Source organism: Arachidicoccus sp. BS20 (assembly GCF_001659705.1).
Lineage (GTDB): Bacteria > Bacteroidota > Bacteroidia > Chitinophagales > Chitinophagaceae > Arachidicoccus.
Genome location: NZ_CP015971.1, coordinates 692,058 through 749,728, shown reverse-complemented (window position 1 = coordinate 749,728; position 57,671 = coordinate 692,058). Strand labels below are relative to the sequence as shown.

General features: G+C 38.5%; 57 protein-coding genes and 1 tRNA gene (1 of these 58 only partly in view). 29 read left to right on the top strand and 29 right to left on the bottom strand.

Annotation, left to right across the window (positions count from 1 at the left end):
* The 15 genes from A9P82_RS03455 to A9P82_RS03385 form a co-directional block, all read right to left on the bottom strand.
* Nucleotides 1–689, bottom strand: partial view of a glycosyltransferase family 4 protein gene (locus A9P82_RS03455; RefSeq protein WP_066204217.1) — the 5' portion only. Its footprint begins 409 nt before the window's first position; the window shows 689 of its 1,098 coding nt (coding positions 1–689); the start codon lies at nucleotides 687–689; its stop codon lies beyond the left edge, outside the window.
* The gene (locus tag A9P82_RS03450) at nucleotides 686–1,909 is read right to left on the bottom strand and encodes an O-antigen ligase family protein (protein ID WP_066204215.1); all 1,224 of its coding nucleotides are present in this window, start codon (nucleotides 1,907–1,909) and stop codon (nucleotides 686–688) included. Before A9P82_RS03450 ends, A9P82_RS03455 begins: the two co-directional genes overlap by 4 nt.
* Nucleotides 1,906–3,357, bottom strand: a complete 1,452-nt coding sequence (locus tag A9P82_RS03445; RefSeq protein ID WP_066204213.1) for an oligosaccharide flippase family protein — start codon at nucleotides 3,355–3,357, stop codon at nucleotides 1,906–1,908. Before A9P82_RS03445 ends, A9P82_RS03450 begins: the two co-directional genes overlap by 4 nt.
* Nucleotides 3,344–4,255 (bottom strand): hypothetical protein, encoded by a 912-nt coding sequence (locus tag A9P82_RS03440; RefSeq protein WP_066204211.1) that lies wholly within the window; start codon nucleotides 4,253–4,255, stop codon nucleotides 3,344–3,346. Before A9P82_RS03440 ends, A9P82_RS03445 begins: the two co-directional genes overlap by 14 nt.
* Before the next feature lie 16 nt (nucleotides 4,256–4,271).
* Nucleotides 4,272–5,066 (bottom strand): class I SAM-dependent methyltransferase, encoded by a 795-nt coding sequence (locus tag A9P82_RS03435; RefSeq protein WP_066204210.1) that lies wholly within the window; start codon nucleotides 5,064–5,066, stop codon nucleotides 4,272–4,274.
* A gap of 10 nt (nucleotides 5,067–5,076) precedes the next feature.
* The gene (locus A9P82_RS03430; RefSeq protein ID WP_231891196.1) at nucleotides 5,077–6,552 is read right to left on the bottom strand and encodes a B12-binding domain-containing radical SAM protein; all 1,476 of its coding nucleotides are present in this window, start codon (nucleotides 6,550–6,552) and stop codon (nucleotides 5,077–5,079) included.
* Nucleotides 6,549–7,472, bottom strand: coding sequence for a hypothetical protein (locus tag A9P82_RS03425; RefSeq protein WP_066204209.1), 924 nt, complete (start codon nucleotides 7,470–7,472; stop codon nucleotides 6,549–6,551). Before A9P82_RS03425 ends, A9P82_RS03430 begins: the two co-directional genes overlap by 4 nt.
* A gap of 104 nt (nucleotides 7,473–7,576) precedes the next feature.
* The gene (locus A9P82_RS03420; protein ID WP_066204207.1) at nucleotides 7,577–8,170 is read right to left on the bottom strand and encodes a YceI family protein; all 594 of its coding nucleotides are present in this window, start codon (nucleotides 8,168–8,170) and stop codon (nucleotides 7,577–7,579) included.
* A 60-nt stretch (nucleotides 8,171–8,230) separates the two neighbouring features.
* The gene (locus tag A9P82_RS03415) at nucleotides 8,231–9,094 is read right to left on the bottom strand and encodes a hypothetical protein (protein ID WP_066204205.1); all 864 of its coding nucleotides are present in this window, start codon (nucleotides 9,092–9,094) and stop codon (nucleotides 8,231–8,233) included.
* Nucleotides 9,095–9,340: 246 nt separating this feature from the next.
* Complete coding sequence (locus A9P82_RS03410) at nucleotides 9,341–10,258, bottom strand: DUF5777 family beta-barrel protein (protein ID WP_066204203.1); 918 nt, start codon at nucleotides 10,256–10,258, stop codon at nucleotides 9,341–9,343.
* Nucleotides 10,259–10,268: 10 nt separating this feature from the next.
* Complete coding sequence (locus A9P82_RS03405; RefSeq protein WP_066204202.1) at nucleotides 10,269–10,814, bottom strand: YceI family protein; 546 nt, start codon at nucleotides 10,812–10,814, stop codon at nucleotides 10,269–10,271.
* Between the two features lie 30 nt (nucleotides 10,815–10,844).
* Nucleotides 10,845–11,243, bottom strand: coding sequence for a hypothetical protein (locus A9P82_RS03400; RefSeq protein WP_066204201.1), 399 nt, complete (start codon nucleotides 11,241–11,243; stop codon nucleotides 10,845–10,847).
* A 25-nt stretch (nucleotides 11,244–11,268) separates the two neighbouring features.
* Nucleotides 11,269–11,691, bottom strand: coding sequence for an OB-fold protein (locus tag A9P82_RS03395; RefSeq protein WP_066204200.1), 423 nt, complete (start codon nucleotides 11,689–11,691; stop codon nucleotides 11,269–11,271).
* Between the two features lie 60 nt (nucleotides 11,692–11,751).
* On the bottom strand, nucleotides 11,752–13,059 hold the full coding sequence (locus tag A9P82_RS03390; RefSeq protein ID WP_066204198.1) for a porin family protein: 1,308 nt from the start codon (nucleotides 13,057–13,059) through the stop codon (nucleotides 11,752–11,754).
* Entirely contained in the window at nucleotides 13,043–13,612 is a 570-nt protein-coding gene (locus tag A9P82_RS03385) for an RNA polymerase sigma factor (protein WP_066204196.1), read from the bottom strand. Before A9P82_RS03385 ends, A9P82_RS03390 begins: the two co-directional genes overlap by 17 nt.
* Before the next feature lie 261 nt (nucleotides 13,613–13,873).
* Between A9P82_RS03385 and A9P82_RS03380 the strand changes: the two genes are divergently transcribed.
* A complete protein-coding gene (locus A9P82_RS03380; protein WP_066204194.1) occupies nucleotides 13,874–14,311 on the top strand; it encodes a MarR family winged helix-turn-helix transcriptional regulator in 438 nt (145 codons plus the stop codon).
* Between the two features lie 11 nt (nucleotides 14,312–14,322).
* Nucleotides 14,323–15,546, top strand: a complete 1,224-nt coding sequence (locus A9P82_RS03375; RefSeq protein ID WP_066204193.1) for an MFS transporter — start codon at nucleotides 14,323–14,325, stop codon at nucleotides 15,544–15,546.
* On the opposite strand, the gene A9P82_RS03370 is transcribed toward A9P82_RS03375, so the two are convergent.
* Complete coding sequence (locus A9P82_RS03370) at nucleotides 15,540–16,271, bottom strand: lysophospholipid acyltransferase family protein (protein WP_066204191.1); 732 nt, start codon at nucleotides 16,269–16,271, stop codon at nucleotides 15,540–15,542. The two genes, A9P82_RS03375 and A9P82_RS03370, sit on opposite strands and share 7 nt — an antisense overlap.
* Before the next feature lie 82 nt (nucleotides 16,272–16,353).
* Nucleotides 16,354–17,028, bottom strand: coding sequence for a uracil-DNA glycosylase (ung, locus tag A9P82_RS03365; RefSeq protein ID WP_066204189.1), 675 nt, complete (start codon nucleotides 17,026–17,028; stop codon nucleotides 16,354–16,356).
* Nucleotides 17,029–17,273: 245 nt separating this feature from the next.
* On the opposite strand from ung, the gene A9P82_RS03360 reads away from it, so the two are divergent.
* The 5 genes from A9P82_RS03360 (at nucleotide 17,274) to A9P82_RS03340 (ending at nucleotide 20,195) form a co-directional block, all read left to right on the top strand.
* A complete protein-coding gene (locus A9P82_RS03360) occupies nucleotides 17,274–17,852 on the top strand; it encodes a TMEM175 family protein (RefSeq protein ID WP_066204187.1) in 579 nt (192 codons plus the stop codon).
* A gap of 49 nt (nucleotides 17,853–17,901) precedes the next feature.
* Nucleotides 17,902–18,681: a (Fe-S)-binding protein gene (locus tag A9P82_RS03355; RefSeq protein ID WP_066204186.1), complete on the top strand. Its 780-nt coding sequence runs from the start codon at nucleotides 17,902–17,904 to the stop codon at nucleotides 18,679–18,681.
* 10 nt (nucleotides 18,682–18,691) lie between these two features.
* Nucleotides 18,692–19,198, top strand: a complete 507-nt coding sequence (locus A9P82_RS03350; RefSeq protein ID WP_066204184.1) for a hypothetical protein — start codon at nucleotides 18,692–18,694, stop codon at nucleotides 19,196–19,198.
* A gap of 77 nt (nucleotides 19,199–19,275) precedes the next feature.
* Nucleotides 19,276–19,731: a type II RES/Xre toxin-antitoxin system antitoxin gene (parS, locus tag A9P82_RS03345; protein WP_066204182.1), complete on the top strand. Its 456-nt coding sequence runs from the start codon at nucleotides 19,276–19,278 to the stop codon at nucleotides 19,729–19,731.
* Nucleotides 19,732–19,733: 2 nt separating this feature from the next.
* Nucleotides 19,734–20,195 carry an RES family NAD+ phosphorylase gene (locus A9P82_RS03340; RefSeq protein WP_066204181.1) on the top strand — a complete coding sequence of 154 codons (462 nt, stop codon included), beginning with the start codon at nucleotides 19,734–19,736 and terminating at the stop codon, nucleotides 20,193–20,195.
* Between the two features lie 47 nt (nucleotides 20,196–20,242).
* Here the strand turns inward: A9P82_RS03340 and A9P82_RS03335 are convergent, their stop codons facing one another.
* Nucleotides 20,243–21,931 (bottom strand): M1 family metallopeptidase, encoded by a 1,689-nt coding sequence (locus A9P82_RS03335; protein ID WP_066204179.1) that lies wholly within the window; start codon nucleotides 21,929–21,931, stop codon nucleotides 20,243–20,245.
* Between the two features lie 34 nt (nucleotides 21,932–21,965).
* Here A9P82_RS03335 and A9P82_RS03330 point away from each other — a divergent pair, with 34 nt between their 5' ends.
* Nucleotides 21,966–23,591, top strand: a complete 1,626-nt coding sequence (locus tag A9P82_RS03330; protein WP_066204177.1) for an ABC transporter substrate-binding protein — start codon at nucleotides 21,966–21,968, stop codon at nucleotides 23,589–23,591.
* A 7-nt stretch (nucleotides 23,592–23,598) separates the two neighbouring features.
* A complete protein-coding gene (dprA, locus tag A9P82_RS03325) occupies nucleotides 23,599–24,693 on the top strand; it encodes a DNA-processing protein DprA (RefSeq protein ID WP_082915386.1) in 1,095 nt (364 codons plus the stop codon).
* 30 nt (nucleotides 24,694–24,723) lie between these two features.
* On the opposite strand, the gene A9P82_RS03320 is transcribed toward dprA, so the two are convergent.
* A tRNA-Cys gene (locus A9P82_RS03320) sits at nucleotides 24,724–24,794 on the bottom strand.
* Between the two features lie 93 nt (nucleotides 24,795–24,887).
* On the opposite strand from A9P82_RS03320, the gene A9P82_RS03315 reads away from it, so the two are divergent.
* The 4 genes from A9P82_RS03315 (at nucleotide 24,888) to bcp (ending at nucleotide 28,020) form a co-directional block, all read left to right on the top strand.
* Nucleotides 24,888–25,766 (top strand): nucleoside phosphorylase, encoded by an 879-nt coding sequence (locus A9P82_RS03315; RefSeq protein ID WP_066204171.1) that lies wholly within the window; start codon nucleotides 24,888–24,890, stop codon nucleotides 25,764–25,766.
* Nucleotides 25,767–25,794: 28 nt separating this feature from the next.
* Nucleotides 25,795–26,577: a diaminopimelate epimerase gene (dapF, locus tag A9P82_RS03310; RefSeq protein WP_066204169.1), complete on the top strand. Its 783-nt coding sequence runs from the start codon at nucleotides 25,795–25,797 to the stop codon at nucleotides 26,575–26,577.
* Nucleotides 26,578–26,755: 178 nt separating this feature from the next.
* On the top strand, nucleotides 26,756–27,457 hold the full coding sequence (locus A9P82_RS03305; protein ID WP_066204166.1) for a DUF4197 domain-containing protein: 702 nt from the start codon (nucleotides 26,756–26,758) through the stop codon (nucleotides 27,455–27,457).
* 86 nt (nucleotides 27,458–27,543) lie between these two features.
* Nucleotides 27,544–28,020 (top strand): thioredoxin-dependent thiol peroxidase, encoded by a 477-nt coding sequence (gene bcp, locus A9P82_RS03300; RefSeq protein ID WP_066204164.1) that lies wholly within the window; start codon nucleotides 27,544–27,546, stop codon nucleotides 28,018–28,020.
* 84 nt (nucleotides 28,021–28,104) lie between these two features.
* Here bcp and A9P82_RS03295 read toward each other — a convergent pair whose 3' ends face one another.
* Together A9P82_RS03295 and queA are read right to left on the bottom strand one after the other, a co-directional pair.
* Entirely contained in the window at nucleotides 28,105–28,893 is a 789-nt protein-coding gene (locus tag A9P82_RS03295; protein WP_066204162.1) for a tyrosine-protein phosphatase, read from the bottom strand.
* 83 nt (nucleotides 28,894–28,976) lie between these two features.
* The gene (queA, locus tag A9P82_RS03290) at nucleotides 28,977–30,026 is read right to left on the bottom strand and encodes a tRNA preQ1(34) S-adenosylmethionine ribosyltransferase-isomerase QueA (protein WP_066204160.1); all 1,050 of its coding nucleotides are present in this window, start codon (nucleotides 30,024–30,026) and stop codon (nucleotides 28,977–28,979) included.
* Between the two features lie 284 nt (nucleotides 30,027–30,310).
* Between queA and A9P82_RS03285 the strand changes: the two genes are divergently transcribed.
* From A9P82_RS03285 to A9P82_RS03270, 4 genes are all read left to right on the top strand, one after another.
* Nucleotides 30,311–30,970 (top strand): protein-L-isoaspartate(D-aspartate) O-methyltransferase, encoded by a 660-nt coding sequence (locus tag A9P82_RS03285; protein WP_066204158.1) that lies wholly within the window; start codon nucleotides 30,311–30,313, stop codon nucleotides 30,968–30,970.
* A gap of 311 nt (nucleotides 30,971–31,281) precedes the next feature.
* On the top strand, nucleotides 31,282–33,546 hold the full coding sequence (gene recQ / locus A9P82_RS03280; protein WP_082915385.1) for a DNA helicase RecQ: 2,265 nt from the start codon (nucleotides 31,282–31,284) through the stop codon (nucleotides 33,544–33,546).
* A gap of 117 nt (nucleotides 33,547–33,663) precedes the next feature.
* Nucleotides 33,664–35,154, top strand: coding sequence for a polysaccharide biosynthesis C-terminal domain-containing protein (locus A9P82_RS03275; protein WP_066204155.1), 1,491 nt, complete (start codon nucleotides 33,664–33,666; stop codon nucleotides 35,152–35,154).
* Nucleotides 35,155–35,226: 72 nt separating this feature from the next.
* Nucleotides 35,227–36,480 carry a nucleoside permease gene (locus A9P82_RS03270; protein WP_066204153.1) on the top strand — a complete coding sequence of 418 codons (1,254 nt, stop codon included), beginning with the start codon at nucleotides 35,227–35,229 and terminating at the stop codon, nucleotides 36,478–36,480.
* An 86-nt stretch (nucleotides 36,481–36,566) separates the two neighbouring features.
* Here the strand turns inward: A9P82_RS03270 and A9P82_RS03265 are convergent, their stop codons facing one another.
* From A9P82_RS03265 to A9P82_RS03255, 3 genes are all read right to left on the bottom strand, one after another.
* Entirely contained in the window at nucleotides 36,567–37,484 is a 918-nt protein-coding gene (locus A9P82_RS03265) for a DUF72 domain-containing protein (protein WP_066204151.1), read from the bottom strand.
* Nucleotides 37,485–37,565: 81 nt separating this feature from the next.
* The gene (locus A9P82_RS03260; protein ID WP_066204149.1) at nucleotides 37,566–38,558 is read right to left on the bottom strand and encodes an aldo/keto reductase; all 993 of its coding nucleotides are present in this window, start codon (nucleotides 38,556–38,558) and stop codon (nucleotides 37,566–37,568) included.
* 132 nt (nucleotides 38,559–38,690) lie between these two features.
* Nucleotides 38,691–39,044, bottom strand: coding sequence for a winged helix-turn-helix transcriptional regulator (locus A9P82_RS03255; protein ID WP_066204147.1), 354 nt, complete (start codon nucleotides 39,042–39,044; stop codon nucleotides 38,691–38,693).
* 112 nt (nucleotides 39,045–39,156) lie between these two features.
* Between A9P82_RS03255 and A9P82_RS03250 the strand changes: the two genes are divergently transcribed.
* The gene (locus A9P82_RS03250; protein ID WP_066204145.1) at nucleotides 39,157–39,627 is read left to right on the top strand and encodes a nuclear transport factor 2 family protein; all 471 of its coding nucleotides are present in this window, start codon (nucleotides 39,157–39,159) and stop codon (nucleotides 39,625–39,627) included.
* A 24-nt stretch (nucleotides 39,628–39,651) separates the two neighbouring features.
* On the opposite strand, the gene rnr is transcribed toward A9P82_RS03250, so the two are convergent.
* From rnr to A9P82_RS03225, 5 genes are all read right to left on the bottom strand, one after another.
* Nucleotides 39,652–41,703, bottom strand: a complete 2,052-nt coding sequence (rnr, locus tag A9P82_RS03245; RefSeq protein WP_066204144.1) for a ribonuclease R — start codon at nucleotides 41,701–41,703, stop codon at nucleotides 39,652–39,654.
* Complete coding sequence (gene lpxK, locus A9P82_RS03240) at nucleotides 41,675–42,763, bottom strand: tetraacyldisaccharide 4'-kinase (protein ID WP_066204142.1); 1,089 nt, start codon at nucleotides 42,761–42,763, stop codon at nucleotides 41,675–41,677. Before lpxK ends, rnr begins: the two co-directional genes overlap by 29 nt.
* Nucleotides 42,753–43,322, bottom strand: coding sequence for a 5-formyltetrahydrofolate cyclo-ligase (locus A9P82_RS03235; RefSeq protein WP_066204140.1), 570 nt, complete (start codon nucleotides 43,320–43,322; stop codon nucleotides 42,753–42,755). Before A9P82_RS03235 ends, lpxK begins: the two co-directional genes overlap by 11 nt.
* A gap of 60 nt (nucleotides 43,323–43,382) precedes the next feature.
* Nucleotides 43,383–43,922 (bottom strand): RsmD family RNA methyltransferase, encoded by a 540-nt coding sequence (locus tag A9P82_RS03230; protein ID WP_066204139.1) that lies wholly within the window; start codon nucleotides 43,920–43,922, stop codon nucleotides 43,383–43,385.
* Between the two features lie 98 nt (nucleotides 43,923–44,020).
* Nucleotides 44,021–44,836, bottom strand: a complete 816-nt coding sequence (locus tag A9P82_RS03225) for a DUF3822 family protein (RefSeq protein ID WP_066204137.1) — start codon at nucleotides 44,834–44,836, stop codon at nucleotides 44,021–44,023.
* Nucleotides 44,837–44,896: 60 nt separating this feature from the next.
* On the opposite strand from A9P82_RS03225, the gene A9P82_RS03220 reads away from it, so the two are divergent.
* The 11 genes from A9P82_RS03220 (at nucleotide 44,897) to uxuA (ending at nucleotide 57,609) form a co-directional block, all read left to right on the top strand.
* Nucleotides 44,897–46,021, top strand: a complete 1,125-nt coding sequence (locus A9P82_RS03220; protein WP_082915198.1) for a serine hydrolase domain-containing protein — start codon at nucleotides 44,897–44,899, stop codon at nucleotides 46,019–46,021.
* Nucleotides 46,022–46,027: 6 nt separating this feature from the next.
* On the top strand, nucleotides 46,028–46,798 hold the full coding sequence (locus tag A9P82_RS03215) for a pyridoxine 5'-phosphate synthase (protein ID WP_066204134.1): 771 nt from the start codon (nucleotides 46,028–46,030) through the stop codon (nucleotides 46,796–46,798).
* Between the two features lie 94 nt (nucleotides 46,799–46,892).
* On the top strand, nucleotides 46,893–47,249 hold the full coding sequence (locus A9P82_RS03210) for an ArsC family reductase (RefSeq protein ID WP_066204132.1): 357 nt from the start codon (nucleotides 46,893–46,895) through the stop codon (nucleotides 47,247–47,249).
* 9 nt (nucleotides 47,250–47,258) lie between these two features.
* On the top strand, nucleotides 47,259–49,733 hold the full coding sequence (locus A9P82_RS03205) for an AsmA family protein (protein ID WP_066204130.1): 2,475 nt from the start codon (nucleotides 47,259–47,261) through the stop codon (nucleotides 49,731–49,733).
* 181 nt (nucleotides 49,734–49,914) lie between these two features.
* Complete coding sequence (uxaC, locus tag A9P82_RS03200; protein WP_066204128.1) at nucleotides 49,915–51,327, top strand: glucuronate isomerase; 1,413 nt, start codon at nucleotides 49,915–49,917, stop codon at nucleotides 51,325–51,327.
* A gap of 16 nt (nucleotides 51,328–51,343) precedes the next feature.
* A complete protein-coding gene (locus A9P82_RS03195; RefSeq protein ID WP_066204126.1) occupies nucleotides 51,344–52,357 on the top strand; it encodes a sugar kinase in 1,014 nt (337 codons plus the stop codon).
* A gap of 182 nt (nucleotides 52,358–52,539) precedes the next feature.
* A complete protein-coding gene (locus A9P82_RS03190) occupies nucleotides 52,540–53,202 on the top strand; it encodes a bifunctional 4-hydroxy-2-oxoglutarate aldolase/2-dehydro-3-deoxy-phosphogluconate aldolase (RefSeq protein ID WP_066204125.1) in 663 nt (220 codons plus the stop codon).
* Nucleotides 53,199–54,566 carry an MFS transporter gene (locus tag A9P82_RS03185; protein WP_066204124.1) on the top strand — a complete coding sequence of 456 codons (1,368 nt, stop codon included), beginning with the start codon at nucleotides 53,199–53,201 and terminating at the stop codon, nucleotides 54,564–54,566. The genes A9P82_RS03190 and A9P82_RS03185 overlap by 4 nt, the downstream gene beginning before the upstream one ends.
* 12 nt (nucleotides 54,567–54,578) lie before the next feature.
* Nucleotides 54,579–55,505 (top strand): alpha/beta hydrolase, encoded by a 927-nt coding sequence (locus A9P82_RS03180; protein WP_066204122.1) that lies wholly within the window; start codon nucleotides 54,579–54,581, stop codon nucleotides 55,503–55,505.
* A gap of 8 nt (nucleotides 55,506–55,513) precedes the next feature.
* Complete coding sequence (locus A9P82_RS03175) at nucleotides 55,514–56,323, top strand: SDR family oxidoreductase (RefSeq protein WP_066209531.1); 810 nt, start codon at nucleotides 55,514–55,516, stop codon at nucleotides 56,321–56,323.
* A 125-nt stretch (nucleotides 56,324–56,448) separates the two neighbouring features.
* The gene (gene uxuA / locus A9P82_RS03170; protein ID WP_066204120.1) at nucleotides 56,449–57,609 is read left to right on the top strand and encodes a mannonate dehydratase; all 1,161 of its coding nucleotides are present in this window, start codon (nucleotides 56,449–56,451) and stop codon (nucleotides 57,607–57,609) included.
* The last annotated feature ends 62 nt before the right edge of the window (nucleotides 57,610–57,671 follow it).

Genomic DNA, 57,671 nt, shown 5'->3' with positions numbered 1-57,671 from the left:
TGGTTGGTCGATGCTGCACCGGCAATAGTAAGTTGGTAATCGCTGTTTTCGAGTGCGCGTATCAGGTTCAACTGGTTTTTGCGCGGCTCTATACGTCCTACACAAATCACGGAATTTTCCTTTCGCATGGTGTTTTTTTCTTCAGTGAAAATTTCGGTATCCACTGCGTTGGGAACTACGGAAAAGTTGCCGGCGCACCTGAAATCTTTATGAAGCCTTTCGTATTCGCTTAATGAATTTGGCAACAGGCACGTGCATCTTTTTAAGATATATTCAATAGATTTTTTTTGCCCTAACAAAATGTATTTTCGTGAAATAATTTTTTCTCTGTTAATCATTTTTCTTGCCACACATTTTACATATTCCTGACCGTGTTTGCCGAACAAGCGAAGTACCTTATTTTTCAGGCTTTTCGAATATTTTGTTGTTTCTTCATAAGTAAGATAAATGGGCGAAACAACAAACGGAATACGTGATTTGTCAATGTGATAAATAATGTCTGCAGGACGTATAATGTTGAAGAAATGAATCAAGTCGTACCGGCTGTAATCAATGTTTTTGTTGCTGCACAATTCAATGTCTGTATCTACGCCAAAGCGCTTTAATGCACAGGCGGTATTTTCTACCTGAACCGTATCGCCGCCTCTGTCGGAAAATAAAGTTGCCCTGCTGATGAATAAGACTCTCATGCTATGACCAATTTATAGTTGAATTTTTCTTTTTTAAACTGCGGGAATAGGGACGGGCTGAACGCCAAAATCCACATTATATATTCTGCCGGATTGAATAAATAACTACCCGTGAACTGGTAAATAAAAATGAAAACGAATAAACATTGCCGGTAATAATTTTGCCAAACCTTTGTTTTGATAAACAGAAAAATGATTAATGAAAACCTGATGACAATGCCCGCAATGCCGTATATAGACAGCGTTTCAGCTACTGCATTGGGAATGCGAACAACGTTTGGAATAATGGAATAGGAGTAATAATAATCGACAAAATTTCTACCAATGTATTTGAATTGCCCCAAGCCGCACCCGAAAAATATCGATTTCATTTTGGCAACGTTCCAAGCTATGTAGAATGCTTCATAAGTTCGTCCGCGCGCGGAAGTATCTTGCCCTGTACGAATATTTTGTATTCTTTCAAACAGCGGATTGTGCGGATAAAAGAAGAATAATATTGCCATACCAATAATAAAAAGCATCGCTCCGCCTGCCAATAAATTGAAATTTATTTTGTGTCTTAGCTCGTTCCGGTTAAGTAACAAAACGACTGAAATGCTGATGAACATGGTGCATAGTGCGCCTAACGAAAAGCTCAATAACAACGATACACAAAGTGAAATGAATAACAAATAGTGCTTGCCGATTAATAAAATTTTCTTTAAAAAATAATAGCCTGCCAATGGCATGATGATAAGCGAATAATAAGACGCTTCAACCGTGAACATTTTCAATCTCGGAATAATAGGAACATTCGGGCTGATGGGTTTTAAATACCACATCAAAGAACGAATTGAGGGAATGGCTAATACTATAATTGCAACGGCGATAAGTGCAATATTTACGGATGCAAGCGACTTGAATATTTTTTCAAGACCAATGTTTTCAGTAAGTAAATAATAAACGCTGATTGAAAAAACGGCTACCGTTTGCAGTAAGACAAATGATATAACATAATCTCTAAGATGTTCTACGGTCGGCAATTGAATGCAGGCAAACAGAAGCGTAACTATAAAGAAATACAAGTAATATTTCAAGCCGCGCACTTTAATCAAATGAATGAAAAAAAACGGCGTGAGTAAGGTTGTAAAATACAATCCTTGCGGCAATAGTACGCTGTTGAAAAACAGGTAGATGATTGCCGTTATCAAAATCAAATTACTATGTACACGTTGGTTCATGAATTTACAAGGATTAAAAATTTTTCTCTGCCGCCGCGTAGGTTTAATAAATAAAGACTGACAATAAAAATTAATATGCTCAGGCATTTAACCGTTATATCGGGGCAAAGGATAAAGACAGCCATCATTACGGAAGGCAGCAATTGAACGGCGCATATCAACACCTGATACGTGTTGTACAATATCTTCGACAAAATCATTCTTAGCACGAACATTCCCGCAATTGTTGCAACTGTTAAGCCGTACAACACGGCGATTGGCGTATGAAATAATCGCATCGATACAAGCATGGCGGTCAAAGCGAAAGCAGCAAAGAATAAGATAAAATACAGGTAAATGCGCTCGTGCCCGACTGCATTAAAATAGTATGCAGGCACAATGCCCAAAACAAAAAACGATTCAAATACGATAAAGTATTTTGTGTATTCTTTTATTTCATTGAAAGTGTTTGTACCAAGAATTACCCGGAATACAAACGGGTATATCAAGTACAAAATCAATAGTAAAATCAATGCGCCGCACGTTACCGCACTTTGCGCTGCGGCATATAATTCCCTGCCGTTTTTTTGTTGTGCATAAAGTTTGGTGAGCTTTGGCGAAATCCACGGCAGCAGGGCGCTGAAGCCCATGTGCAAGTGATTGAACATGGTTGCCGTTAAAGCGTAATAGCTCAATGTTATCAATCCGAAACCACTTACAATTAAATATCTGTCCGACTGAAAAATAATGATAATCGCCAGCGATTGAAACCATGTGAACAAGGCAAATGACGCTTCTTCCTTAGAAATTTTAAGATTGAATTTGAAAGCGTAATTATTGGTATTCCGGCGCATCAAAAAAAATCCTATGATAATAAATATGCTGTTCACAACGAACAAAACGGATAGCAATCCGAGTATATTTATTTTAAATATCCATAAGAAAATAATGTTGATAATGAGACCGGACAAGCGGTTGCCGCTTCCAAGCAATGCGGCTATTTTATAATCTTCCAGCGCTTTGAAATAGTTGGTAAAAATTTGCTCAAAAAACTTCAAGCCAACAAGCAAACCTGCGATAACAATACATTTGGCGCACAGCAACCTGTCGGCATTTGCTATATCAAATAAATGTTTATGGTACACAAGAAAATATCCTGCAACGCCCAGCATTACACACAATGCAAAGAGAATCAATGTGATGCTGACCGCATTATTGACAACATTGATTTTTCCGTTTTCATTTTGCGCGCCAATGTGCAAAGCCGTGTTTTTTAATACGGTGCTTCCGATGCCGAAATTGAACATTTGCATAGACACAATAATGGTATTGACCAGCATCCATATTCCGAATTGTGTTTGTCCCAGATGCCGGATGAAGAAAGAGGTGCTTACAAAAAACAATACCGGATATAAAAATATATCTGCGATGTTCCAGCAACTATTGATGATATTTTTATTGCGAAGCATATTTCTTTTTGATAAAAAACACAGAAATAAAAATGATGATGAGACTTGCCGCCACAAAGCATGCAACCGCCAGCAATATGATTTTTAGTTTGCTTGACTGAACCGGATTTGCACTTGCCATAAAAGGTTCTTGCAGTTTTACAATTCGCCTGTCGTTCAAAAAACTTTGCATATCTACAATCTCCTGCGTAATATTTTTTCCTTCATCGAATATTTGTGAAATATTGAATTGGCTTGCGTTTGCGGGCAGCAACGACGATGGCGACGTGTTCCTGTTCATGCTTTTGATGTATGCGCTTGTTGCGGAATCAAGCATGGTCAAGGCTTTCTTTCTGTACAAAATACCTTGCGTAAATTCTTCGGTTTCGCGTTGCAATGTCTCACGAACAGATATATTGTTATTCAGATAATTTTCCAATACAGTTCCTAAACTATCAAATACTGTGGCGTTTGAACTTGTAACCGATATGTAAAATATTTTGTCTTTGCTGTTGGTCATATCGTCAGACAACGGACTTCCGTAAATGTTTTTCGCTTCAATTTTTTGAATGCTTTCGAGTTGTTGCAATGGCAAGTGAATGTATTGATGAAGCTGCGTGTAAGAATGTGTTTGAATAAGCCCGTTTACTTTATCAAGCATTTCGCCATATAACTTTCCCGCAGGGCTGTCGTACTTATATGAAGCGGTTGCTTCGTATTTTTTTATTGGATGAAAAATAAAAGACAACGCGCCGGCAATAGCGCATAATAACAGAAAAACATGAATAGCTTTTCGTTTTCCCAATTCTCTGAAATATAGTGTACACAGTCGTTTCAGGAAAAGAAGGATTTCTTTTACCTGAGATAAAAATTCATGTACCGTTACTTCATCTTGTGTATTTTTTGTTTGCTGCATCATTAATTTACGGGATAATTTATTTTTTCTGCAACGTAATTAAGAAGTGGTCGCAACAACGGTTAAAGGGAAAATGGTTGCCCATGCCGCGTTCAATTTTCTGAAGTATTTTATACATTTTCGGATAACGTTCCACGAAGCGTTGATAAAATTCAGGCGGCACGGCAAAATAAATTCCCTTTAAAGTAAGCACGTCAAAATCGAATTTCAAGCGTTTTATAATGTAAGACGGATTGTAATAATAAACCGAAAAATACACGCCTTCGATATGCGCTTTTGTATGCTTTTTGAACCGCCTGAAAGCCGTTTTAAAATCGCCCTTCAAAGCCATAACCAATTCCCACGGCGATACTTTCGGCATAATTACTAAAGTAACTTTACCATTTTCATTCAGGTGCTCTTTAAGCTGGTACAACACTTCTTTAAGATTATCAGTGCAGTTTAGTCCGCCGAAATTTGATATGATATAGTCAAATTTTTTATCGCGCAACTCATACAATTCGTTGAAGGAACAAAGCTTGGTTTGAATGTTTTGCTCCAAATGATATTTGTTTATTTTTTGATTCAGAACATCAAACATTCCTTCGGCATTATCTGTCGATAACACATTAAAGCCTTGCGCTGCAAAGTAGATGCCGTCTATGCCCGTGCCGCAGTTCAGCTCTAAAATGTTGCTGCCGGGTTTTGCATTTTTCACTATTTCCTTCCGGTAAATTTCACGCAAGTGATGTGTCAGTTTATTACCTTCATTCAGCTCATCAAACACGACCGATTGAAAGGAAAATGCTTTGCTTACAAGTTCTTCATTCATCATCGTGTGCAGATTAATTGAGTTCGATAATAGGATTCATGCTTACATCGTTTCTGCTTGCAACTTGCTTTGTGTAAGTGCGCAACTGCCTTTTGAAATAGGTCTTCATTATTTTATATTTTGCACGCTTAAATAATTTTACAGGCGCAGGCATTTGCTCGTTTCTTATTTTTCTTAAACGATAAGTATAATGTGTGTACCTGTGCAATTTTTTGTAGAAAGGGCTTTCGTATGTGTTGGAATACATCAGCGCCAAATCGTCCGAGTCTGTCCAGTTTTTTTTCGTTACCATATCTTGTTGAACTTTATCATAAAATTTTGTACCGGGTAAAGGATACGAAACGGAAATACCTATATCGTCCGGCATTGTTTCTGTAATTAAATCAAGTGTCTTGTTGATGTCTTCCATGGTCTCGCCGAGATAGCCGTACTGGATAAAAAATGCAGCGCGTATATCATATTGTTTCAGCAACTGTCTTGCCTGTTTAATTTCTTCTACGGTTGTGCCTTTGTCCATGGCGTCCAGTATTTTTTGCGAGCCGCTTTCTGCACCCATCCAAACTTCTGCACAGCCTGCGCCGGCTAAATCGGATACATATTTTTCTTGTACCAAAAGGTCTGCACGCGATTGAATTTTGAACCCGATATTCAAATCAATTGCTTGCATAAACGATGAGAAATCCTTTACCCATGAGCGTTTCAGCCCAAAGATGTCGTCGCAAAACCAAATGTGATTCATATCAAACATTTGCTTTAACAGGATAATTTCTTCCACTACTTTTTCCGGGCTACGCATATTGTAACTGTTGCCATAAATGGGTTTTGCGCACCAGTTGCATTTATACGGACAGCCTCTCGTAGTAGCAATGTTGATGGAAAAATAACCGTGGTTTTTAATCCATACTTTTTTGTATGGTTCAATATTTATCAAGTCCCATGCGGGCAAAGGCAAATCGTCCAATCGCTTGGAAACCGATCGCAGCTTACATTTCACAATATTGTCTTTGCCTGATTTATAAATTAATCCATCAATATCGTTGAACGAATTTTTATCTTCTTCAATCGCCTGGATGGTTTCCAATAAAGTATGTTCGGCTTCGCCTCTGATAACAAAATCGGCGCCGTTGTCTAAATATTTTTCGTAATGGTCGGCAGCATCCGAGCTGGTAACAATCACGGCGCAACCATACGCTTTTGCATATTGCTGCATCAGCATAGCAGCATCGCGCATATTGCTAAGGCACATTTTTGTGAGGTAATTAAAACCATCATCATAAATCACAAATACATCCGGTTGATAAGTTTTTATGACAGGAATAATCTCTTCCGGAGACTTTGCGAACATTGTATCGAACAATGCAACATGGTAGTCATGCTCCCGCAACAGCGACGCTGCGAGTATGGTTCCCAACGGCGGATAAGGCTGCGCATGCGCTATCTGCTTAGGGTCGAATTGCATAAAATAGGAATGACTGAATAATACTTTCAATGTGCTTGGTTTTCTAACTGTTCGAGAATTTTTTTCTGATAATTTTTGGGATGATTTTTTGACACGTAAGGCGTTGTCTTGAATGCCAAATCATAGTCCTGCATGGCGTATCCGCGCTTTTTCCATTTTCGTTTCCATCTTGCATCGGTAAATTTCATCAGGAAAATATTGAGCGGTTTCCAAACCAGGTTTTGCCTGTTCCACTTCGTCAAATTGTACTGAACCGCACCTTCAAAATCAACGCCGAGATGCCGGATGTTGGGAAGATTGTTTTGATTGCGCAGCAAAAAAGTTCTGTACAAATCTTTATTGTAAACCGGAATCAGCGTGCTTAATTCAATGCGTGTGAAAATGTTTTTTTCTTCTATTTTCAAATGATGTTCATCTATAAAATAATTCATGCAAAGTGAATGCTGCTTCCCGATGATGAAGCTTAATTTTTTTACAATATGCAAAATGCTTCTGCATATCCAAAGCGTGTTGTTGGCTGTGATAATGAAGAAATCGAAATCGGTATTTTCATCGGCATAATTTTTTGACAGCGAACCCGAAATGCCTACAAATTTTACAAACGGAAACATTCCAATGAAACGCCCTGTTCTTTTGGCTTTCGGTAATAATTTGCCGGCAAGCTTTTCGCCGTTGATGCGTTTTTCCACACACATTTCAGGCGCATTATTTAACAAGTAATATTCGCCGTATTGTTTAACCTCGCCGGTCGCTTTCATTTTTTCCAACACAGTTTTTTCAGACAGAACGCTGGCGCCGGCGGCGGAAAATTTGTACAATTCATCGGCTCTTAAAGGATGCTTGAAAACGCCGAAATATCTGAGTAATTCAAGTATTTCGGAAGGCTTTGGTGCATTGTTTTTAGAACCGTAAAAAGGATAATCGTAAACAGATGCCTGAGAAATGTTCATTATAAATGTTTTAAGCGGAGGAACTTTATTATCTACACATTTATAAACAACGAATGAAGAAGATTGGTTGCTGCAAATGAAAATTTTATGCTGTTTTATTTGTATCAGCTTTTCATTTCAAAGGATGTGCGATAATGAACGGTAATAGCATTTTTCACTTTCAGCAGTCCCAGCATGGCAGTCGGCGGCGTAATGTTATAGTCGTTCAACATTACAGGAAGTGTGCCTTCAAAAATAAATTTATGCGCATCGCCTGCATATATTTTCCCTTGAATAATGATGTGTTTGGTTACGCCTGCAATGGTTAATTCGCCCGGCGTGTTTACCGTAACTCCGTCTTTATTTGCCGTAGTTATTTTTAAAGGAGATGCAATGGAAAAAGTAATAAACGGATATTGATTTGCTTTTAAGGCGTCCCGGGTTTTATTGACCATTGTCTTTCCTTCGGGACTGTTGATGGAGTGAACATCCATGCGAATATATAAAGAATCGATGTTGAAGCTGCCGTCGGTGTTTTGTGTAATAATACCTCGCCCTAAAGCTTTATCGACTGTTTCGTGCCAGTCGTGCAGGTTGGATGTTCCGTTGATGGTTATTGTATAATCGTTGCCAATGGAGTATAAGTTTTTGTTTTGCGCATCCACTTTGTTTGAAAAAATAAGTAGCGCTATGCAAAGGTTAAACACTATTGTTTTCATGATTAGGTGTGTTGGAATAATATAAAAAAGCGGGACTTTTGATTAGTCCCGCGTTACGTATTAAAATGTAACAGGCTGAGGAGCTGTGTTTGTTTTTGTATTAACGATAGGCCACACGCCCGGCGTAGGAACACTCACGCCTTTGGTGTTGCCACGCATCATACCATCTGCTCCAAAATAGTACAATGGCCAACCTTTGTAAGTAAGTTGCGGTTTGCCGAAAACCTGTATAACAGCAAAATCGCTTTTCTTTAAAATAGATGGAACGCTTTGTATCGTGCTGATGGTGTCGATAGGCCAAACAGCATTGTTGCTGAAATCAGATTTGGTAAAAGTATTTGTATTGAACTTGTCGGGCGTAAATGAATATAAAGTATTGCCTACGGCGTCTGTAATATATTGCGTAACGCCTGTTCCTTCCTGATAATCGCCGGTATAATTTTTTCCGTCATTGCCTACCAATTGTTCATTGGCAAGCATAACCGTATAATCCGGCTTTGCTACAAACCATACATTATTTACGGCATCTCCCGTAACATCGCCGGCTTTAGTATCGCCCATATAATAATAGAGCGGCCATCCTTTGTAAGTTGTTTGTTTACTGCCATCGGGACGAGTGATAGTGCCAAAGTCCGAACTGTTCAGTCCGTCTCCGATTGTAGGTGTTGCGGCATAATAGGTAGGCCATGCCACGGTGCAATCGCCGGAACAGCCGGACTGTCCGGTTGCATCGATCGAAAAGAAATACAATGTCATACCATTTCCATCGGTAATGATATTGCCAAAGGTTGCATTGGAAGAAAGCTGTATCGTGCTGCTTTTATCCGTGTTGTCCGATGTTGTAGAGCTGTTGCTTTTGGAACAGGCTGACAAGCCGAGTATGAATACGCCGGCAAGTAATCGTGAAACTGTTTTTGTCTTCATTTTTTAAAATTTTAATTGATTTTATTTTCTATACTCTTATGAACAGTAAGACTGTTAAATCGGTTGCCGCAGGCTAAAATTTTTTATAATAAAATAGAGAAGAAGACTACGATATTTTATTGATGAGGGTAGATTGAAAACTGTATGATACTACAGATGTAAAAAATGAAAAAAGCAGATAAATCTTAATGATAATTATCTGCATTCTGTTTTATCAAAATAAGATTACACAAGTCCTTTAATTACTTAGCCCTTTTTCTTCTTACCATGCTTGCTCCAGCCGAATGCGCGCGATATATTGAATCCAAAATAAATATCGCCTTTGCCCCAGGTGCCTGTTGATTGTGTGAGGTAATAAGGTCCTATCATTCCCTGTGCATTGCTGAATACAAACTGGAATACGTGCCCGCCCGTTTCAATTTCAAGGGCGGCGCTTAATGAAGAATGTACCCCTTCGGACGGCAAAGAGTTATTGGGCAGATAATTATATTCTGCATCGATGCTCATTCTTTTCGTGATTTTCATTCTGCCGCCCACACTCATTACAAAAATATTGTTCTTGTCTTGCGGAGTAGGTACAAGATTATAATGTATCCACGCAGGTGCGGCTTCCAGAGACAACGCTTCCGTAAATTTTCGAGCGATTAACAACTGTGATGTATAAGCGGTACGATACTTGAAGTTTAAGTATGGCTTATCGGTATAGCGCAAGGTTTGTGTGGTTGCCAAACCGTAGAAGCTGATGGCAACAGGCATTTTCTTTTTGCGCTGATAAGCTATTTTATATTTGAACGAAGCGTCAAATACTTTATCAAGAGAACTCCTGCCGATGCCTACTGCAAGCCTGTCTGTAAGTCCGTAATCCAATGCTAAACGTATAGATGCGTTGTCCAACCCGAAGAATTGATATGCGCCGTTATTCAGGCGACCGAAGCGGTGCATAATCAATACTTGCAGGTTTCTTTTGCCGGGTTGCTCCACGGTTGGAAGATCCACTATTTGTGTGCCTTTAAATATAGAAGTAACTTTATTGTCCGCCGCTTCCTGAGATGAAATGGAATCGTTTAACAGGCTCATCAGGTTGTTGCTTGTTGTATCTTGCGCATAAGAATGATGCACCAATGCAATTGCCGATAATATGAATATGCTAAGTTTCTTAATCATTGTTTTTATTTTATTTATTCATGGGTTTACAATCGATGTTTACCGAAATGGCTATTGTTTTAGCCACATTATTTTTCAGCAAAGAAGGCATTGTGATTTTATAATCTTCATAAGCAACCTTGAAGGAAGAGGTTGCTTTTAATTCGCCCGAAGCAACTTCAATATCGGCTTCTGTTGTTACGGGTTTCGCTACGCCGTGCATGGTCAGTTGTCCCGTAATGTGTACGTGGTATTTGCCGGCTTTGGTTAAATCAACAGCATCGGTAATTTTTCCCGTGAAACTTGCTTTCGGGTATTTATCACTTTCTATTACTTCTTCGTTGAAGTGGTCTTGCATCAATTGTTTTTGAAACAAAAATCCTTTTGTCAAAAGATTAAAGGCAACTTGTTTTGTAGATACATCAATGATGGCAAGTACTTGCTTGTTCTCTGCCTGAATGGTTTCCGCAGGCGCTTTTGAATAAAAACTTACTTCTCCGTTTCGTGTAAAAAACTTTTGTGCTTTTAGCGTATAGCTTACGGGAATGATAAGTAAGCATAAGATTATTTTTTTCATCTTTCTGTTTTTTTTAATTGAATGACTTGGTTAATTGTTTTTACTGCCGTTATTAATCCAATCTGTTATTGTATTGATTTCACAGTCGGAAAGTTGTGGAAGATTTAATGGCATTGGCGTAACGTTGCCGGTATGTTTGATGGCGTTCAGCAAATCGCCGTTATCCGCTTCTGATTTAAGAATGCCGAAATCTTCCAGATTGAGATTTGACCCGGACGATAAATATGTTTGCGAGCTGTGGCAACTGTAACATTCGGCGGTAAGTATCGGAAGCACATCTGCCTGGTACTTCATATTTACAGTATCGCACGTAATGCCACCTGATTGTTGAAGTGCAGTTTCATTGGCTTTGGAACAGCTGTTTAAAACTGCACTTCCGAGAATAATCAAACTGAAAACACTACCGGAAGCAAGAATTTTTCTTTTCATGTATTTATTTTTTTATGTTCATTATTTATTTAGAAATATTGACTGCATCTACAAGACTCACATCCATCAAATAGCCTGTGCATCTGCCTTTGATGTGTACGCTGTCGCCTTTTTTCGGCAGGTTTTCTGTACTTCGCATATCGCAGTTGATGCCGCCCATGGCGCCGTCGCCTGCCGTTAATTGTACCGATGCGGAACTGCTGTCCTGTTGCACGGAAGCCACGACACCGCTGACTTCCACGACTTTATTCAGATAAAGTTTATCGGCGTTTTGTTCATTTGTACTAAAGTCGTTGTACAATTTCGCTGCATTGATTTGTACATCTGCTTTAACGGAATCGAGCGTGGGTCTTGCTTTGTGATAAGCCATCCAGCCCCAAATGCCGCCTGCAATCCCGATAGCGCAAAGAATTGCCACTACGGAAAAAATCGCTTTTTTTCGTTTCATAAAATGTGATTTAAAAATGATTATTTAAATGCTGCTAACCGAATGTGTTTTATTATTGAATTAGAAACTTTTCTTAATAGAAATTTGTGCGCCTACACTTCCCAAATTCATATTACCATATCCTATGCCGCCCAAAGGAATTTTTACGTAAGGAGCTACCTGCACGGAAGTATTCTTAAAATGTTGTTCAAAACCTATTGAAACATTAGTAACCGCATATACGTTTTTGCCTTGTCCGCTCACGTCTCTGCTTACTTGTGTTGTGTTGCCATTATCTGCTGTATATTGATATGTATAATTTTGATTTGCCATCCACGTCGTAGAAACACCTGTGCTTACGAAAGCATTGCTCTTTTTTGTATGAACTACATCGTAACGGATATTCACAGGGACATCAACCATGGTGCAGGTCCCATTGATATTCGAGACTTCAGACGAAATAGTTTTCCCGTTTGGATGAAAATCTGCATTGTCCACATCATAAGCCATAGATTCCCTTACAATACCGGCTTCTACCGACAAACGAGATTCATTAATCCGGCGTTGAACCATAACGCCGGTATTCAATCCGGGATTGCCCGAAACATTGCCGTGTATAACGCTTACATTAGAGCCGCCAACAACGCCTACCTGCCATCTCGCATCATTGTGATTTTTGGTGTTTTCATCATCATCTACTGCAAAAAAACCTTTTAAATCCGGTTGTTGTGCAGGCTGTTTATTTATAGTTTTATTTGGATTATTGTCAAGAACGTATCTTCTTGTATTAATACTGTCAATTGAATTTTTTCTGCCGGATATTACATTATTATATATGTCGGTGTTCATCTTAATCAGCCCGGATTTTTCGGGAAGATTATATATGATATTGCTGTTTTTATTTGTATTTGGAACAATTGATACCTGACGGAAAATTTCTTGTGAAGAACTTTTGTTATTTCGCTTTGCTGTGTATATACCATTTTCGGCAACTATATTGGAATGGTCATCATTTTCATTTAAAACTCCTGTGTCGTTGTCTTGTTCAATTTGAAGTTGCTGTTTTGGACCTTCGGCAATGATTTTTTGTGTTTGAACAGCTTGATGCAGATTTGTTGTATTATTCATTGACAACCAGATACCTGCGACGATAATGAGTACGCCTGTGGTAGCAAACTGCCACGATAATTTAGGTACTATAAATGGCGATAACAACCTTTCAATATTTGTCAGTAGCCATCCTTTCTTTTTCTTTTTGTCCGATAATTTATTTTCATAAAAATTGTCCCATGCACCTTCGGGAGCGGAAGGCGGAGTAAAATCTTCTGCAGATTGTCGAAAGAGTTTGTCAAACTCTTCGTTGTCCATATTGTTAAACTTTTTCGGCATAAGTCTTGTCCAAAATTTTTCGCAAATTCTTCCGAGCTTTTAATAAGTTTGATTTTGAAGTTCCAACAGATATACCTAAAATTCCCGCAATTTCTTCGTGAGAGAAACCTTCTATTGCATATAAACTAAAGGTATTACGATAAGCGGGGCTTAAACGTTGTACCATTTTTACTAATTCTGTATAAGAAATGTCTGAAATAGGACTGTGCTGATGAGATGCAATATTTTGTGCAGCATCATCCGTTGCCGTCCATGAAATTTTTCTTGCCACAGATTTCGCATGATTAATGCTTGTATTTATCATAATCGTTTTAACCCAACCCATAAATGCCTTCGGCAAGTTAGTATTGTCTTCCGGTTCCGTGAATTTTGCAACGCCTTTAAAAATCTTTACGAATCCGTCATTCATTGTCTCGATGGCATCTTCATTATTTGAAGTATATCTCATACAAACAGAATATGCGAACCCGTAATATCGTTCATATAAAATCTTTTGCCAGGCAGGTATTTCCTGCCGGCAGCCACTCAAAATGTCAGACAATTGATGTTCCATTAAAAGTAGTAAGTTCCGAGAGATTTTACAGTTAAAATATTATATACTCAAAGATTAAACAATTAAATAGGATGAATGGTTGCCTTGCGTAAAAAAAAATCTGAAAAAGCCGGAAATCAGTTGACAATTACATATTCAAAATATCCAAAGCGGATAAAGATTGTTTCTGGAATGTTAAAAGTTCTATCATTCTTTTGTCGTGTAAAAATAGTAAAGTAACTTTACAAAGTTAATTTATTAATTAACTTAATTATTTGACAAATGGCAAAAAACAGCTTCTTCGATTTAGCGGTTTCGTTCAACAATTCGATGGCACAGCTCACACGGCGATTAAGAAAGGAAGCCGGAAAGCAACCTTTCTCCCTGAGCGAGCAAACGACAATGGCTTTATTGGAGCAGAATACTAAAATGTTGCCTTCTGAACTTGCAGACGCGCATCATATTTCGGCACAAGCCATGTCGCAAATCATCAATCGATTGTACGAGGAAGATTGCATTGTTAAAAATGCGGATGACAAAGATGGACGCAGAGTTTATATTTCGCTCAATACAACGGGCAAATCCAAGCTGGCCGAAATGCGTGCCGCGCGTAGCGCATGGCTTTCCGAGGCTATTGCAAAAAAACTCTCAAAAGAAGAAATAGCACAGCTCCCTTCATTCGTTGCATTGTTACAAAAATTATCTATGGCAGAGTTTTAAAACAGTTATTTATGCAGGCATTTAGGGCTTTGAAGTCTAAAAATTTCAGATATTTTCTAAGTGGTCAATCTGTGTCTTTGATTGGAACATGGATGCAAAAAGTTGCTGTAAGCTGGATTGTTTACCGGCTTACAAGTTCGGCATTTATGCTGGGTTTGACCATGTTTGCCAACCTTATTCCATCATTATTATTGTCTCCCTACGTAGGTGGTTTTACAGACAGGCACAATCGTTATAAGATTTTATTGGCGACACAAATTTTACTGGCTTTACAGGCAGGTATTTTCACTTATGTCGTTTACATAAAGCTGGACAATATGGCGGTAATTATTATACTCAGTTTGATTCAGGGAATAATTACCGCATTTGATACAACCGCGCGGCAATCGTTGATTGTAAAGATGATTGAACACGAAGAGGATTTGCCGAACGCAATTGCGCTTAACTCGGCAATGGCAAATCTTACAAGGATTTTGGGACCTGCCGTCGGTGGAATTTTGTTAAGTACATTGGGCGATACAATGTGTTTTTCTATCAATTTTATCAGCTATTTTTTCGTGATTTTTTCTTTGCTGATGATGAAGCTTCACTTGCCCAAAGTGGAACATAAAGAAGAAAATGTTTGGCAAACTTTGTACGAAGGTTATGTATATTTAAAAGAGTCGCCGGATTCGTCTTCGGTTATTATGCTGCTTGCAGCATATAGTGTGTTTGTGATTCCGTTCAGTACGTTGCTGCCTGTGTTTGCCAAAGATGTTTTTCAAGGCGATGCTGCTACTTTCAGTTGGTTTGAGAGTGCGGCAGGAGTAGGTGCGTTGATTGGTACAGGGTATATTGCAACATTGAAGCCGAATAAAGATATGCTGACAATTGTATTTGCCGGCAGCACCGTTTTTGCAATTGGTGTGCTGTTGTTGTCGTCGAGTTTTAATTTGCAGGTAGCATTGTTTTTTACATTGTTAACGGGCATGGGAATGATGTCGATGACGGCTGCCATAAATACTTATTTGCAAATGCACGTTGCAGACGATATGCGCGGCAGAGTGGTAAGTTATTTTATTATGTCTTATCAAGGATTGATACCTGTCGGCAGCTTGATTGTAGGTGCGATTGCTGAACAATGCGGGGCAAAAGCAACTGTTGTGATAGAAGGCGTGATTGGAATAGTTTCTTCTATTGTCTTTTTCTATTTTAAAAGAAAACGCAGAAATGCGGCGCAGTTTTTGGTTCAATAATTTGCTTCGTAATAATTCCACATTATTTCATATATATTTTGTTTTAGTTCGTCGGCAGTTTTATTTGCAGGATTGATTGGCGGTAAATAATGCACTTCAACAATTCCCGGAAGCATATAAAATTTATCTTCTTGCAAAATTTTTTTAGTATTGAAAAGAACAATAGGAATGATGCCTTTTTGCGTATCAATCGCCAATCGGAATGCGCCGTTCTGAAAATTGCCTAAAGGTTTAGACGTCTTGTTACGTGTACCTTCAGGGAAAATCAACATACTCATTCCGGTCGATAACACGTCTTTCATTTCGCCATAACTTTGTGTGCGGCTTTGTGTATTTTTTCTATCTACCAAAACAGAGCCCCAGGTATAAATCCAACCGAGAATGGGAACTTTTACAAAACTTTTTTTAGCAATCGTTTTTGCAACATTTGGCACAAAAGGATTGGTTATCATCACATCCATAAAACTATTGTGGTTGCAAACGAGAATGTAATTTTTGCCTTTCTGAAAAACTTTCTTGTTTTTTGTTTTGATAAAAACAAGTGTGAGTGTGAGAAAAATCCGCATCCAGACTTTCGATACATTTTTCTGCAAAGCCGCTCGCTGCGGGTCTTTCAGAAAAAAGCAAGGCAGCATAAAAATAAAACAAATCAACATGGTTGCAACAAATACAATCAATGCCCATAATGCCCAGATGCGTGCGAATATTCCTTTAAGAAGTTTCATGTAGTTCATGTATGCTAATCAGAAAATTATATCCCCGGGGAAATTCTATAAATCCCAAAAATCATGGTTCAGACATTCTCTTTCAGACAATCATCCAATCAATCGGTTGCAGCCCTTCTTTGATTAAAAATTCATTTGCTTTGCTAAAATGCTTGCAGCCGAAAAATCCGTTGTGTGCGCTTAGCGGCGACGGATGCGCAGCTTTTAAAATGTGATGTTTGGATACGTCAATCAAAGTCGCTTTTTCCTGTGCAAATCTTCCCCACAACAAAAACACCACGCCGCGTTTTTCGTCGGATATTTTTTTAATTACAGCATCAGTAAAAATTGTCCAGCCGATTTTTGAATGGCTGTTGGCTTCATTTGCGCGAACGGTAAGGCTTGCGTTTAACAGCAAAACGCCTTGTTTTGCCCAAGATGTAAGGTTGCCTGTTTTCGGAACCGGCATACCGATATCGCTGTGCAGTTCTTTAAAAATATTTTGCAACGACGGCGGTTGCGGCACGCCGTCGGGAACGGAAAATGATAATCCCATCGCTTGTCCGTAACCGTGATATGGGTCTTGCCCGATGATAACGACTTTTACTTTGTCAAAAGGCGTTTGTGCAAAGGCATTAAAAATTAAAGCTCCCGGCGGATAAATGGTTTTCTTAAGCGCTTTTTCGGCTTTGAGGAAATCGACAATTCCCGCGAAATATTCTTTGGAAAATTCATCTTTCAATTCATTTTTCCAGCTTTCTTCAATTTGTACATTCATACTTCAAACCTACATGAAATTTTTCAACTGAAAGTTAAAAATTAAACCATATAGAAACTATAGTTTTTAGATAGATGAATACAGCGAAAGATGAAAATACTATGATTGTTTGTGTGTTTAAATGCTGAATGAATTTTAGTTTTAATTCTACAAAATTCTATGTTTTTATGTGGTTTCATAAAATGTAAAGATTTTTGTGTTGTCATTTTTTCTTAATATTGATACAGAATTAAATTTCATTTAATATGAAACCCGAACGTTTAACAGCATTCAGCGACGGCGTAATTGCGATTATTATTACCATTATGGTTCTGGAAATCAAAGTTCCGCACGAAGAAGACGGAGATACTTTTAAAGCATTGCTACCGATGTTGCCGAATTTTTTGTCGTATGTATTGAGCTTTATTTATGTAGGTATTTATTGGAACAACCATCATCATGTATTTCAGTTAGTAGAAAAAATTAACGGCAGGGCGCTTTGGGCAAATTTATTTTTACTGTTTTCTCTTTCGCTCATTCCCGTAACTACGGCTTGGCTGGGCGAACATATTAAAAGCAAAGACCCCGTTGCGTTGTACGGCATTGTTTTGCTGATGTGTGCGGTTGCATATCGTTATCTGATTGTGATTTTAACTGGTTGTGTAGAAGATAATCACGAGCTTGCAGGCGGCATCGGAAAAGATTTTAAAGGGATTATATCGATTGTAATTTATATTGTCGGAATTGTTTTATCGTTTTTTATTCCTTTATTGGCAATCGCCTGTTATGTAGGCGTTGCGTTGATGTGGGTAACACCTGATAAAAGATTGGAATCGAAGAAATGATATTTTCATTTCGTATTTTTGCAGTAATTTTTTATAATTAATTTTTTTGATGCAAATTCCTATAATGGCTGAAATGCTGGCTGCGGGCGATATTCCCGAAATTTTATTTTGGGTTGGTTGTGCCGGAAGTTTCGACAGGCGAGCACAACAAATTACAAAAGCATTTGCCGCTATCTTAAATAAAACGGGCGTAAAATATGCTGTGCTTGGAACGGAGGAAACCTGCACCGGCGACCCTGCAAGGCGTGCGGGAAATGAATTTCTTTTTCAAATGACGGCTTATGGAAATATTCAATTGCTGAATGGATATGAAGTAAAAAAAATTGTAACTACTTGTCCGCATTGCTTTAATATTTTTAAAAATGAATATCCTGCACTTGGCGGAAATTATGAAGTAATTCATCACACGACTTTGTTGCAGCAATTGATTGACGAAGGAAAAATTGTGTTGAAAGACGGCGGCGAATTTAAAGGTAAAAAAATTACGTATCACGACAGCTGCTATCTTGGTCGCGCGAACAATATTTATGAAGCTCCGCGTAAAGTTCTGGAAGCGTTGGATGTGGAGTTGATTGAAATGAAACGCTGTCGCAGTAAGGGTTTGTGTTGTGGCGCAGGCGGCGCGCAAATGTTTAAAGAAGAGGAAAAAGGAGTGAAGCGCGTGAACACCGAAAGGGCAGAAGATGCGTTGCAAACGAAAGCAAATATTGTAGCTTCGGCTTGCCCGTTTTGCAATACCATGCTCACGGACGGTTTGAAAAATAAAAGCGCAGAAGATGATGTTCAGGTATTGGACATTGCGGAAATTATTATCAATTCAATGAATTAAAAAACTACAAATGGACCTAAATTTTCAACAACATATTCCTGCAAACTTTTCCGATGAATCGCGTGTGTGGATTTATCAAAGCAACCGGTTATTTTCTTTGCAGGAAGCATTCGCCATCGGGGAAAAGATAAACGATTTTCTCTCGCAATGGAATACGCATGGCACGCCCAACACGGCTTTTGCCAATTTATTTTTCGGACAATTCTTAATTATCATGGCGGATGAATCGTCTCAAAAAGTGAGTGGTTGCAGCACGGACAGCTCTGTAAGATTTGTAAAAGAAATCGAAAAAGAATTTGTGGTTAATATGTTCGACCGGCAATCTCTTGCGTTTATAATTAAAAATAAAGTGCAATTGTTGCCATTGTCACAATTAAATTACGCATTTGAAAACAATTTTCTCAATGGCGACAGTTTGTATTTCAATAACCTTGTTTTGACTAAAAAAGAATTGTTGGAAAACTGGCTTATTCCTGTCAAAGAAAGCTGGCTCGCAAATAGATTGCAACTTATTTGATAGATTTTTTGAAAAATAAATATGACAAATGTCGTTTTTTTTAAGAAAAATGTCTAATTTTGTGGAAAGGAAAAACGATGAAAAAATATAAAACATCCGAGGATACTACTAATAACATTGTTAATGAAGCGGCAGTTGCATATGGTATTGCAGAGAACAACAATATATTTTCTTTGATAAACACTATTAAACATGGTATCAAGTTTCCCGCTTTCAAAACTATTGTAGAACGCAGTCCTTTCAGTATTGGCGAATGGTCAAATTTTCTGCATCTTTCAGAGCGCACCATGCAGCGCTACAGCAAAGAAAACAAAGCATTTGACCCAATTTATTCCGAAAAAATTCTGGAAATTACTATGCTCAATAATTATGGTAAAGAAGTTTTCGGCGATGAAGAAAACTATAATACTTGGCTTCAAACTAAGAATATTGCTTTAGGGGGAATTACTCCTAAGGCACTCATGGACAGCACATTCGGTATCAAACTTATCAAAGACGAACTCACTCGCATAGAACACGGCGTACTTGCATAATAATGATAGTCTACAGACTTGCGAAAAGTAAATACAAAAATGACCTTTCGGGCGAAGGTGCGAGGTTTGCGGGCGGACGCTGGAACAGCAAAAATGTTGCAATGCTGTACACAAGCGAATCGCGCGCGTTGTGTACAACGGAAATAGCTGTTCATACGCCTGTCGGAATTTTGCCGACAGATTATTACATGATTACGATTGAAATTCCGGATAATATTTCCTTTAAAGAAATTAAAATTGCTTCGCTGCCGGATAATTGGAATGAAATTCCCTATGGTTCTGCAACACAGGAGGTCGGCAATAAATTTATTCAGGAAAATAAATATCTCGTGCTGAAAGTGCCTTCGGCTGTGGTTTTCGGCGATTTTAATTTTTTGATTAATCCTCATCACAAAGATTTTTCAAGAATAAGAATCAAGCGAATGGAAGAATTTTCTTTTGACAAAAGACTGTTCTTAAAGTAAGTGATATGCACAAATGCATGAATTGAAATTCATTTGTGGCATATTGTTTACGGTTGTTGCACTATTTTACAAGTCAGATAATATTGCCCTTCTATTTCAATCGGGTTGAGCATATTTGCCTCATCAGCCGTTTTTACGGGCTTTGACTGCCATTCTGTTGTCGGCGTGAATTTGAATGTATGATTGCCATCGTGCAAAACAATTGGCATATTAAAACCGGCAACGCAATTTATATATCTATAATTAATTTTTTCATTATTATCCGAAAAATATAGTTCCAAAACAGGAATTTGTGTTGTGGTTAAATATTGTTGAAAAACTTTACTGAAATCAATTCCTGTAAACTGATTAATATAATCTTCAATTTGCTTAGATGTAATCGTTTGATGATAAAATGCTTTGTTGATGCCGTGCAGTAATGCGCGGAATTTATCGTCATCATTAATAGAATGACGAATATTGTTGATCATGTTTGCGCCTTTGTAATACATATCGCCGCTGCCTTCGTCGTTCACACTATAATGCCCGATAATCGGCTCATCGTTTTCAATATTTTGGCGAATGCCATACACATAATCCTGCGCTTCTTTTTTGCCCCAATAATATTCCGTGAACAAAGCTTCACAATAATTGGTAAAACTTTCGTGAATCCACATGTCCGCAATATCTTTCGAGGTAATGCTGTTGCCAAACCATTCATGCCCGCTTTCGTGCACCACAATAAAATCAAACTTCAAACCGATGCCCGTGTGCGACAAATCTCTTCCCAAATATCCTTGTAAAAAATGATTGCCGTAAGCAATATCGCTTTGATGTTCCATACCAAGATGCGGGGCTTCCACGAGTTTGTACCCATCTTCATAAAAAGGATACGCACCATACCAATATTCCAATGCTTTCAGCATCTTAAACACGTCGGGCTTGCAATGCACTTTCATCCTGTTCATATCATAATCCAAAGCCCATAAAGCCACGTCCAGTTTGCCTTTCAGCCCGTTGTAACTCGTATCGAATAATGTGTACTTTCCAATGTATGGAACAATGTCATAATTATTAATCGGATTTTTTACCGCCCACTTATAGCTTGTTAAATGATTGGGCAATTCTTTCTTTTCAATTAATTTCCCGTTTGCAACAGCGACCAAAGTATCGGGAACAATCGTTGTAATGCCTGCGCCGCTGTCGGGTTCATCGCCCTGGTAATCTTTGCAAGGATACCAAACCGATGCGCCTAAACCCTGGCACGCAACCGTCATCCAGGGACGACCGAGCGAATCTTTTGTAAATATCCAGCCGCCGTCCCAAGGCGCTTTTATAGCAATGCGTGGATTGCCATGGTAGTAGATTGTGATTGTCCTAACGCCGGGTTTAATTTTATACATTGCAGCACTATCTCTCACGAAAACGTGATAAGCATTGCCTTCCCGACGATATTGATATTTTTTTTGTCCGTCAGAAATGCTGTCGATTTCCATTGGTTCTTGCATATCTATCTGCATCGTTTTGCCGCCGTTATCAAAATAAGTAATCACATTCTTTCCAACAATCGACTTCGTTTCATAATCAGGTTTTACGGTTATATCGTACCGCAATACATCCCACCAAGCGCGTTCGGGCGTAACGCTTCCGCGCAAAGTATCGGCGTGTGTAAAGACTTTTTCTTTGCCTGAAAGTAACTGTGCATTTAACTGCAACGAAAATATTGTACCAACAAATAAAATAAATAAAGATTTCATTTTTTAAAACTACGTGTTTTGGATATTTTTGAGAATGAATTCGTTTCAAAGATATGTTGTAATCATCATAAATTTTATCTTCCTTTTTTCTTGTAATCATCATACGAAAAACAAGGAACAAATTTTTTATTACAATGAAAGTCGCGACATTGCTACGCTCGACCCTGCGTTTGCAAAAAGTCAGTCCGTGATGTGGGCAATTCATCAGATTTTTAATCGTCTTGTCGATTTGGACAGCAATATGAATATCGTTCCATCTGTTGCAAAAAGTTGGGACGTGAGTGCCGATTTTTTGATCTATACTTTTCATTTAAGAAATGATGTTTTTTTTCAAAATAATGCCGCTTTTAAAAATGGCAAAGGTCGTCGCTTAACCGCGCAGGACGTGGCTTACAGCCTCAACAGAATTATTGATGCGAATACTGCAAGCACAGGCGCTTGGTTGTTTAATAATCGCATTGCGCAGCATGGATTTATTGCGTTGAACGATACGACTTTTCAATTAAAATTGTTGCGTCCGTTTCATCCTATTCTCAATATTTTGAGCATGGATTATTGTTCTGTTGTGCCGCACGAAGCGGTGGAAAAATACGGTAAAGATTTTGGGCATCATCCATGCGGCAGCGGCGCGTTTCAATTCAAGTTTTGGGATGACGGGCAAGCATTGATTTTGCAAAAAAATCAGCATTATTGGGAGTACGATAAAAACGGAAAACGGTTGCCCTATCTCGATGCGATTGATATAAGTTTCAATGCAAATAAAGCCATGGAGTTTTTGCAATTCAGGCAGGGACGATTAAATTTTATCAGCGATATTGAACCGTCATTTCAGGACGAAGTGATTACAAAAACAGGCGAGTTGCGCAAGCAATGGCAAGGAAAAATTGTGTTGGAAAAACAGCCTTATCTCAACATTGAATATCTCGGAATTTTGCTGGATGAAAATAATCCTTTGGTAAAAAATTCGCCCTTAAAAATTAAATCTGTTCGTCAGGCGATGAGCTATGCAATTGATAAAAAACAGCTGATGATGTATTTGCGCAATTCCATTGGAACGCCTGCTAATTCAGGGTTTGCGCCAAGCGGGTTGCCGTCGAGCAACACCGATTCCGTGAAAGGTTACAACTATAATCCAACGCTTGCTTTGAAGTTGTTGAACGATGCAGGATTTCCGAATGGTAAAGGTTTGCCGGCGATTACTTTGTCCACTTCGCCACAGTTTGCGGATGTGTGTGATTTTGTTGCGAAACAAGAAAATAATATCGGTATAAAAGTACAGGTTGAAGTGTTGCAAAAGAGTATGATGCTGCAACAAACGGCGCAACAGCAATGCGCATTATTTCTCGGAAGCTGGATTGCAGATTATCCCGATGCGGAAAATTATATGGCTTGTTTTTATGGCAAAAATCCTGCGCCGCCGAATTATACAAGGTATAAAAACAAAGCCTTTGATGATTTGTACGAACAATCTTTGCAGGAAAATAATGATTCGGTAAGATATTCAATGTACAGGAAATTAGACCAGATGATGATTGACGATGCGCCTGTAATTCCGATATTTTACGATGAAGTTATTAGGCTTGTACAGCCCGACGTGCGCGGCTTTCAGACGAATGCGTTGAATACATTGGAGTTGAAAAATGTGTATTTTCAAAAATAATTTTTTGATGAATGAAGAATTAAAATACCAGATTGCTTTAACCCTTGTTCCAAGCATCGGCGTTGTTACCGCGAAAAAATTGATTGAACATTTTGGCGATGCACAAACAATTTTTTCTGCCAATAAAAAAGATTTGCGCGATGCGGGCATTGCAAGCGATGCGATTGAATCCATTAAAACATTTGACGATTTCTCTAAAGTGGATGAAGAAATTTTATTCATTAAAAAATATAAGATTCAAACATTTTTCATTACACAAAAAGATTATCCGCAAAGGTTGCTGAATTGCTATGACCCGCCGGTTTTGCTATATTACAAAGGCAACTCAAATTTGAACGATGAAAAAATTGTAAGCATTATCGGTACAAGAAACAATACGCCTTACGGCAAAAAAACAGCGGAAGAAATTGTTGAAAAATTATCGGTGCAAAATATTTTAATCGTAAGCGGGTTGGCTTATGGAATTGATACGATTGCGCACAAAGCTGCATTGAAAAATAACCTGCAAACGATTGGCGTTTTGGCAAACGGATTAAAAACCATTTATCCGTCAGAGAATAAAAAACTCGCAGAAGAAATGCTCGCACAAGGCGGCTTGTTAAGCGAATTTTCGCACGACACCAAACCCGACAGGTATAACTTTCCGCGCCGCAACAGAATTGTTGCAGGTATGGCTGATGCAACAATTGTGGTTGAAACTTCGCGTAAAGGCGGCAGCATGATTACAGCTGAAATTGCAAACAGTTACGGTCGTGAAATTTTCGCCGTTCCGGGAAGAATCGGAGACGAGAAAAGCAATGGTTGCAATTATTTAATACAATCAAACAAAGCGCAAATTTTTACGGATACCGAGCAGTTTTTGTATGCGATGAATTGGAATAATTCGAAGAAGAAGCCTAAACAGCAAACCATGATTTTTGCAGATTTGTCTTTGAACGAACAGAAAGTTGTTGATGTTCTCAGAACAAACGAGGCTTTGCACATTGATACTCTGAAAGCCAGTTGCGGCTTGAGTTCCGGCGAATTGGCAAGTGCGATGCTTACTTTGGAGCTGGCTGGAATTATCGTTTCACTGCCGGGGAAATTATATCAGTTAGCATAAAAAAAGCTCCGTTATTTCGGAGCTTTTTCGAGGTCTCGAGCGGATTCGAACCGCTGTAGAAGCTTTTGCAGAGCTCTGCCTAGCCACTCGGCCACAAGACCTTTAACGGGCTGCAAAAATAACATATTCCCGCAGATTTCAAAATTCTATTTGAAATTAATTTGCTACCTTGTCGCCCCAAACAAGAAATAAACATGAGCGGCATAATACCTGAAAGCGAGCTTATCATCAATAACAGGGGAGCTATCTATCATCTTGACGTAAAACCCGAAGAACTTGGTCAAACTGTTATTACCGTGGGCGACCCCGACAGAGTGAAAGAAGTAAGCAAATATTTTGATAACATTGAAGTTCAACGCCAGCATCGTGAGTTTATCACACATACCGGAACGCTCGGCAGTAAACGGATTTCCGTAGTTTCTACAGGTATTGGTCCTGATAATATTGATATTGTATTCAATGAACTGGATGCGCTTGTTAACATTGATTTTACTTCGCGTACTATTAAAGAGAAACTTACTACGTTGCACATCATACGCATAGGCACTTGCGGTTCGTTGCAGGAAGATATTCCTGTCGATGGCATGGTTGCCGGCACGTATGGTTTGGGCATTGATAATTTACTAAATTATTATTTGCAGGAAAACAATGTTGACGAACTTGAATTGTTGCAACAATTTATTCGCCATACACAAATCGACCAACAGTTTTCCATGCCTTATATTAATGCCGCCGGCAGCAGCTTACTGAAACATTTTGTGGACGGATTTCATCATGGCATTACGGTAACCTGCCCCGGATTTTATGGTCCGCAAGGTCGTGTTTTGCGTTTGGGTTTAAAGTATCCTAACTTTGTAGATTTACTTGGAACTTTTTCTTACGGTACGCATAGAATTGCCAACTTTGAAATGGAAACGAGTGCAATGTACGGCTTGGGAAAATTGCTTGGACATCAGGTCTTGAGCATTAATGCGGTTGTGGCAAACAGAGTGGCTCGTACATTTTCTAAAGACGGAAAAGCGGCTGTGGAAAATACCATTCAAAAAGTACTGGAACGAATCAGCGAAATATAATTTTACGTGTATAAATTTATTTTACGAAATGCAAGAGATTAGTTTTTACAAGTACCAGGGAACTGGAAATGATTTTGTGATGATTGACGGAATTAACAGCGACATCAATTTATCCATCCAAAATATAAAAGATATATGCCATCGGAAATTTGGCGTGGGCGCAGATGGATTGATTATTCTAAAAAAACATCCTTCATTGCATTTTGAAATGGATTATTATAATGCAGATGGAACGCAAAGTATGTGTGGAAACGGCGGCAGATGTGCTGTACAATTTGCAAAGCAATTGGGAATTATAGAAAATACATATCATTTTCTTGCTATCGATGGCGAACATACTGCAACAATTGAAGAAGACGGTGTTCATTTAAAAATGAAAGATGTACACAAAGTTGATTTTATCAATGGACATTATGTGTTGAATACAGGAAGCCCGCACTACATCAAATTTGTAGAAGATGTTCAACTTACAAATGTTGTTGAAGAAGGACGAAAAATCCGTTACAACGATACGTATAAAGCAGAAGGTATCAATGTGAATTTTGTACAAACGTTGGACGACACAACAATTTTTGTCCGCACTTATGAACGTGGTGTTGAAGACGAAACTTTTAGTTGTGGAACGGGCGTAACTGCTGCGAGCCTCGTGTCGGCGCACAACGAAAGAGGTTTCAACAGAATTGAAGTAAAAACTTTAGGTGGTAATCTGGCAGTTGAATTTGATAGAATAGGAGAGGAAAACTTTGGCGATGTGTGGCTTTGCGGTCCTGCGGAATTGGTATTTGAAGGAAAGATAAAAGTGGATAAATAACTTCTACCGTATTTCTCTGAATTTTTATTTTTGTAACCTATGAAAAATCTTAAAAATAAACAGATGAAATGAGCCATAAGAACTTCGCATACCCAAAGCGATGATTATTTATGGCGAAACGGAGTTCGGCGAAGCCAATTCCATGTGACAAATAAAAAATAATAAAAAAAATAAACACATGAAAAAACTTCTTATTGTTTTATCGCTTGCGGGCTGCTTGACATTTTCTTCGTGCGGAACCACTAATCCGCTTTCTTCAATTGCAGGCATCGGTACAGGAAATACAATGAATACGGCTATTACCGATTTGCTTTTACAAAGCGTACTTTCCGGCATCGGAAATCTGGGAACGAATAATGGATTTTTAAACAATCAGCTGTATAAAATATTGCTTCCGCCCGAAGCACAAAAAGTAGCAAGTACATTACAGGCACTTGGTTTGGGAAGTGTTGTTAACAGCGCCGAAACACAGATGAATCATGCGGCAGAACAAGCCGTAGTAACGGCTAAACCGATTTTTACAAATGCTATTAAAAGTATGTCCATTAGCGATGCGGCAAGTTTGGTTTCCGGCGGTAATAATGCGATTACCAATTATTTTAAACAAAAAACCTCTTCACAATTATTGGCTGCGTTTACACCGATTATCAAACAGTCGTTGGACAAAAACAACGCAACCAAATATTATTCGCAAATAGCAGATACATACAATAAAGTTCCGCTGGTAAAAAACAAACTGAATCCCGATTTGTCAAATTATGTAGCCAATCAGGCGATGAACGCGATGTTTAACCAAATGGCTGGCGCAGAGAAAAATATTCGTACAAATCCTGCGGCGCAAACAACAGCTGCATTGAAGCAGGTTTTCGGTAAGAAATAATTTTGTATTTAAAAATAATAAAGAACTCCTTGCGGTTGTCATCTTCCGCGAGGAGTTTTACTTTTGTAAAGAAAAAAAATAATTTTATGTCAAAAGAAACAATATTGGAACCCGGCGATAAAGCACCCGATTTTAAAGGCGTTGACCAAAATGGCAATGTAGTTTCCTTAAAGGATTTTAAAGGGAAGAAAGTTGTATTATATTTTTATCCTAAAGATAATACTCCGGGCTGTACGGCACAGGCTTGTAATTTGAGGGATAATTATGAAATATTGATAAATAAAGGCTTTCAAATAATAGGAGTGAGCGGCGACAGTGTGAAAAGCCACAAGAAGTTTGAAGAAAAATTTGATTTGCCATTTCCATTAATTGCCGATGAAGACAAAAAAATTATTGAAGATTACGGCGTATGGCGTCCGAAATTATTTATGGGGCGTTCGTTTCTCGGTATTGTGCGTACTACTTTTTTGATTGATGAAAAAGGAATTATCAAAACAATAATTGATAAACCGAATACTAAAAATCATACGGAACAAGTATTGGATGCGTGGGATGAAAATTAAAATGTATTCCGATTTGGTATATTTCGCTGAAAAAAAATGAGGCAATTTTTTCGCCTCATTTTTTTGAGTATAATACTTATTGTTTTATCCTGCAAGAGAGTTTGTTTCGCTGAATTTATTACTTAATTCTATTTCCTTATTAAGGAACGGATATTCTCTTAACAGTTGAAGATGCCGGCTGCCCAATAAACTGTTAAGTGCGTGCGTATGACGCAGATGATGGATATCGGAGCCGCAGTAGTCATACATATTTTTATTGAACAAATATTCGGCAACCCTTTTTACACTTTTACCGTAATAGCCCGAAAGCGCTATTGTGTTCAGTTGAAACAAGCAACCTTTATCTTTCAGCTCGTCATATTTTTCCAGTCTGTCGTGATAAAAATTGTATCGTTCCGGATGTGCCAGTATCGGCTGATAACCGCGTGTTTGCATGGTAAACAAGGCTGTATGTAAAAGCGGGGATTCTATCAGGTAAGACATTTCTACCAATACTTTGTTGTCATAGATAGTAAGCAGCTTATCTTCACTTTCCGCTAAGGAAACGAAGCGCTCGTCTATCATGTATTCCGCGGCAGCGTCTATTTCCATATCGATATTCAGCTCGCTTACTTTTTGGCGGACTGCAAACAATTTTTGCAAAATTGTGTCTTTCGAGTTGGAGTAAATATCTTCACTTACATGCGGAGTAGCTATCATTTTCTTATAACCATGTTTGTACATGGTTTTTATAAGACTTATGCTGTCATGTATATTTTTAGCGCCATCGTCTATACCCGGAAGTATATGAGAATGAATATCTGTGACTACAAAACTCCAGTCTTTCACAGAAGTAAGATCGTCTTTATTTTTTTTACGTAAAAAACTAAACATAATACTTTTTAACTATACAAAATACTTGCCAACTCATAAACGCAATTAGTCTGAACAATGCTACAGCTGATGTAAAAATATTTTTACAATACCAACATCGCATCGCCGTAGGTAAAGAAATTGTACTTTTCTTTAATGGCTGTTTTGTATGCTTCCATTGCCAAATCGTATCCTGCGAAGGCGCAAACCATAATCAGCAAACTTGTTTTGGGCAAATGGAAATTAGTAATAAGACTGTCTGCTATATTGAAATCATACGGAGGATGAATAAATGTGTTTGTCCAGCCTTCTGCGGGTTTCAGTAAACCTTCGGCTGTAAAGCTGCTTTCCAAAGCTCGCATTGTGGTTGTGCCTACGGAGCAAACTCTGTGTCCTGTTTCTTTGGCTTTGTTGACAATGCGACAGGTTTCTTCATCAATGCGGAAATATTCGGCATCCATTTTATGCTTGCTCAGGTCTTCAACTTCAATCGGACGGAAAGTGCCGAGGCTTGTATGCAACGTAAGTTCTGCGAATTTGATACCCTGGATTTCCAATCGCTTGATTAATTCTTTGCTGAAATGCAAGCCTGCTGTAGGTGCAGCAACTGCACCTTCGTATTTTGCATAAACGGTTTGATAGCGTTCTTTATCTTCTTCCGTAGGTTTACGTTTGATGTATTTAGGAAGTGGCGTTTCGCCCATGAACTCCAGCATTTCGCGAAAGCTTGCTTCATCTTTGTCCCATAGAAAACGAATGGTTCTTCCCCGGCTTGTCGTGTTGTCGATAACTTCGGCAACCAACTCATCGTTTTCTCCGAAATATAATTTATTACCCACGCGGATTTTGCGCGCCGGGTCAACAATTACGTCCCAAAGACGGTTTTGCTTATTCAGTTCGCGCAAGAGAAATACTTCAATCTTCGCACCTGTTTTTTCCTTGCGACCGTACATGCGTGCAGGAAAAACTTTAGTGTTATTTACTACGAACACGTCTTTGTCGTCGAAGTAGTCAAGCACGTCGCGAAAATGTCTGTGTTCGATACGTCCTGTTTTGCGTTCAACAACCATCAAGCGGCTGTCTTCTCTGCGTTTCGGGGGATTTTGTGCAATCAGGTTTAGCGGAAGGTCAAAGCGAAACTGCGATAATTTCATATTTTTTGTACTGTGTTTTCCAGATAATTTTTATCAACAGAAAAATTAGGTTGATAAAAATTCTGTGTCTATTAATAATTAAATTTTAATAGCCCACATTCATTCTGCCGACGCCTTACGGGGCGACCAAATGATGTTACGGCATCATTATTTGAACCCGCAAAGTTACTATTGTGGAATGAATTATAGAAATAAATGTTTGGGTAGAGAAAAAAGGACACATTTAAAATATTTCTTAACACCCAACTCATAACTCGCAGCAGCGCATTATCTTGCAGGTTGTTATGAGAATTTTTGAAGATACATATTTACACAAAGGGTTAAGAAAGCAGTTGATAGATTTTCTGCGCGATGAGCGCAAAATAACAGATGAAGATGTACTTGCTGCAATGAACAGAATCCCAAGACATTTTTTCCTCGATTCGGCGTTTGACCGCATTGCGTATGAAGACCGTGCATTTCCCATTGGCGAAGGGCAGACTATTTCGCAGCCTTATACAGTTGCATATCAAACACAATTATTACAAATAAAAAAAACGGACAGCGTTTTAGAAATAGGCACCGGAAGTATTTACCAGGCTTCGGTTTTGGCGGAAATGGGCGCAGATGTTTTTACCATTGAACGGCAGAAAAAATTGTTTGACGCGCAGGAAAAGTTTCCTTTAAAAGATAAATATCCCAACATACATTTTTTCTATGGCGATGGCTATCAGGGGTTGCCCGATTACGCGCCGTTTGACAAAATTTTGATTACGGCTGCCGCACCATATATTCCCGAAAAATTAATGGCACAACTAAAAGTGGGAGGAAAAATGGTATTGCCTGTGCAGGATATTGACGATGCGCAAACGATGCTTCGCATTACCAAAAATGATGACGGTACCTGGGAAGAAGAAACTTTCGACCGTTTTTCTTTTGTTCCGATGCTGAAAGGAAATGTCTAACATGGATTTTGGTAGATTTTTTAGATTGTGAGGATTATTATTAATTACCATTACATATCAGCATCTATTTTCTAACAACAATGCAACAATAAGGTAATTCAATAATTCCAGAGCAGAAGGAAGATAACCAACAATAGGTAGTTTGCGCTTGTTAAAAATTAAATTTTTATTATTAAAAATCTTTCGGTTGTACTAACTTCGTCGCCCTCTATAAAAATATTGGAGAGGATTTCGGGTTGTGATGATGTTTTGTGAATACAATAGAATTTCGTAGATTACAATCCGATTATTTTAATATTGATTTCGGAACAATGGCAAAAAGTACAAAAACGGCAAGCCCTAAGAAAGCAAACACATCTTCGGCAGCGAAACAAAAACACTCGCACGATATTACCGCAGGGCTTCAGGCTAAATTCGGATTTGATAAATTCAAGGGTCGCCAGGAAGAAGCGATTCATAGTTTACTAAACGGGCACGATACATTTGTAATAATGCCCACCGGCGGCGGCAAAAGTTTGTGTTACCAGCTTCCCGCTTTGATATTGGACGGTTGCGCAATCGTGGTAAGTCCATTAATCGCACTGATGAAAAACCAGGTCGATTTGGTTCGCGGTTACAGCGAAGATGATAATATAGCACACTTTCTCAATTCATCGTTAAATAAAGGTCAGATAAAAGTGGTGCGCGACGATGTCGTTTCGGGCAAAACAAAATTGCTCTACGTTGCGCCGGAAACATTGACTAAGCAAGAGAATATCGACTTTTTCCGCGCGGCAAATATTTCATTTTTTGCAGTGGATGAAGCGCATTGTATATCGGAATGGGGACACGATTTTCGTCCCGAATACCGCCGTTTGCGCGAGATGATGGATGAGATTAACAAAGACATTCCCGTGATTGCTTTGACCGCAACGGCAACACCGAAAGTACAAAGCGATATTGTAAAAAATCTGGGGCTGCGCGAGCCGAATATTTTTATTTCTTCCTTCAACAGGCAAAACCTTTACTACGAAATTCAGCCGAAAGTCAAGGTTGACCAAACTATCAAAAGCATTGTAAGATTTATTTCGCAAAACAAAGGTAAGAGCGGAATTATTTACACACTCAACAGAAAAACCACCGAAGAACTTGCGGAAATTTTAATGGCTAACGGCATCAAAGCCGTTGCTTATCACGCAGGATTGGATGCGAAACTTCGCGCCGAAAGACAAGACGGATTTTTGAATGAAGATGTGCAGGTAATTGTTGCTACTATTGCATTTGGCATGGGCATTGACAAGCCGGATATCCGTTTTGTAATTCATTACAATATGCCGAAGTCGATTGAAAATTATTATCAGGAAACAGGGCGTGCGGGGCGCGATGGTTTGGAAGGTAAGTGTATTCTGTATTATTCGCACAAAGACGTTTCAAAGCTCGAACATTTGATGCGCGACAAGCCTTTGAGCGAGCGCGAAGTGGGAGCGCAATTAATCAATGAAACATTGGCTTTTGTGGAAACTTCTGTTTGCCGCAGAAAAGTATTGATGCATTATTTTGGCGAAGAATGGAACGAAGAAAATTGCGGCAATTGCGACAACTGCCTCCATCCGAAAGAGAAAGTTGAAGCGAAAGATGAAGCTGTAAAAGTGCTGAAAGTGGTTAAAGCACTGGACGAACGTTTTAATCTTGATTATGCTGTAAATATCTTAATCGGAAGATTAACGCCGTCTGTTACTATGTTCCGCCACGAAAATATAGCAGAGTTTGGTATCGGCAAAGACAAAGATGTTCATTTCTGGAACAGTCTTATCCGTCAAATGTTGCTGGAAAATTTAATCAGAAAAGATATTGAAGAATACGGTTTGCTCAAATTTACACCACAAGGCGAGAAATTTTTGAAGAAGCCGACTTCGTTCAAAATCGTATTGAACAATTTATTTGAAGGTGCAGACGCAGACGACGAAGAAACCGAAGGTGCGGGAGCAACGAGCGGCGCAGCAACGGATGAAGTATTGTTCGATATGTTGAAAGATTTGCGCCAGAAACAGGCAAAAAAATTGGGACTGCCGCCATTTGTGATTTTCCTTGAAACGTCGCTAAACGATATGGCTACGATGTATCCGACAACATTGGCAGAATTGGAAAAATGTCAGGGTGTAAGTAAAGGAAAAGCATTGAAATACGGAAAGCCTTTTGTGGAACTGATTGCAAAATATGTGGAAGACAACGACATTGTGAAGCCCGACGATTTTGTAATGAAAAGTGTTGCAAACAAAGCAAGTAACAAGATTTACATTATCCAAAACGTGGACAAAAAAATTCCTTTGGAAACCATTGCCAAGAACAAAGATTTGCGCCTGGACGAGTTACTGGAAGAAATGGAATCCATTGTTGCAAGCGGCACAAAACTGAATCTGAATTATGCTATTGACGATATGCTCGACGAAGACGACCAGGATGAAATCATCGAATATTTTCGTGGTTGTGAAACATCATCTTTGGATGTGGCAAAAGAAGAACTGTCGGAATTTGATTTTGACTGGGAGCAATTGAAAATAATGCGTATTAAGTTTTTGTGCGAGTACGGAAACTAATTAAGTTAGTAATTAAAAATTAAGAATTAATAATTAGCTTCAGTGTTATGCAGAATTATAAATTATCAATCAGCGTTCAACAATTATTAATTTCTAATTATTAATTCTTAATTACGCATGGGCATTGTTCGTAAGCAAAGCACGTATTCCACCATTTTTATTTATATCGGTTTTGCGATAGGTGCGGTTAATATGTTGGTTTTGCTGCCGAAGCTTCCGCAAGATGCAAGCGGTTTAACAAGAATGGTTAATGAAGTAGCGCTTGTGTTTTCGGGCTTTGCTACGCTGGGAAGCCTGAATGTTCTGTATAAATTTTATCCTTTTTATCGTTCTTACCTCAAGCCGGAAAAAAATGATTTGCCCTTTCTCACGCTTACAGCAAATCTTATCGGTTGTATATTATTCATTCTTGTTTCCATTTTTTTTAAGGGATTTATTCAACGCAAGTTTGGCGAAAGTTCGCCGCTGTTTGTAGCGCATTATCACTTGATTGTTCCATACACCATTTCTTATCTCTGTTTGATGTTGTTGGAAAGTTTTTGCTGGATAATCCGGAAGACAATTATTTCCAACATCGCTCGGGAATTGATTTTCAGGCTTACATCAAGCGTATTGATATTGTTATATATCTTCAAGATTATTTCTCTCAATACATTTTTTGAGCTGTTTTCGTTTTCGTATGTGCCGTCGTTAATAGTATTGTTATATTGTATTTTTAAAAACGGAACAATAAAAATATGTACGCAAGTCAGCAGCGCTACAAAACGCTTGTATAAGAGAATGCTTGTGTTTATGAGTGTTCATTATTCGGGAGCGCTTATTTCTATTATTCCCAATGCGATAGACGGAATATTTATTGCAGGAATTGCAAAAAACGGATTGGAAACATTGTTTGTGTACACAATGGCAGTGTATCTTGTGTCGGTTATAGAAGTACCGCAGCGTACTATTATAGCCATTACAACGCCGCTAATTGGCGAAGCATGGAAAAATAAAGACAAAGGAAAAATCGCAGAACTGTACCAAAAAACTTCATTGAACTTATTGATTCTCGGGCTTGCCTTATTCAGCATTATTGAACTGAATATAGATAATCTTATTCGTTTTGAAGGCAGTTCGTACGCTTTGATAAAACCGGTCTTTCTGATTATAGGAATGGGCAAACTGATTGATTTGGGAATGGGTATGAACGCGCAAATACTTGGACTTTCAAAGTACTGGAGATTTGATTTTTATACAAGTGCATCATTCATTGCTGTGAATGTGTTGCTCGACTTTTTTATGATAAAAACATTTGGTCCGATAGGCGCAGCTTACGGACGAAGTATTGCATTGGTGTTCTATAATTTGATGCGTTTTTTTTACCTGTGGAAATTATATAATTTGCAACCGTTTTCTTCCAAAACATTGATGACACTTGTGTTTGGAGCGATTGCACTTATAGTTGCGTATATTATTCCTTACGTGGGAAATATGTTTGTGGATGTTACTGTAAGAACAACAGTTTTTCTGTTATTATATATTCCATTGATTCTCCGGTTCAAAGTTTCGGAAGATATAAACGCGATGTACAAAACAGCGTTAAATAAATTTTTGAAGAAAAATTAAAACCCGAAACATTTTGCTATATTGCTGACTGATTTTTAAACAACGATGTATTTATTTTAAAATCCTTGTGCAATGAACATTAAGCTGAGGCTGATTGCAATGAATTTCATGCAATTCTTTATTTGGGGCGCGTGGCTGCTGACTGTGGGGAAATATTGTTCCAACACAATGCACTGGACGTTCAGTCAATTCGGCGCAATCTTCGGTACGATGGGTATTTCAGCTGTTTTTATGCCCGCATTGATGGGCATTGTTGCAGATAGATTGATTTCCGCGCAAAAGCTATACGGAACGTTGCATATTTTTGCTGCTGTGCTGCTGTGTTATTTGCCGCAAATCAATAATCCTGTTACCTTCTTTTGGGCGATGCTTGTCAATATGTTTTTTTATATGCCCACGCTTTCGCTGTCGATAACGGTGTCTTACAATTCTTTAAAAAAATATAACATCGATGATGTTGTAAAAGCGTTTCCACCGATTCGTACTTGGGGAACAATCGGTTTTATTGTTGCATTATGGTTGGTAAGTCTTACAAAAAATGAAAATTCAGCCAACCAGTTTTACATTGCGGGTGCAGTTTCTTTTTTATTGGGCGTTTATTCATTCTCGCTGCCCGATTGTCCGCCATTGGGAAAAAGTATGCGCAGCAAATCTTTCGCAGATGCTTTGGGATTGAGCGCTTTCAAGCTTTTTAAAAATAAACGTTTTGCTGTTTTCTTTTTGTTTTCCATGCTGCTTGGCGCAGCGTTGCAACTCACTAATGCTTACGGCGATACATTTTTAGGAGATTTCGGTAAAGATTATCCCGATAGTTTTATGGTAACACATTCGGCGGTCGTGATGTCCATTTCCCAGATTTCGGAAACCTTGTTCATTTTGGCAATTCCGTTTTTTCTGAAAAAATTCGGAATCAAATATGTGATGCTGATGAGTATGGTGGCGTGGGTATTACGTTTCGGACTGTTTGCTTATGGGAATCCCGGCGATAATTTCTGGATGATAATTCTTTCCTGTATCGTTTACGGAATGGCGTTCGATTTCTTCAATATTTCCGGTTCATTATTCATCGAAACACAAACGCATGAAACAATCCGTGCGAGCGCACAAGGTTTGTTTATGATGATGGTAAATGGTTTTGGTGCAATCATCGGCAGTTTTACAAGCGGTGTGTTGATTGATAAATATTTTATTCTAAGTAACGGCGATAAAGACTGGAAAGGCATTTGGATAATGTTCGCCTTGTACGCGCTGGTGCTGTCAATCGTATTCCCGGTTGTGTTTAAGAATAAGCATGAGCAGGGAACGCTGGAAAGTTTTCATCATTAAACAGTAGCCGTATTTTGATTGACTATTTCTTTAGTTAATATATCTGTCTGATGAAGTAATCGATTATTAAGTTTATATTTAAGTCATTAGAACAAACTTAGCTGCGGCGTATCGTTTATTAACTGCGGTCTTTTAATATTTAAGCCGCAAGTTTCGTTCAGCTTATCAATCAAATAAATGGTCAATTCAGGAAGGAGCATTTCATTCGGCATATGAATAAAGAAATAAATTTCTTCCGTGCCATTGTTCATCCAAAAATTTATTCGTTCAACCCAATCATCAATTCTTGCATAATCAGATGCGTGCAAACTGTTTCCTGCAAAACGGATAAGAGTTTTAGGAATTGTAAGGCTCATGTGTACGGCGTCGCGCCTGCCTGCTGTATCTGTGATAATAATACCGATGCGGTTATCTTCCAAAAAATTAAGTAATTCTTTATTGATATTTTTATCCGAAAACCATTGCGGATGGCGCACTTCCAAAAAGAACGGAATATCGTTGGGCAAAGTTTTGAGGTAACTAAATAATTCGTTTTTACGCGTAGGCGCAAAAGTTTCGTTGAGCTGTATAAAAATCGCACCGAGATAATTATCAAAATTTCTCATTGTATCGATAAAATAATCCGAAAGATTTTTATTGTTGGGCAAAGAATTGGTATGTGTTACATCTTTAATCATCTTCGGACAAAACAAAAAATTTTCGTTTTGTTTGACCAAATTTTTCCAGGAATGAATGTTTTGCAATGACGGTATTTTGTACCAGGTCGCATTCAGTTCTATGCAATTATAATTTGCGGAATAATAGGAGAGAAGTTCCGAATCTTTTGCATTCGTCGGATATATTTTCCCTTTCCATTCAGGATTGTTCCAACGCGGCAAACCAATGTGGATTTTAAAAGAATCATTTCTCTTGCCGTTAAGAATAATGCTGTTTTCTTTACAATCTTCCGGCAGATTGAAATCAATATTTTCCAACTCATGTTCCTGCACACTGCCGTATTCCATAGTTTTTTTGTTTGTCCAAAAGTAAAAAGTCCTGATGTTTCGCACCAAGACTTTTTATCAAAATTTACTTAAACTAAATAATTAGTACAAATCGGATTCTGCAATTTTTTGATTGATGAAACCCAATTCTTCTTCTGTCAATTTTAAATCCAAAACTTTTGCATTATCGGTTGCCTGCTCGGCATTTCTTGCACCCGCCAATGCAATGGTAATGCCCGGCTGTTCTAATGTCCAGCGCAAAATTAATTGTGCGAGCGATACATTTTTATCATCGGCAAGAGATTTTATTTTACCCAAAAACGAATTGACTTTTATAATATACTCATCGGTATAAAATCTGTTTCCTGCGCGTGTATCGCCTTCGTTGAAAGTATGTCCGGGTTTATATTTTCCTGTCAAAAGCCCGCGCTGCAAAGGGCTGTATGCTAATATGCCGATGTTTTCTTCCAGTACATAAGGAATCAATTCCTTTTCAATATCACGATTAACCAAGCTATAAGGCACTTGATTGGAAGCCAATGGACAGGTTGCATTGGCTCGCTTTGTTTGTTCAACATCGTAATTACATACGCCGGCTTCTTTGATTTTTCCCTGCTCTTTCAAACGAAGAACAGCTTCGTATGTTTCTTCAATCGGCGTAGTTTTATCGTTCCAATGGATTTGATATAAATCGATATAATCTGTACCAAGTCTTTTGAGGCTTTGCTCACATTCATAGACAACACTTTCTTTGCCTGCGTATTTATAAATTTTAATTGGCGTACCATCGTTCTTGTTGCTGTCCATCACAAAATCGCCTTTTTCCAAATCCCAGCGCATACCGAATTTGGTCGCAATCTGAATCTTGTCGCGCGCAACGCCTTTGATAGCTTCGCCTACGAGTTCTTCACTTTCGCCTTGTCCGTAAATCGGCGCGGTATCAATAGATGTAATGCCGTTATCGATAGATGCTTTAATCGCTGAAACCGCGTCATTGCCTTCGTTTCCACCCCACATCCATCCGCCGATAGCCCATGCGCCGAATGTTACTTCCGTTAATGCTAAATCTGTTTTTCCTAATTTTCTAAGTGCCATAACTGATATTTTAGGTTATAAAAAATAACTGAAATTAGTTGCAAGTAAAGGTAAAAAATTGAAGGAAGTTTGAAGTGAGTGTCAAGAATTGAGCATCACTTTCTGCATTCTCTTTGATACTTTTTATCGTTCTTATATCCACTTGTCGCCCCATTCGCATAATCTCGGAACTATGTCCAACAAGGCTTTGCCTTTAGGTTTTATGAAATAACTGATTGTGGTAGGCGCTACTTTTTCATTGATTTCTTTTGTTACAAATCCTTCGGCTTCCAACTCTTTCAGTCTTTTGCCCAAGATTTGTTTTGAGAGTGAAGGATATTCTTTTTTCAATAAACTGAATCTGTTGATGCCGTCGTATATAGAAAAAAGAATTTGCATTTTCCACCGTGGCGAAATCAGCAACAACACTTCATTAAATCTGCATGATTCGCCCAAAAGATATTCATTTAATGCAACGGTGGATGTTGATTTACGTTCACTTGCCATTTTTATTTGTTTTTGAATTAATTATAAAATGAATGTGGTCATTTTCGGGCGACCTATTGCGGGGTCCTGTGTTGTATTTTAATTTTGCCGAACAAATTTAAAAACAAAAAACATGAGCAATCAACTAATTACAGAAAATGTATCGACGGAAATAATTGCAATTATTCAAACAATTTACAAACTGGTAAACAGTGGCGACAGAAAAAATCATGAACTTCAATCAGCGCAAATTGCGGATGAAATAACTATTGATTTCGGCGGTGTTCAACCTTCTCAAACATTAAAAAAAGAAGACTTGGTTAATTGGAGCAAAATCGCCTATAAAAACATGACAACAATGCACTTGAGCTTCAATCACGAAGTTTCGGTTTTCGGGAAAAAGGCTGAAGTCCATTCTTATGGAAGAGCGTTGCACAAACTGGATTCGGGCGCTGACTTCTGGAATATTTATGCAAAATATTATCACGAATTACAGAAAACAAATGACGGATGGAAAATTTCAAGACTCCAAATGATACCGATTTTTCAGGAAGGAAATGTAAAATTGATTGAAGATAATTATCTTAGAAATCTGAAAAGTTAAAATGAAAAGAGAAATAAATAAAAACTATTTCTCTTTCTTCTGTCCCACATTGCTTTTTTTCTTCTTTTTCGTAGTCGTAGTTTTTTCTTTTTTCTTTGTCGAATCCGATTTTAAAACCCATTCATAATCGAGCTGACGTTTATCCAGATTTGCAGCAACTACTTTTATCCAAACTTTATCGCCCATCTGAAACCTGCGCCCGGAGCGGCTTCCGGCTAACATATAATCAGATTCAACGTATCTGAAATCGTCATAAAAATTTAAACTCTGAACGCTTACCAAACCTTCGCATTTCTGTTCAACGGTTTCTACCCAAAAGCCAAATTCTGCAACGCCTGTGATGATACCTTCAAATTCATCGCCCAAAAATTGCTGCATATATTCCACTTGCTTATACTTATTCGCAGCGCGTTCGGCATCCATTGCAGCGCGTTCTTTATCGCTGCAATGCTTGCATTTTTCTTCTAATTTTTTATCAACTTGCGGATGATTTTTTAAACAATCTTCGATAATTCTGTGAACCATCACATCGGGATAACGGCGAATGGGCGAAGTGAAATGACAATAATTTTCAAAACCCAATCCGTAATGCCCGATGTTTTCCGAAGTATAAATTGCCTTCGCCATTGTGCGTATACCCAACTGCTCCAACACGTGCTGTTCCGGCTTTCCGTGCGCTTTTTCCAACATTTCGTTGAAGCTTTTGGCAATACCTTCGGGCGTGGACAAATCGAAATGATAACCGTATTTTTTTGCAAACGGAATAAAATTTTCCAGCTTCGCTTCATCGGGTTGGTCGTGAATGCGGTAGGGAAAAGGAATCGGTTTGCCATGAATTTTAATGCCTGCGGCATAAGTCGCCACATATCTGTTTGCCAGCAACATTAGTTCTTCAATCAGTTGATGCGCGGGTTTGCTTTCTTTAATTTCAATGCCGATGGGTTTGCCTTTTTCGTCTAATTTAAAACGGACTTCCTGCGACGAAAAATTGATGGCGCCATTGGAAAACCTTTCTGCGCGTAGCTTTTGGGCGATTTCATTCAACAGTAAAACATCATCTTTCAGCAATCCTTCTTTTGTATCAATGATTTGCTGCACATCTTCATACGTAAATCTTTTATCGGAATGAATCACGGTTTTGCCAATCCAATGTTCTTTGATTTTTCCTTTTTTATTGATGATAAAAACTGCTGAAAACGTGAGCTTGTCTTCATTCGGGCGCAGCGAACACAACACATTTGAAATATGTTCGGGTAACATCGGAATAACTCTGTCGGGCAGATAAACAGACGTTGCGCGGCTGTATGCTTCTTTGTCCAATTCCGTATCGGGCGTTACAAAATGGCTTACATCTGCAATGTGAACGCCTATTTCATACCATTCTTTGTCCAACTTTTTTATGGAAATAGCATCGTCAAAATCCTTTGCATCCACAGGGTCAATCGTGAACGTAAGCGTTTTGCGAAAGTCTTTGCGTTTTGCAATTTCTTCATCAGGAATTTTATCCGTTAATTTATTCGCTTCGTGCATCACTTCCTTCGGAAACTCAATGCTGAAGCCGTTTTCAGCGATAATACCTTTCATGGCAAAATCATTTTCCTGCTCTTCCGTAACTACGGAAACGACTTCGCCCACAGGTTTCTTTTTATTGTTTTCCCACTCGGTTAGTCGTACAATTACTTTGGAATTGTCGGGTGTATTTTTGATTTTATTTTTAGGAATATAAATGTCGGGCATTGGTTTTTCGCTTGCCGCAATGAAGAATGCAAAATGTTCCTGCACGCTTAGTCTTCCGATAAATTCAGTTTGCTTGCGTTGAATAACTTCGGTAATTCGACCTTCTTTTCTGCCGCTTTGACTTTGCTTCACAATCTTCACGCGAACCGTATCGCCGCTCAATGCAACGCCTAAATCTTGCTGGCGGACAAGAATGTCTTTGTCTTTTGAACCATCTATAATTACATAACCCATTCCGCTGCGAGTCAAGTCCAGCGTACCTTTCAGCTCAACGGATGCAGTATTTTTCGTAGTTGTATGTGTTCTTTTTTTAGGCTTTGGCTGATGCTTTTTGCTCATTGTTGTTATTGTTGAATTGGAGAACAAAGTTTTTTATCGTGTTGTCAAAATCATCTTTTTGATTAAAAAGAAAAGACGTTTCAATCGGCAACACATATAAAGGTAACGCGGATAATTCATTAAACCATTTTAATTTAACCGCGTCTTTTTCGGTTGTAATAATAACCGTTTTTCCGGTTTTTTTTTGATAGATTCCGATTATTTTTTCAATATCATTTTGCGTAAAATTGTGGTGGTCTTTAAACGAAATTTCTTCAAAATTTTTGTCGAAAGAAGCGATATAATTTCTTAAAGAATTTGCGTTCGCAATGCCATGAACCAAGATATAATGCGTTTCATTATTCAAAATAAATTCTTCTGAAACGCTGATGTGGCAAGGCTTTCCGTAATTGATAGTTGTAAAAAAAATATAACCTTGATTGAAACGATTTATCTGATTAATAATCTTTTCTTTCTTATTAATCAATAAATCATGGTCGCATTTTGTAACCACTATTATATCTGCACGCTTTGCAGAACTTCTTTGATCGCGCAATGTTCCTGTCGGTAAAAAATAATCTTTGTAAAATAAATTATTATAATCAGTTAATAAAATATTCAGCCCCGCTGTAATTTTTCTATGTTGAAAAGCATCGTCTAAAATGATGGCTTTTGTTTCGGGTTTTAACTGCAGAAATTGTTGAACGGCATTTACTCTGTCTTTACCGACACAAACATTTACATCAGGAAATTTTGTGTGAAACTGCATTGGTTCATCGCCGATTTCATTGGCAGTTGTTGTTTTATTTGCAATTAAAAATCCTTTTGTTTTTCTTCTGTAACCCCGACTAATTGTGGCTTGCAGCAAATTTTGTTGTTGTAATAATTTAATTAAATATTCCACCATCGGCGTTTTTCCTGTTCCGCCGACAGAAATATTTCCGACACAAATGATGGGCATATCAAAACTTGTTGAACGTAATATTTTTTTGTCGAACAAAAAATTCCGGACGTGAATTACAGAACCATAAATAATGGAAACAGGAAATGTAAGAAGCCGTAAAACTTTTTTAAAATTCATAAACCTTGTCGGGCGTGATGCAATAATCTAAAGGTATATCAAATTCCTGAACATCGGATATTTCTTCAACTGGAGAGAAGTAACTGAAACCGATTTTTAACACATCTTCGCGGCATTTGCTTAAAAATTTATCGTAAAACCCTTTTCCGTAACCCACCCGAAACCCTTTGCTGTCAAGCATTACAAGCGGAACGAAGATTAAATCGATGTCTGTCGGCTTAATGATTTTTCCACTTGTCGGTTCTGTGATTTGATAATTATTTTTTTGATAAACGGTTTCTTCATCAATCAAAACAGCTTGCATTTCATTGGATGTAAAATCGGATTTAGGAAAAGCAATTTCGAGGTTCGGAATCGCGTGCCGCAAATAATTTGAAAACAGCAAAGTATTCGGTTCGTTCTTTTCTGCCATCGGAAAATAGCTCATTAAAACCTGCACGCCATCAAACGACAAACGCTGAAACTGAATCAGCAACAAATCGTCCAACTTGAGTTTTTCTTTGGACGAAATGCTCATTCTTTTTTCAAGATATATTTTGCGAAGTTCTTGCTTTGTCATTTTATTTTATATACCACGAATGCACGAATAAAAATTGAACTATTATTCGTGCATTCGTGGCTATGATTTTTCAAAAAAAGAAAAAATTGTAGTGCCGTAATTTCTTTGAAAACTGTAACCTTTAAAATCTTTGTAATCGTTGCGTGGCGTATGTTCCAGCACAAAATAACCGTCTTCCGCAATCAGCTTTTTTTCCATAATGAGTTTAGGAATTTCATCAATTGTTCCGAGCGCGTAAGGAGGTCCCGCAAAAATAAAATCAAATTCATCGGTGCAACTTTCGAGATATTGAAACACATCCAAACGCAACACACGCGCATTCTCGATTTTCAATAACGCAATATTTTGTTTGATAAATTCAGACATCGTTGCATCCTTTTCAATAATTGTTAAATCATTGGCACCACGCGAAGCAAGTTCATAACTGATTGCGCCTGTGCCGCCGAACAAGTCAAGCGTTTTGATATCTTCAAAGCTCATGCGGTTTTGCAAAATGTTGAACAAGCCTTCTTTCGCAATGTCCGTTGTCGGGCGCGTGTAAGGCATTTTCGCAGGCGGGTTTATTTTTCTTCCGCCGAATTTTCCTGATATAATTCTCATAACTTACGATTAAATTGTTCCGTCATTCCGAACATGTTTGGCTTCGCCGATTTTCAATTCGGAATCTCAGATGCTGAAACAAGTTCAGCATGACGGACTCATGCGTATTTAAAAAACGGTACAAAAAAATGTGACGGATATTCGCCGAAATTTTCTTTTAAAAACGCTGCATTTTCTGCGCTGTCAACATCAATATGCGGAATGTATTTATAAATTTCCTGAAACAAAGTCGAGTCGCCGTCAATCAATCCCGATAAAGTTGCCAAAGTGTCTGAAATGCTTGTCACAAGCTGCTTTGTAGCATTCAGCAAATAATAAACAACATCTGTTCCCGAAGAAAAATTTACGGCATTAATAAACTGCAATTTCCCGTTTTTATTTGCCTTGATGATGAAATGTTCGGGATAAAAAATGACCAATAAATGTAGTTTGTTATCGTTCGGAGAAGCAAAAGACTGTTCAATAATTTCATAATATTTGTGTGCATCTTTTGCTTGCGGAAATGTTTTGTGCAATAGATTCCAACGTTCTTCATCAACTGAAAACGGAACAGCAAACACATCATTTTTTTGCAGTAATCTTTTTTGTTGTACCAAGCTATTTTCTACGAAAGGATAAACTAAATCTTTCATGGAATCGTTATAAAAACTTACAGGAATGTACTGCGCACGGGCATTTTCCCAAACAATTTTTACTTGTTGGTAATCGTGTTTTAAGAAGGATGATTGCGCATAAATCTGCGACAATACATTTTCAAAATCATCATTCGCATCGAAACTGTAAAACTCAAAATTGTGCGAAGCGATTTTATTTTCATCAAAAGCCGTGAGCGCAACGTGCGCCGCGCCGACTTCCAAATGAAGAAAACCGTCCGGTATTTTTCCCTGATGAACGTCAAAAGTTTTTTGCAACATAATTAACTATTCTGCCTGCAATGTTACGAAACCGGCACGATAAATATTTGATTAACTTTGATGAAAAGAATTTTTATGATGCGGAAAACAGTTTATTTATTTGCGGTTGCGTTTCTCTTTATTCATGCGGGTTTCGCACAAACGAAGGTTGTCAATCATCTTTCTCAAATAAAAATGAATAACTATAATTTGGAAGATACTATTTATAAATACACGAATTTTTATCCGGACGGAACGCAGCTTGCAATTGCGTTTATCGAAAACGGAAAAGTGAAATTTTTCCGCGGTATCGTTAAACAAAATGATACGCTGAAAGATATTGATAATGCAAATTCTGTTTTCGGAATCGGTTCGATTACGAAAGTTTTTACTTCCACTTTATTGGCTCGTGCAGTTGTGAATCATCAGGTAAGTTTGGATGAAACGGTCGACAAAATTTTAGGTTATCCATTAAAAGATAATGTGCAGATAACGCTGAAACAGTTGTCCAATCACACATCGGGCTTGCCGGGCTTATCAAATAAAATTTGGGCAATTGCCGATAAAGGCAGTAATAATCCTTATGCAAATTTTTCGGATGCAGATTTAAAAACAGATTTGACGGACAGTTTGAAATTGCAATCCGTGCCGGGAACAAAATATGCCTATTCAAATTTCGGCGCAGGTTTGTTGGCTTATTTATTGTCGAAAGTTGAAAAGAAACCATACGAAGAAATGTTGCAGCAGCAAATTTTCGAGCCATTAAAAATGAATCATTCCACAACAAATAGAAATGAAATAAAAAATTATTTGGTTGAAGGATTGAACGTAAATGGCGACACAGCAAGGCTTTGGGAGTTTTCGGAAATTTATAAAGGTTGCGGTTCAATTTATTCTTCGGTAAATGATTTGTCGAAATTTGTGGTGGATAATTTTAATCAAAACGAAGTAAATAATTTATTGCATCAGCCGACTTTCCAAATCAATACTGTTAATTCTATTGCGTTGGGATGGAATAAAAATGTAATTCCGAATTATACTTATTATTGGCACAACGGCGGCGTTGAGGGTTATCGTTCCTGTTTGATAATGGATATTGAAAAGAAAAACGCGATAATTGTATTGAGTAATGTTTCGGCATTTCATCCTAAAAATGATATGATTGATGCGCTGTGTTTTGAACTTTTTAAAGTAACAGATAAATAGAAAAATATGGAAAATGAAATACAAAAATTTGAAGTATATATTTGGAAACCAAAGCAGACTAAGCTCAGTGTAAACATCAATAAAATCGCTGTGTTGCGCAACAGCCGCGGCGGCAACAATCCGAATGTAACGCAGGCTGCGATTGACGCGCAGCGTTTTGGCGCAGACGGAATTACCGTACATCCGCGTCCTGATGAACGCCACATTCGTTACAGCGATGTGCGTGAAATAAAGAAAATTATCACAACGGAATTTAATATCGAGGGCAATTGCCGCGAGCAAAAATTTATTGATTTGGTGTTGGAAGTTAAGCCCGACCAGGTTACTTTAGTTCCTGATGCTATCGGACAAATCACAAGTAATCACGGTTGGGATACAATAAAAAATCAGGATTATTTAAAAGAAATGGTTGCCGTTTTTCAGAAAGAAAATATCCGCGTGAGCATTTTTGTGGACCCGATTGTTGAAATGGTCGAAGCTGCGAAAACTACAGGAACGGACAGAATAGAATTGTACACGGAAAGCTATGCAACAAATTATTTAGTTGATAAAAATAAGGCAATTAAAGAATATATAAAAGCCGCGCATCGTGCGCAGGTATTGGGTTTGGGCTTGAACGCAGGACATGATTTGGACTTGCACAACCTGAAATTTTTCAAGCAAAACATTCCTTATCTTGATGAAGTTTCTATCGGTCATGCGTTAATTGCAGATGCAATTTATTTAGGATTTGAGAATACGATTCAGATGTATAAAAGACAAATATCTGAACCATGATTTGGGCGGATTTATAGGATTATGAGGAAATTGTTTAAGTATAGAATATTCAAAAACGGACAACAGAAAACTGATAACAAACAACAATAAAACCATGTACGAAATCTACGGTATTAAAAATTGCAACACGATGAAGAAAGCGTTTGATTATCTGAACGCGCACAAGATTCCTTATGAATTTCACGATTATAAAAAGCTTGGCATTTCGGCTGAAAAGCTGAAGGAATGGGCTTCTCAGGTTGGTTGGGAAAAATTATTGAACAAACAAGGAACAACCTGGCGCAGTCTGGACGAAGAAACCAAAAACGCTATTACGAATGAAAAGAAAGCTGTTGCATTGATGCAGGAAAAAACAAGTGTTATAAAACGTCCCGTAATTGAACTTGGCAATGAAATTGTAATAATAGGTTTTGAAGAAAACTTGTACAACGCTATTCATTGGAAACATTAATATTTGCGTATGAATGAAACAAAAACAAATCGCTGGAAACGCCTGCCTAAAGGGCTTCGCATCGTTGTGATTGTTTTTGTTTCTTTTTTGTTGTTGAATGTCTTAGCATGGTTTGGAACATCGTGGTACATCCATTCACACAAACAGGAACTGCTGCAAAAAATATCTGCAAAGGTTAGCGAAAACCTCAACGGAAATTTTCATATCAACGATATGGAGCCTGTGTTGCTGCGCGGCTTTCCCAATCTTGCTGTTGAGTTGAACGGCGTTACGTTAAGCGACAGTTTGTACACAACTTATCACATTAACTTGATTGATGTACAATCGGCTTATGTAAAGCTGAATATTTTTTCTTTGCTCACAAGGCATCCGAAAATTATTAAAGTAACATTGGCAAACGGCACTTTTCATTTGTTTAGCGATTCAACTTTCAGCAATGGTTATCTGCTGAAATTCAAGCGCAGTAAGGATTCTGCGAGTAAGAAGAAAAATAATAACAGAATTGATTTTGAAAATTTCGGCTTGCAGAATATTACGTTCAATATAGAAAATAAAACCAAACCGAAACAATTGTTGTTTACTGTAAACAGCATGAACGGTAGCATTCATTCTTCCGAAACCGGCATGGATATTCACGCCGATTCAAAAATTCATGTGGCGCAGCTTGGCTTTAATCTGAACAAAGGCGGCTATTTAAGTAATAAAAATATTGATGCAGATTTTCATTTACTTTTTCATAAAGAAAAGAAAGATTTATCCATGCCCGTACAGCGAGTAAAGATTAATGGAACAACTTTATTGATTGGTGCAGACTTTAATTTCGGCAATAATCCGCAAATATATTCGCTCAATATCCATGCGCCTTCGATTGGTTTTAAAGATGCTGTTTCCATTCTCACACAGAAGCTGCAAAAAACCTTGCAACCATTTAACCTTAAAAATAATCTTTCCGTAAAAGCCACGGTTGACGGGCATTTGAGCGGACCGGACGATCCTGTTGTTCTTGCAAAATGGCAAGTAAAAAACAATGATTTTACCGCGCCGTTTGGCGTGATGCAAAATGCGACATTCACAGGCGCTTATTACAACAATGTGATTCCGAATCAAGGACATGGCGATGATAATTCACAGATTGCTTTAGATTCTTTAAATGCCTTGTTTTACGGCATTCCCGTTAAAATGAAAGATGTACGAATGTTTAATTTGACGCATCCCTTGCTGGATTTCAAACTGACTTCGGACTTCCCTGTTGAGAAACTGAACGGCATTTCCGGCAGTACATTTTTCTTCGACAGTGGCAGGACAAATATTAATATAAATTATCATGGAGGCATTGTTCCGCAAGATACTTTGGGGCACACACTCACAGGAAAAATTCATATAGAAAATGCAGCGTTTTTCTACGTTCCAAGCAATATTCATTTTCAAAAAGGAAATGTAAATCTCGTTTTTGATAAGCATAATTTGATACTTGATAACACCACTTTAGCTACGCTGAAAAGCGATATAAGCATGAGCGGTTCAGCTTCAAATTTTATGAATTTGTATTTTACCAACCCCGGCAAAATCGTATTTAACTGGAATGTTGAAAGCAAACATTTGGCGTTGGACGAATTTAAAGGAATGATTGATGCGCCTAAGAAAACGGGCAGTAAAAACAGCAATCAGTCGCTGGAAAATATCAACGAAAAATTAGAGTACATTATGCGCAACAGCACCGCAAATCTGCATTTGCGCGTAGCGAATATTGCTTATAAAACTTTTTCCGCTCATGATTTAGACGCTACGGCAAATCTTTCGCCCGACAATCTTTCGTTGAACAATGCAAATGTAAAATTTGCCGGCGGAAATATCCATGCAACTATTTCCGCGGCGCAGGGCAGGAGCGAAGTGCCTTTCCGCATGAAAGCAAATGCGCAGGGCGTAGATGTGGACAAACTGTTCACGGCATTTGCCGATTTCGGACAAAGCTCGCTTACCGCGAAAAATATAGACGGCTCATTCTCTGCAAACGTTGATGTACAGGGAAATCTTACGCAACAGGCAGACCTCGTAAAAAATTCTCTGAACGGAAAAATTTCTTTTGTATTGACGGATGGACATCTTATCAATTACAAACCTTTGCTATCTGTCCAGAAATATGTTTTTAAAAAACGCGACCTTGCCAATGTTGCTTTTAAAACCATTCGGAATAATTTTTCCATCAGCGACGGAAAGATTACAATACCGCCGATGACGATTGCCTCGAACGTGATTGAGCTGAATCTACAAGGTGTATATGCCATAGACAAAGGAACTGATATTGGAATCGATGTGCCGTTGCGCGACCCGCAAAAGGCAGAAGAAAGAAGAGCACAAGGGAAAAAAGTACGCAAAGGAATTGTTGTTCATCTGCGTGCGCGTGACGATGTTTCGGGCAAAGTAAGACTTGTGTGGGACCCTTTTCACAAAGCGCCGCAAAAGGAAGATATGAATAATGATTAAAAAATGTTGTGGCGATTACTGCGTATATAACTACCCTTTTTCATTATTTGTAACTCCTTTAATATCTATCAAATTATATTGCTGAGTATATAAGTTGATGACGTTTACTCAAATTTATTTTACATTTTGTAAAACAAATTATCATTCGTTTTGTAAATTGCCGAACTTAATTGTTTATTGAATGAAAACGTTTTTAGAAAAAGATTTTTTACTCTACAGCGAAGAAGCGAAAATATTGTATCATGAAGTTGCAGCAAAAGCGCCTATTATAGATTATCACAATCATTTACCGCCGGAACTGATTGCAAAAGATTATCAATTCAAAAACATTACGGAAGTGTGGCTTGGCGGCGACCATTACAAATGGCGTGCGATGCGAGCAAATGGCGTTGATGAAAGTTATATTACCGGCAACAAGCCTGATGAAGAAAAATTTTTTCAATGGGCAAAAACAGTTCCTTATACTATGCGCAATCCGCTGTATCATTGGACACACCTGGAGTTGCAGCGCTATTTTGATATACATGATTTATTAAATGAGCGTTCTGCACGAAAGGTTTATGAAACCACGTCTTCGTCATTACAAACAAAAGAATATTCCGTTCGTAATTTGCTCCGCAAGATGAATGTTGCAGTAATTTGCACGACAGATGACCCGTGCGACAGCCTCGAATTTCATATACAAATAAAGAATGATGGCTTTGAAATTCCCGTATTGCCTGCGTTTCGTCCCGATGCAGCAATGAACGCAGGCAATACAAGGTTGCTCAACGATTATGTGGCACGGTTGGAAAAAGTTACAAATACGTCTGTTACAGGCTTCAAGGAATATCTTGCAGCTTTGAAATCACGCCACGATTTTTTTGCTTCCGTTGGGTGCAAAGTTTCAGATCATGGTTTGGAACATTTATACGCCGAGGATTATACTGATACAGAAATTGAAACCATTTTTGATAAAATAAGAATCGGGAAATCCATTTCTGCGGAAGAAAATGCGAAATTCAAATCTGCAATGCTCGTCCATTTTGCCGAATGGGATTACGAAAAAAACTGGGTGCAGCAATATCATCTCGGTGCGCTGCGCAACAATAATATTCGCTTGCAAGAATTAGCCGGAGCAGATGTCGGTGCCGATTCCATAGGCGATTATTCGCAAGGTAAATCATTATCCAAATTTCTCGGAAGTCTGGACGCACGCGGCGTTTTGACAAAAACTATTTTGTACAATCTCAATCCTTCGGACAATGAATTGTTTGCTACAATGGCAGGAAATTTTAACGATGGAACTGTGCCGGGGAAAATTCAATATGGTGCTGCATGGTGGTTTCTCGACCAAAAAGACGGCATGGAAAAACAAATCGCCACATTGTCAAATATGGGTTTATTAAGTCGCTTTGTTGGTATGCTTACCGATTCGCGCAGCTTCCTGTCTTTCCCGCGCCACGAGTATTTCAGAAGAATTTTGTGTAATATGTTTGGCGATGACATTGTGAACGGCGAATTGCCGAACGATATGGAATGGATTAAAAAAATAGTAGGCGATATTTGTTTTAATAACGCGAAAAGTTATTTCGGCTGGGAAAATATTATCTAAAAAAGTGAATGTTTGAATGAGTAAAGTTTTTTGTTTCGGAGAGATATTGTTACGAATGTCGTTGTCGGAAAACTGGCGACACGATTCCATTATTAAGTCTTATGTAGGCGGCGCGGAAGCCAATGTGGCTTTTGCTTTGAGCGCATGGAACATTCCTGTAAAATATTGCAGTGCATTTCCCGAAAACTTTGTTGCGGAAAAAATTATTGCTTATCTCGAAGAAAAAAATATTGATACTTCTGCGAGTATCAGAAGTGGCAATCGCATCGGTTTGTATTATTTACAACAAGGCTCTGATTTGAAAAGCGCGGGCACAACTTATGACCGAGCACACTCTTCTTTCGCTGAATTGCAACCGAATACTATTGATTGGAACGAAAAATTGAAAGAGGTGTCTCACGTACATTTGACGGCAATTTCGCCTGCTGTTTCACAAAGTGCGGCGGATGTTTGCGGAGAATTATTAAAAGCTGCGAAGCAAAAAAATATCACGGTTTCGCTCGATTTGAACTATCGTGAAAAACTGTGGAAGTACGGAAAAGAACCGATTGATGTGATGCCTGCGCTTGCCAATTATGCCGATATTATCATGGGGAATATTTGGGCGGCAAATAAAATGTTGGGCATTGAATTAAGTAATAATATAAGTAATTTTTCTTTACAGAATGATTTTCTGCAAGAAGCAGAAAAGTCTTCAAAGTTAATCATGTCGCAGTTCCCAGCGTGTAAAACGGTTGTTAATACTTTTCGTTTTAATCAGGAAAATGAAACTGTAAGATATTTTGCTACAGTTTGTAATAAGAAGGAATTTGTTCATTCCAAAGAAAAAATATACGACAATATTGTGGATAAAGCCGGCACCGGCGATTGCTTTATGGCAGGTGTAATTTATGGTTTGTACAAAAAAAAATCTTTACAGCAAACTGTTGATTTTGCAACCGGCGCAGCTATCGGGAAGTTGTATGAAATTGGCGACCACACGAATCAACGTGTAGAAGATATTGAAAGAAGAATAAATAAAATTGAATAGGGAAGTGAAATATGAACACGCTTTTCCGTCATTCCCGCACAGGCGGGAATCTCTTGTTCGGTTACAGCCGAACAGTAAAGCTTTATCTCGCTTGTGGCGAGATATGAGATTCCCGCCTGCGCGGGAATGACGTGCAAACGTTATCAAATCATTGCAAAACATTTCATTAAAAAACTGAACAAATGAACAATAAAATTTTTGAAGCCATCAAGCAGCAAGGCATTCTTCCATTGTATTTTCATCCAAATGAAGAAGTTAGTTTGAATGTGATGAAAGCCTTATACAGCGCGGGTATCCGTATTGTGGAATATACCAATCGCGGCGGTGAGGCGCTGAGTAATTTTAAAAAAATAATTGAAGCGAAGAGTCAAGATTTTCCTGAAATGATTTTAGGCGTAGGCACTATTAAAAATTCCGATGACGCAGAAAATTATTTAGACGCCGGCGCTGATTTTTTGGTTTCGCCTTGTTATTCAAAAGAAGTCTGGAAAGTGGTAAAAAGTCGTGAAGCTACGTGGATTCCGGGTTGTATGACGCCGACGGAAATCAATAATGCAGAATTGAAAAGCGTCAAATTTGTCAAACTATTTCCCGGTCATTTGTTGCAGCCTGCTTTCGTATCTGCCGTAAAAGATTTGTTTCCCGGGATGAATTTTATGCCTACAGGCGGTGTGGATATGGATGAAAAAAATATCGAGGATTGGTTTAAGTCCGGCGTAGTTGCTGTTGGAATGGGCAGTAAATTAATCAGTAAAAAGTTGATGCAGAGTGAAGATTATGACGCGATAAAATCACTTGCGAAAAAAGCTTTGGATATTGTTCAATCAGTAAAAAATAAATTATGAGCGTAACCGAAAAAGTTGGAAAATTTCGATGGACAATTTGTGCATTGCTGTTTGCCGCTACCACAATCAATTATCTGGACAGGCAAGTATTGAGCTTGCTTGCGCCAAGTTTGTCAAAGCAGTACCACTGGTCAAATTCGGATTATGCCAACATTTCGGGGATTTTCCAATTAGTATATGCGATTGCTTTATTGTTTGCCGGGAGATTTGTGGATAAAGTCGGAACGAAAAAAGGTTATTCCTGGGCGTTAATTATCTGGTCGCTCGGTGCGATGATTCATGCACTCGCAATTCCTATCGGGACAAAACTATCCGTTGTGTTAGGATGGATTGGCATCGCCGGCATTCCCGTTTCGGTATTGGGTTTTCTGTTTGGTCGTTCCGTGCTGGCTATTGGCGAATCGGGCAATTTTCCTGCTGCTATCAAAACAACGGCAGAATATTTCCCTAAAAAAGACAGAGCTTACGCAACAGGCATTTTTAATTCGGGAGCTAATATTGGTGCGATACTCGCTCCATTGACTGTGCCCTGGATTGAGAAGAATTGGGGCTGGCAGTCAGCGTTTATCATCATTGGCGCTGCGGGATTTGTCTGGCTTATTTTCTGGAAGATTTATTATGAAAAACCGGAACAACAGAAGCGGCTTTCTGCAGCAGAACTCAGTTATATCAACAGCGATGATGCCGATGAAATAAAAGTGGTTTCTGAAAAAACAAAGGTTCGTTGGGCTGAATTGTTAAAGTACAATCAGACATGGTCTTTTTTTATCGGTAAATTTTTAACCGATGGCGTGTGGTGGTTTTTCCTGTTTTGGTTGCCGAAATACCTGAACGACCAATATGGTATTAAAGATATGCAAGTGATGTTGCCGTTGGCTGTGTTGTACACCATGACGATGTTTGGCAGTATTTTCGGTGGCTGGTTTCCCATTTATTTTATTAAGAAAACAGGTTGCAAACCTTATGATGGTCGTATGCGTGCCATGTTGATTATTGCTTTATTCCCTTTATTGGTTTTGTTGGCGCAACCTTTGGGCGCGTATAGTTTTTGGATTCCCGTAATTTTGATTGGTGTTGGCGCCTCGGCACATCAGGCATGGTCGGCAAATATTTTTACTACTGTTTCCGATATGTTTCCAAAGAAAGCTGTCGCGAGCGTTACCGGTATTGGCGGACTTGCAGGCGGTGTAGGCGGCTACTTGGTTACGAAAATAAGCGGTTGGTTATTTGATTATTACAAAGCGCAGGGGCATCTTGCAACCGGCTATACTATTGTGTTTGCATTCTGTGCAATCGCCTATTTGCTGGCTTGGATTATTATGAAAAGTTTGGTTCCGAAATATAAATTAATAACGGATTTATAAAACAAAACAGGTATGAAAAAATGTGTTCTGCTAATTATCGTTATTTTTCTCTTTCATCGGTTTTCTATGGCGCAAGAAATAATTCCTTTGTATAATAAAGTTCCCAATAGCAAGCCCTCTGCGACATACAGGGAAAAAGCAGATACGGGAACAGATGGAATTATCAGAATAAGCAAAGTAAGTGTTCCTACAATTACGGTTTTTCATCCCGATAAAAATATTGACCAGCATACGGCAATTATCATTTGTCCGGGCGGAGGATATACGATTCTTGCATTTAACTGGGAAGGGACAAGCATTGCTGAAACGCTTGTAAAATGGGGCATTACGGCGATTGTACTGAAATACAGATTGCCAAGTGATGATATTATGACTGACAAAACAATCGGTCCTTTGCAGGATGCGGAACGTGCAATTCAATTGGTAAGAATGAACGCAAAAAAATGGAATATCGACAGCTCTAAAATTGGTATCATGGGCTTCTCGGCGGGTGGAAATTTGGCGGCAAATTTATCTACGCTTTATAATGATATGGTCATTGATAATCCGCAGCATATTTCTTTGCGCCCCGACTTTTCTGTTCTCGGTTATCCGGTTATCAGCATGGATAAAAAAATTACACACATGGGGAGCCACGATGCGCTTCTCGGCAAAAATTCAAGTATAATTTTGGAGCAAAAATTTTCTAATGAACTAAATGTAACTGAAAACACGCCGCCTGCGTTTTTATTTTTGGCAAATGACGACAATGTTGTCAATCCTTTAAACAGTATTGATTATTATGAGGCGTTGTTGAAAAATCATGTTCCTGCTGAATTACATATTTATCAAAACGGCGGACATGGTTTCGGACAAGACTTTCAGAGGATTAACGGTAATTGGACGGACAGGCTGAAGCTGTGGCTGCAACACAATCATTATTTATCTACAAAAAATTAAAAAATAATATGGCAGATTTTTCATTAAAAAACAAAGTGATTATTGTAACCGGCGGCACGGGAATTTTAGGCGGTTCTTTCGTTTCGGCGATTGCGGAAGCAGAAGGAAAAGTGGTAATTATTGGGCGCAACAAAGAACGACTGAATAAAAAAGAAGAAGCTGTGAAATCTGCAGGCGGCGAAGCTTTGAGCATTCAGGCAGATGTAATGGAAGAGGCTCAACTGGTGGAAGCAAGAGAAAAAATTCTTTCCGTTTACGGCAAAATTGACGGATTGGTAAATGCAGCAGGCGGCAATGTTCCTGAAGGAATTTTACAGGCAAATGATGATATTTTTTCTATGAACATTGCAGGTATGCAAAAAGCGTTGTCGCTCAATCTTTGGGGCAGTGTGATTCCTACACAAATCTTCGGGCAGGCGATGAAAGAAAACGGCGGAAGTATTGTCAATATTTCATCCGTAAGCTCGAAAACCATATTAACTAAAGTTTTAGGTTATAGTATGGGCAAAGCGGCAATCGACACTTATACAAGTTGGTTTGCAGTCGAAGCCGCGCGCAGATACGGCGATAAAATCCGTATGAATTCCATTACGCCGGGCTTCTTTTTAACGGAACAAAACAGAACATTATTAACCAATTCCGACGGTTCATTAACAGACAGAGGAAATGCAATTATTGCCAATACACCTTTCAACCGTTTCGGTAAGCCGGAAGAGCTGAACGGCGCGCTGGTGTGGCTTTTGAGCGATGCGTCTAAATTTGTTACGGCAAGCACCGTAATGGTCGATGGTGGGTTCACGGTGTTTAGTGGAGTGTAAAGCCCCCTCAATCCCCCGAAAGGGGAATTTGAAACGAGATAATAGCATATTCAATTCACGACTGGCGTATCACGACTCACGATATAAACCGATAATAAGTAACTGATAACAGAAAACATTAAAGCATGGAATACACAATGCGCTGGTACGGACCAAACGACGGCGTTACTTTAAAAGATATTGCGCAGGCTGGCTGCACGGGCGTTGTAACGGCTTTGCACCAAATTCCCGTAGGCGAAATATGGACGGATGAAGCCATCAAAGAACGAAAAAAAATGATTAAAGCCGAAGGGTTGAAATGGTCTGTTGTAGAGAGTTTGCCCGTGCATGAAGATATTAAAAAACGTAACGGCAATTATCAACAATGGATTGAAAACTATAAAATTAGTTTACAAAATTTGAGCTCAAACGGCATTTATGTAATTACGTACAATTTTATGCCTGTGCTGGATTGGCTGAGAACGAACCTGAATTATGAAACGCGCACAGGTTTTGCTTTGCGTTTTGAATGGCTGCCTTTTGTGGCGTTTGATTTATTCATTTTGCAAAGACCTGATGCAGAAAAAGATTATTCCGAAAGTGATATTGCGAAAGCAAAAAATTATTTTGACAATCTTTCTGCCGAACAAAAAGAAAATCTCGCAAAGGCTTGTATGCAGGGACTTCCGGGCAGCAAGGAAGCATTTTCAAAAGAAAAAATATTGTCTTTGTTGGACGAATACAAAGGCATTGACGAAGCAACCTTGCAACAAAATTTATTTTTATTTCTCAACGAAATTTCAACTGTTGCGGAAGCGGCAAATATGCAAATGGCAATTCATCCTGACGACCCGCCGTTTCCTGTTTTGGGATTGCCGCGCATTATGAGCCATGCCAATCATGTAAGAAAAATGATTGAAAATGTCCCGTCAAAAATCGCAGGCTTATGCTTTTGCACCGGTTCTTACGGCGCACGAAAAGAAAATAATTTACAGGCAATGTTTCAGGAATTTTCTTCCCGCATTTATTTTTTGCATTTGCGCAGCACACAAAGAGATAATGAAGGAAACTTTTTTGAAGCAGATCATCTTGCAGGCGATGCCGATTTATTCAGCATTGTAAAACTTGCAACGGAATTAGAACGTAGCGAAAACAAAATTATTCCCATGCGGCCCGATCACGGGCATCAATTGAATATTGATAATGATATTGACAGTTATCCCGGCTATTCTTTCGTAGGAAGGTTAAAAGGTTTGGCGGAAATTAAAGGAATGGAAACGGCAATTAAAAGGCTGAGCAATTATTAAAAAGAATAAATTAAACAACACGCGCATTTTCGGTCTTGAAATTGTAAAGATTTGCCATTCGT

Bases quoted from the DNA above. Each gene is read 5' to 3' on its own strand.
- A9P82_RS03450 (WP_066204215.1), bottom strand. From the start codon at position 1,909: ATGAACCAACGTGTACATAGTAATTTGATTTTGATAACGGCAATCATC.
- A9P82_RS03445 (WP_066204213.1), bottom strand. From the start codon at position 3,357: ATGCTTCGCAATAAAAATATCATCAATAGTTGCTGGAACATCGCAGAT.
- A9P82_RS03440 (WP_066204211.1), bottom strand. From the start codon at position 4,255: ATGATGCAGCAAACAAAAAATACACAAGATGAAGTAACGGTACATGAA.
- A9P82_RS03435 (WP_066204210.1), bottom strand. From the start codon at position 5,066: ATGATGAATGAAGAACTTGTAAGCAAAGCATTTTCCTTTCAATCGGTC.
- A9P82_RS03425 (WP_066204209.1), bottom strand. From the start codon at position 7,472: ATGAACATTTCTCAGGCATCTGTTTACGATTATCCTTTTTACGGTTCT.
- A9P82_RS03420 (WP_066204207.1), bottom strand. From the start codon at position 8,170: ATGAAAACAATAGTGTTTAACCTTTGCATAGCGCTACTTATTTTTTCA.
- A9P82_RS03415 (WP_066204205.1), bottom strand. From the start codon at position 9,094: ATGAAGACAAAAACAGTTTCACGATTACTTGCCGGCGTATTCATACTC.
- A9P82_RS03410 (WP_066204203.1), bottom strand. From the start codon at position 10,258: ATGATTAAGAAACTTAGCATATTCATATTATCGGCAATTGCATTGGTG.
- A9P82_RS03405 (WP_066204202.1), bottom strand. From the start codon at position 10,814: ATGAAAAAAATAATCTTATGCTTACTTATCATTCCCGTAAGCTATACG.
- A9P82_RS03400 (WP_066204201.1), bottom strand. From the start codon at position 11,243: ATGAAAAGAAAAATTCTTGCTTCCGGTAGTGTTTTCAGTTTGATTATT.
- A9P82_RS03395 (WP_066204200.1), bottom strand. From the start codon at position 11,691: ATGAAACGAAAAAAAGCGATTTTTTCCGTAGTGGCAATTCTTTGCGCT.
- A9P82_RS03390 (WP_066204198.1), bottom strand. From the start codon at position 13,059: ATGCCGAAAAAGTTTAACAATATGGACAACGAAGAGTTTGACAAACTC.
- A9P82_RS03385 (WP_066204196.1), bottom strand. From the start codon at position 13,612: ATGGAACATCAATTGTCTGACATTTTGAGTGGCTGCCGGCAGGAAATA.
- A9P82_RS03380 (WP_066204194.1), top strand. From the start codon at position 13,874: ATGGCAAAAAACAGCTTCTTCGATTTAGCGGTTTCGTTCAACAATTCG.
- A9P82_RS03375 (WP_066204193.1), top strand. From the start codon at position 14,323: ATGCAGGCATTTAGGGCTTTGAAGTCTAAAAATTTCAGATATTTTCTA.
- A9P82_RS03370 (WP_066204191.1), bottom strand. From the start codon at position 16,271: ATGAAACTTCTTAAAGGAATATTCGCACGCATCTGGGCATTATGGGCA.
- ung (WP_066204189.1), bottom strand. From the start codon at position 17,028: ATGAATGTACAAATTGAAGAAAGCTGGAAAAATGAATTGAAAGATGAA.
- A9P82_RS03360 (WP_066204187.1), top strand. From the start codon at position 17,274: ATGAAACCCGAACGTTTAACAGCATTCAGCGACGGCGTAATTGCGATT.
- A9P82_RS03355 (WP_066204186.1), top strand. From the start codon at position 17,902: ATGCAAATTCCTATAATGGCTGAAATGCTGGCTGCGGGCGATATTCCC.
- A9P82_RS03350 (WP_066204184.1), top strand. From the start codon at position 18,692: ATGGACCTAAATTTTCAACAACATATTCCTGCAAACTTTTCCGATGAA.
- parS (WP_066204182.1), top strand. From the start codon at position 19,276: ATGAAAAAATATAAAACATCCGAGGATACTACTAATAACATTGTTAAT.
- A9P82_RS03340 (WP_066204181.1), top strand. From the start codon at position 19,734: ATGATAGTCTACAGACTTGCGAAAAGTAAATACAAAAATGACCTTTCG.
- A9P82_RS03335 (WP_066204179.1), bottom strand. From the start codon at position 21,931: ATGAAATCTTTATTTATTTTATTTGTTGGTACAATATTTTCGTTGCAG.
- A9P82_RS03330 (WP_066204177.1), top strand. From the start codon at position 21,966: ATGAATTCGTTTCAAAGATATGTTGTAATCATCATAAATTTTATCTTC.
- dprA (WP_082915386.1), top strand. From the start codon at position 23,599: ATGAATGAAGAATTAAAATACCAGATTGCTTTAACCCTTGTTCCAAGC.
- A9P82_RS03315 (WP_066204171.1), top strand. From the start codon at position 24,888: ATGAGCGGCATAATACCTGAAAGCGAGCTTATCATCAATAACAGGGGA.
- dapF (WP_066204169.1), top strand. From the start codon at position 25,795: ATGCAAGAGATTAGTTTTTACAAGTACCAGGGAACTGGAAATGATTTT.
- A9P82_RS03305 (WP_066204166.1), top strand. From the start codon at position 26,756: ATGAAAAAACTTCTTATTGTTTTATCGCTTGCGGGCTGCTTGACATTT.
- bcp (WP_066204164.1), top strand. From the start codon at position 27,544: ATGTCAAAAGAAACAATATTGGAACCCGGCGATAAAGCACCCGATTTT.
- A9P82_RS03295 (WP_066204162.1), bottom strand. From the start codon at position 28,893: ATGTTTAGTTTTTTACGTAAAAAAAATAAAGACGATCTTACTTCTGTG.
- queA (WP_066204160.1), bottom strand. From the start codon at position 30,026: ATGAAATTATCGCAGTTTCGCTTTGACCTTCCGCTAAACCTGATTGCA.
- A9P82_RS03285 (WP_066204158.1), top strand. From the start codon at position 30,311: ATGAGAATTTTTGAAGATACATATTTACACAAAGGGTTAAGAAAGCAG.
- recQ (WP_082915385.1), top strand. From the start codon at position 31,282: ATGGCAAAAAGTACAAAAACGGCAAGCCCTAAGAAAGCAAACACATCT.
- A9P82_RS03275 (WP_066204155.1), top strand. From the start codon at position 33,664: ATGGGCATTGTTCGTAAGCAAAGCACGTATTCCACCATTTTTATTTAT.
- A9P82_RS03270 (WP_066204153.1), top strand. From the start codon at position 35,227: ATGAACATTAAGCTGAGGCTGATTGCAATGAATTTCATGCAATTCTTT.
- A9P82_RS03265 (WP_066204151.1), bottom strand. From the start codon at position 37,484: ATGGAATACGGCAGTGTGCAGGAACATGAGTTGGAAAATATTGATTTC.
- A9P82_RS03260 (WP_066204149.1), bottom strand. From the start codon at position 38,558: ATGGCACTTAGAAAATTAGGAAAAACAGATTTAGCATTAACGGAAGTA.
- A9P82_RS03255 (WP_066204147.1), bottom strand. From the start codon at position 39,044: ATGGCAAGTGAACGTAAATCAACATCCACCGTTGCATTAAATGAATAT.
- A9P82_RS03250 (WP_066204145.1), top strand. From the start codon at position 39,157: ATGAGCAATCAACTAATTACAGAAAATGTATCGACGGAAATAATTGCA.
- rnr (WP_066204144.1), bottom strand. From the start codon at position 41,703: ATGAGCAAAAAGCATCAGCCAAAGCCTAAAAAAAGAACACATACAACT.
- lpxK (WP_066204142.1), bottom strand. From the start codon at position 42,763: ATGAATTTTAAAAAAGTTTTACGGCTTCTTACATTTCCTGTTTCCATT.
- A9P82_RS03235 (WP_066204140.1), bottom strand. From the start codon at position 43,322: ATGACAAAGCAAGAACTTCGCAAAATATATCTTGAAAAAAGAATGAGC.
- A9P82_RS03230 (WP_066204139.1), bottom strand. From the start codon at position 43,922: ATGAGAATTATATCAGGAAAATTCGGCGGAAGAAAAATAAACCCGCCT.
- A9P82_RS03225 (WP_066204137.1), bottom strand. From the start codon at position 44,836: ATGTTGCAAAAAACTTTTGACGTTCATCAGGGAAAAATACCGGACGGT.
- A9P82_RS03220 (WP_082915198.1), top strand. From the start codon at position 44,897: ATGAAAAGAATTTTTATGATGCGGAAAACAGTTTATTTATTTGCGGTT.
- A9P82_RS03215 (WP_066204134.1), top strand. From the start codon at position 46,028: ATGGAAAATGAAATACAAAAATTTGAAGTATATATTTGGAAACCAAAG.
- A9P82_RS03210 (WP_066204132.1), top strand. From the start codon at position 46,893: ATGTACGAAATCTACGGTATTAAAAATTGCAACACGATGAAGAAAGCG.
- A9P82_RS03205 (WP_066204130.1), top strand. From the start codon at position 47,259: ATGAATGAAACAAAAACAAATCGCTGGAAACGCCTGCCTAAAGGGCTT.
- uxaC (WP_066204128.1), top strand. From the start codon at position 49,915: ATGAAAACGTTTTTAGAAAAAGATTTTTTACTCTACAGCGAAGAAGCG.
- A9P82_RS03195 (WP_066204126.1), top strand. From the start codon at position 51,344: ATGAGTAAAGTTTTTTGTTTCGGAGAGATATTGTTACGAATGTCGTTG.
- A9P82_RS03190 (WP_066204125.1), top strand. From the start codon at position 52,540: ATGAACAATAAAATTTTTGAAGCCATCAAGCAGCAAGGCATTCTTCCA.
- A9P82_RS03185 (WP_066204124.1), top strand. From the start codon at position 53,199: ATGAGCGTAACCGAAAAAGTTGGAAAATTTCGATGGACAATTTGTGCA.
- A9P82_RS03180 (WP_066204122.1), top strand. From the start codon at position 54,579: ATGAAAAAATGTGTTCTGCTAATTATCGTTATTTTTCTCTTTCATCGG.
- A9P82_RS03175 (WP_066209531.1), top strand. From the start codon at position 55,514: ATGGCAGATTTTTCATTAAAAAACAAAGTGATTATTGTAACCGGCGGC.
- uxuA (WP_066204120.1), top strand. From the start codon at position 56,449: ATGGAATACACAATGCGCTGGTACGGACCAAACGACGGCGTTACTTTA.